Origin of the sequence: Devosia sediminis (assembly GCF_016411825.1) — a bacterium.
GTDB lineage: Bacteria > Pseudomonadota > Alphaproteobacteria > Rhizobiales > Devosiaceae > Devosia > Devosia sediminis.
Genome location: NZ_JAEKMH010000001.1, coordinates 836,006 through 890,803 on the forward strand (window position 1 = coordinate 836,006; position 54,798 = coordinate 890,803).

Here is a 54,798-nt window from a genome sequence, read left to right on the forward strand (position 1 = left end):
TTGATCGAGGCTGGGGAAATTCTGGTCGCGGGCGACCGGCATCACATATTCCTCGAACAGGATCTGCTCGGCCTTGAAGCCGGTCGTGTTGAGGTTGGCGATGTTATTGGCCACCACATCCATCTGACGCTGCAGGGCGATCTGCCTTGAGAGGCCGATGAGTTGCGCGTTCTCGATCATGTTAATCCCCGGTTGGTCCCCGAGACGCCCTGCTTCCCCAAGCCGGTCGCCTCGCCCATTTACTTTGCAGAAACCATGCCAGACCGGATAATCGTTTAATCTCAATGATTTAGAAATTCGGCAGGGCCGCCATTTGGCAGGCATTGCCGTTACGCCCGGCAATTGCTGCCCGGCAAAATCTGCCGCTTCGGAGTGGTTTGTAACCTTTCGTTAACCAACTGGGCCTTAGCTGGACGGCAAGCCGGAATCGACCGGATCGTGCGAGTTTACAGGGCCTTTGACATGGCTGCGGAAGCAGATCTCGGAACAGAAGCGCCGGCCAAGAAGGGCATTCCCAAGCTTTTCATCATCATCGGCGCGGCGGTCGTGGTGCTGCTGCTGGCCGGCGGCGGACTGTTTTTCTTCCTGTCATCCTCCGGCGGAGAGGAAGCGGCGGCGCACGGCGAGGGGCATGGCGAGGCGGCTGCGACCGCGGCGCATGACACCTTCATCTTCAACCTGCCACCCATGATGGTGAATCTCAATTCGCAGGGCGAAGGTGCGTCCTTCATGAAACTGACCATCGCCCTGGAGGTCGCCGATGAACACATGATGACCGAGATCCAGCCACGGCTGGCCAAGGTCATCGATGCGTTTCAGGTTTACCTGCGCGAATTGCGCAAGAGTGACCTCGAAGGTTCGGCCGGCATTTATCGCCTCAAGGAAGAGCTGCTGCGCCGCGTGAACCTGGCCATCTATCCGGCCCATGTCGAAAGCGTGCTGTTCAAGGAAATCCTGGTGCAGTGATGGCTGGACCTACCGATCAGGACAAGCTGAGCGACGACTGGGGGTTGGACGATATCGGTTCGGCCGCCGAGGGCGCCGTGGCCGTTGATGAAAGCGAGATGAGCGACGAAGAGCGCGCCGCTGCGGCTGCCGCCGAATGGGCCGCCATGCTCGAAGGCGGCGACGGCGACGGGGAGGGCGGCGCCGACCGCGTGCTCAACCAGGACGAGATCGACAGCCTGCTCGGCTTCGATGCCAGCGCCGGCGGCAGTGTCGAGCTGACGGGCGTACAGGCGCTGATCAATTCGGCGCTGGTGAGCTACGAACGCCTGCCGATGCTCGAAATCGTCTTCGACCGCCTCGTGCGGCTGGCGACGACGTCTCTGCGCAATTTCACGAGCGACAATGTCGAAGTGACTATGGATTCGATCTCCTCGGTGCGCTTCGGCGATTATCTCAATTCCATTCCGCTGCCGGCGATCCTTTCGGTGATCAAAGCCGAGGAATGGGAGAATTACGGCCTTCTCACGGTCGATTCCAATCTCATCTATTCGATGATCGACGTGCTGCTGGGCGGCCGGCGCATCGGCGGCAATATCCGCGTCGAGGGCCGGCCCTACACCACCATCGAAATGGCGCTGGCCCGCAAGATGATCGAGATCATCCTCGAGGACACCCATCGCGCCTTCGAGCCGGTGACGCAGATCAACTTCAAGCTCGAGCGCATGGAAACCAACCCGCGCTTCGCCGCCATTTCGCGGCCGGGCAATGCCGCCATCCTCATCGAGCTGCGCATCGAAATGGACGATCGCGGCGGCAAGATCGAAATCCTCTTGCCCTACGCGACCATCGAACCGATCCGCGAACAGCTCCTGCAGATGTTCATGGGTGAAAAGTTTGGCCGCGACCCGATCTGGGAGGGGCACCTGGCCACCGAGATTTTCCAGGCCGACATCGAGATCGAGGCCGTGCTGCACGAGCAGCAACTGCCCCTTTCCAAGCTTCTCGACATGAAGCCGGGCCAGACGCTGATGTTCGAGCGCAGCCCCTCCGATCCGGTGCGGCTGCGCTGTGGCGACGTGGAGCTCACCGAGGCCATCATGGGCCATATCGGCAATCACGTATCCGTGCGGGTTACACAACCGCTCAATCCGCCCAAGGTCACCATGGCGGCCTTCGAGGCAATCGACGAGACGATGGAAGGACGATGATGTTCGGGCTGCCTCTTGGACTATTTGTGGAAGGCGCTGTGGCAATCCTGCTTGCCCTGACCATTGGCTATTGCGTCCTGCTCAACCGCAGCCTCAAGCGGCTGCACCAGGACAAGGATGCGATGCGGCAGATGGTGGCCGACCTTGTGGGCGCCACCAACCTCGCCAATACCGCCATCAAGGAACTGAAATCCTCGGCCGTCGAGGCCGATCTCGCCCTGACCGCCCGGCTCGAGGAAGCCGAGCGCTTCGGCATCGAGCTCGCCAACCACGTCACGGCCGGAACGGTGCTGATGGAGCGTATCGCCAAGATCACCAGCGTGGCGCGCCACAGCCAGGCGATCGAGCCTGTCGAGCCGCCCAACAAGGTGCAGAGCGCCCTGGCGCAGCTTTCCGAGCGCGTGCGCAGCCGCGGAGCGGCTGCGTGACCAATATCCGCCTACTGCCCGTCGTGATCATGGCCGTCGCCGCGCTCCTGGTTCTCAAGACCATGGGGCTGGTGACCAATGGCGGCTATGTGCTGACCGGCGTGGGCGTGGCCCAGGCCGCCGGCGGCGGGGGCGGGGGGCATGGCGCGGGTGCCGCGCCGGGTGAAACAATCACCCTGCCGAACGAACCGACCATCGAGGATGCCAGCCCGACCATGGCGGATGGTACGCCCACGCTGGGCGAGCAGGCCGAGGCCGGTGGCCATGGCGCCCCGGCCGCATCCGGCCATGGAGAGCCGGCTGCCGATCACGGTTCCACGACCGAGGCTGCGGCCGAAGGCGGCCATGGCGAGGCCGCCGCTCCGACAGCCGAGGGCCATGGCGAGGTTCCGGCCAATACCGTCGCCGCGGAGAATGCCTGCGCGCCGCGTCCGGTTTCGGAGGAAGGCGAAGAGGATACGTCCGAGGGGCAATTGCTGGTGGTTCCCGCCGATTGTCCGCCCCTTGCCGACGCCGTTCCGCAATTGCTGACCCCCGAAGGCCCGCAGCCGCTCGCTGCCACCGATTCTTCGCTGACCGAGCAGGCGCTGCTCGAGCGCCTTGCCACACGCCGCACCGACCTCGACACCTATGAGCAGGAACTGGCCATGCGTGCCTCGCTGGTGGAAGCCGCCGAAAAGCGCATCGAGGAGCGCCAGGCAACGTTGGAGGCCATCGAGGGGCAGATCGCGTCGCTGGTCGAACAGCGCAAGGAAATGGAAGAGGGCCAGTTCGCCGGCATCGTGGCCATGTACGAAACCATGAAGCCCAAGGATGCTGCCAACATCTTCAATGCGCTCGATATTGAGGTGCTGCTGCGCGTGGCCAAGATGATGAGCCCGCGCAAGATGGCGCCGATCCTGGCTGAGATGGACACGGTGCGGGCGCAGGAACTGACGGTGCGCATGGCCTCGGCCAGTACCGACCCCCTGGACCAGATGGCGCCCGAAGATCTCGCCGCCCTGCCGCAGATCGTCGGCCAGTAGGCAATTGCTGGTATCTCCTTAGGCGGGTGTTAAGTACCCCTCGCTAGGGTGCAGCTTCAGGCGTTCAGTCCGTCCAGAATGACGGCGGGCGCCGGAGAGTTGTAACCCTCGCGTTCTTGAGGTGTCCGGGCGTCTCCCCGGTCCGACAGGCGCGGCATTTGCGTCGGGCGGGCAGAAGCCGGTGAAGACCGCAATCAAGTCAGGCTGGCGGCGGGCATGTCATGCCCTTGCCGCGACGGCGATGGCCAGCATTCTGGCTGCTGCCGCGCCCGCTCATGCCCAGGAACAGGGACAGCTCTACGCCACCGAGGAAGATGGCTATGCGCGCCTCATCCTCAGCTTTCCCTCGCTGGATACGCTGCCGCCGTACGACTTCCGCGTCGACAATGGCGTGCTTTCAGTCGAGTTCGAGTCCCCCGTCGAAATCCTGCTGCCCGACGTTGCCGTCACCATGCCCAATTACCTCTCCATGGCCCGGGTCGACCCGGACGGACGGGGTCTGCGGCTGGCACTCAAGAGCGGCTTCAATTTCAATCGTATCGAAGCGGGCGAAAAACTCTTCGTCGACCTGATGCCGACCACATGGCAGGGCATGCCGCCCGCCTTGCCGCAGGACATTATCGACGAACTGGCCGAAAGGGCCCGACAGGCCGCCATCAAGGCAGAGCGCGACCGCAAGGCCAAGATGGCCGCCGAACTCGATCCGCAGGTCGCCGTACGCATCGGGCGCAATGCCACCTTCCTGCGCCTCCAGTTCGACTGGACCGTGCCGACGGAAGGAGAATTCAACCAGAAGGGCGAGATTGGCGCCGCCACGTTCGAGTGGCCGGTTAATATGGACCTGGGCAACCTGATCACCGATTTGCCCGCCGAGATCGTCTCTGTGCAGTCGGGCTCGTCGGCCGATGGCGCCGCGGCGACGTTCCTCTTTGCCGAAGGGGTTGCGCCGCGCTTTTATGCTCTGTCACCCTCGCAATACGTGCTCGATATCGACATCGCCGGGCATGGCCTGCCGGCCCTGACCGCCACCGACCTTACCGCCGAAGCCGAGCAGCTTGCCGCCGAGGCAGAAGCCGCCGCCGCCGGGGCTCAGGCTCCGCAGATTGCGGCGCTGCAGACTGCCGCCGCCGAGACCGTCACGCCGTTCATCAACGTGCTGGGCAATACCGTGCGCGTGGTGTTTCCCTTCGAGCAGGATACGCCGGCCGCGGTGTTCCGCCGGGGCGATACCGTGTGGATGATCTTTGATACGGTCAGCGGCATCGCGGCGCCGGCGGACACGACCCAGCTCGATGCGATCGCGCAGGATTTTACCATCGTTTCTGCAGGCGATACGCAGGTGGTGCGGCTCGATCTCGCGCAGGATCGGCTCGCCACGCTGGGTTCGGAGGGCATGGCCTGGGTGCTGTCGCTGGGCGACATGATGCTGAGCCCGACCGAACCCATGGCGCTGTCGCGTCGCCGCGATATCGAGGGCTCGTTCGAAATGGTCGCCGACGTGGTCCGTCCCGGCCGCGTACACGAATTCCGTGATCCGTTGGTCGGCGACGTGCTCCAGGTCGTTACTGCCTTTCCGCCGGCGCGTGGGCTGACGCGCTCGCTCGACTATGTGGACTTCACGGCATTGCGCAGCGTCCATGGCCTCGTTGTGCAGCCCAAGTCGCCCAGCGTCGAAGTGTCCATCGATAGCCCCGAAGCCGTCATCTCGGCCACCGGCGGCCTGACCGTCTCGGCAATCGATGCCCTGCGGCAGATCAGCACCGAAGCACGCGAGGCGATGCGCGCCGGTTATGTCGATCTCGGCTCGCTCGAGCAGCGTGATCCCGAGGCCTTCATCGAACACCGCGACCAGCTTGAACTGGCGGCTTCGGCCAGCGACGGGCGCGAGCGCGACATCGCCCGGCTCAAGCTTGCGCAGTATCTCGTGGCCAATCGTTACGCCATGGAGGCGCTGGGCGTGCTCCGCGTGCTCGAAAGCGACCTCAAGGCAACCGACCTCACCCGTGAAATCCGCAGCACGGCAGCGATTGCCAATGTGCTGGCAGGACGGCCGCGCGATGCGCTGCAACTGCTCAATGCCGCCTCCGTCGACCAGGAGGTCGATGCCCTGTTCTGGCGGACCATGGCCCGCGCCGAAACGCAGGATTATCGTGGTGCTCGTTTCGATGCCATGGAAGCGCGGGCAATTGCCGACAGCTATCCCGAATGGGCGCGCAATCGCTTCCGCCTTGCGGCGGCACGGGCGGCGGTGGAGGCCGAGGATTCGAGCCTTGCACAGCGCATGCTCGATGCCATCGACTTTGCCAGCCTCGGCATGGAGGACGTGTCGCTCCATCACCTGCTGGCCGGCCGCATCGACGAGGCCGAAGGTCGCAACCAGGAAGCGCTGGATACCTATGGCCAGGTGATCGCCTCGGAAGTTCGTCCCACCCGCGCCGAGGCGGTTTACCGCACGCTGCGCTTGCTCGACAGCGAGGGCAGGCTCGACCTTGCCAAAGGCACGCAGACGCTGGCGGCAGAAACCCTGCTCTGGCGCGGCGACGCGCTGGAAGCCGAGATGCAGACGCTGCTGGCCCAGCTCTATTTCCGCAATGGCGACTATCGCCTGGGCTTTGAGACGGTGAAGGCGGCAGTGGCCAACTATCCGGAAAGTCCATCGGTCAATGCCCTGCGCGACCAGGCACAGGCCATGTTCTCGGACCTCTTCCTCAACGGTGTCGCCGACTCGATCGGCGCCGTCGAGGCCATGGCAATCTACTACGATTTCCAGCACCTGACCCCACCGGGCGCGCGCGGCGACGAGATGATCCGCAACCTGGCGCGCCGACTGGTGCGTGTCGACCTGCTGCCGCAGGCGGCCGACCTGCTGCAATACCAGCTCGACAACCGGCTGCGCGGTGTGGCCCGCACGCAGATCGCCTCCGACCTGGCGGTGATCTATCTCGCCGATCGCAAGCCGCAGGATGCCATTCGCGTGCTCAACGAGACGCAACTGCCCGGCCTGCCGGAGTCGTTGCAGCGGCAGCGGCGCATTCTCGAAGCCCGCGCCATGATCGATGGCGGCCGCGACCAGCTTGCGCTGGACCTCATCAGCAACATGGACGGCAAGGACGTCGAACTGCTGCGGATCGACGCGCATTGGAAGGCTCGTCGCTTCAGCCAGGCCGGCGAGATGATCGAGGCGATCTACAGCGCCGAGACCGGCAGCAAGCCGCTCAATCTCGTGGCGCGCATGAGCCTGATCAAGGCGGCGGTGGGCTATGTGCTGGCGGGCGACGACTTCGGCCTGTCGCGTCTCAGGGCAAAGTTCGGTGAGCAGATGGTGGCTTCGCCGGAATGGCCGATGTTCGATTATGTCACCGGCCCGATCCAGACCACCAGCCTCGAATTCAAGCGGGTCGCCGCCGAAGTAGCCGCGGTGGACAGCCTCACCGCCTTCCTCTCGTCCTATCGCGAAACCTATGCCGGCGAAGGGGCGCTGACCCCGGTCAACGCCAGCAAGCCGAGCAACGGCGTGGCCTCGCTCTAGCCGCGTGCTCGCGCTGCTGCGCGCTGATGATCGTAGCGAGCGATGAAGGCACTGGCGCGCGGTATCGGGTTTTCCAGATATTGCCCCGGACCCAGCATCTTGCGGGCATTGAGCGCGTGGGCGCCCAGGATTGGAAAATCGACGCGCTCGACCTCATAGTCCCAGCCGGGGTGGTCAGTGCTCCAGGCGCGGCGGTGATGGTCGAGCAGGCGCTGGCGCAGGCTGTAGCCGTGATAGTCGAATGCGACCGTGCCGTCGGTCACATACATATGCCCGCCGGGCACATCGCCATGCGGCATGATCCGCTCGGCATGAAAGCCGGCAAGGGGCGCTTCCCCGAGATACACGCCGGCGAGGATGTGGCAGGCGCCGTGGCCGAAGAAGATCCGGTCGGGCAGGGCCCAGCACCGCACATGGTCTTTCTTGATTCCCGGCTTGGCGCGGTACACGGCGCCTATCCGCTGGTGAAGCTGCGCACCAGCGACCCGGCCACGAGGTACCAGCCATCCACCAGCACGAAGAAGATCAACTTGAAGGGCAGGGAGATCACCACCGGTGGCAGCATCATCATACCCATGCTCATCAGCACCGAGGCCACGACCATGTCGATGACCACGAAGGGCAGGAACAGCAGGAAGCCGATTTCGAAGGCGCGCCGCAGCTCGGAAATGATGAAGGCCGGAATCAGCAACTGCAGGGGCACGGCCTCGGGCGTCTCGGGCACTTCGGCGTCGGACAGGTCGTAGAACAGCGACAGGTCCTGCTCGCGGACATTGGCCAGCATGAAATCCTTGAGCGGTTCTGTGCTGGCCTCGAAAGCTTCGGCGAATTCCAGTTCGCCGGCCATGAGCGGCGCAATCCCCTGCTCGTAGCTCTGCTGCAGCGTCGGCTGCATGATGAAGAGCGTCAGGAACAGCGCCAGAGACACCATGACCGAGTTGGGCGGCGCGGTCTGCAGGCCGATCGCCGTGCGCAGCAGCGACAGCACCACGACGATGCGCGTGAAGCTCGTCACCATGACCAGGATGGACGGCGCCAGCGACAGGAGCGTGATCAGTCCGATGAGCTGGATCGCTCGTTCGGTCAGCGTCGTCTCGTCGCCGAAATCAATGGAGACGTCCTGCGCAAAGGCGCCGTTGGACCAGAGGATCAGGAGGCCGGCAGCAGCGACAAACGGCAGGATGACCCGCCAGCGCGATGGTCGCGCCGGGTCAGTGCCGGTTGGGCTGGTCGCCGTCGTGGTGCTCAAGCCCTGCGCCTTCGCTCGCGGTGGTGTTCCCGTCCTCTTTAGCTGAGTCGGCGGAACGCCCGCCCGGTGCGTCCAGGTTTTGCACGGATAGTGTCGGGTCCTGTTCGCTCACGGGGCGGAGGAGGCCCGTCTGGCGCAGGGATACGCGCGCCTTGCGGTCGCCGGCGTGGCCAGACTTCTGGAGCTGTTCAAGCAGGGTGCCGGGCGCGGCATCCGGGACTTTGGCACTCGAAACCGCCGGCTCGACGGCCTTTGGCGCTCGCGGTTCAGCCGGCTTGGGTGTCGGCACCACGGGCAGCGGGCGCCGGGCAGGGGGCTGCGGCACATCAGGCGCGACAAAGCCGTTTTCCACCACCAGATCCTGTGGGCCACCGATGAGGATAAGGTGCTCGACATCGTCGCGGCGGACGATCAGCAATTGGCGCTTCTGATCGACCACCAGCGTGTCGACGACGGCAAGGCGGCGGTTACGGCCGCGTATGGCATTGCTCGACATGTTGGAGATCAGCTTGAGCAGCCAAACCGCCAGAAGGATCAGGACCAGGACGATGCCCAGGGCGAAAACGACCGTCAATATGGTGTTGCCGCTGCCGCCAAACAGGCCGGTTATGAATTGCACGGGCAAAGGCCTCCGCTAGTATTCCGCCACGGCACGCACATAGCGCGATTCCGGCCGGGGCAATAGCTGCCGACTCAACCCGATCGGCAGTTCCTGCTCAGTGAGGGCGCCACTGATGCATTTTGCATGGCCATTTGATGGCAAGGGCGGTGCAGTTAACGCTTGGTTAACCATTCACCCGGCAAGAATTGCCCATTGGAGACGTTTCCGGAGTTCGGCCCATGGGCCTCATGGATATGCCCGTCTTTTCGGCCCTGACCGACAAGATGCGCTGGCACCAGACCCGCCAGGGGCTGCTCGCGGAAAACGTCGCCAATGCGGAGACGCCCGGCTATCGCGGCCGCGATCTCAAGCAATACAATTTCGATGACCGCATGGGGATGATGGCCTCGTCTTCGGCCATGGTCACGACGGTGACCCAGCCCATGCACTTCTCTGCCTCCTCGGGCGAGGGGGCCTTCGATGCCCAGCGCATGGCCAATTTCGAGATCACGCCGGAAGGCAACGGCATCACGCTCGAAGACGAGATGATGAAGGTCACGACCAACATGATGGACTACCAGGCCGCGACCTCGCTCTACCAGAAATCCATCCGCATCCTGCGCGTGGCGATGGGCAAGAACGCTTAAGGAATAGATCATGGACTTCAATTCCTCGCTCCGCATCGCCGCAACCGGCCTCCACGCCCAGACGGCCCGCATGCGCGTCATCGCCGAGAACATCGCCAACGCCGATTCCGCCGGCAAGGCGCCGGGAGACGAGCCCTATCGCCGCCGGATCCCGACCTTCCAGACGAGCTTCGATGCCGAAGTGGGTGGGCGCGTCGTCGAGGTCGGGCGGCTGGCCTATGACCAGAGCCCGTTCAGCTCGCGCTTCGAGCCCGGCCATCCTGCCGCCGACGAGAACGGCTATGTGCAATATCCCAACGTGAACACCCTGATCGAGACGGTGGACATGCGTGAGGCCCAGCGCAGCTACGAGGCCAATCTCAACGTGGTCACCGTGACCCGCCAGATGCTCGGGCGTACGCTCGACATCCTGCGCGGCTGATAGAGGCTCGCCAGCATGGCCATCAATACGCCGTTCAACGCCGCCGCCACCGCCTATGGCAATGCCAGTCGCCTCATCAACCAGGCCGCCAAGCCGCAGGCAGACCTCACTGCGACCGCGCCGTCCGCCGGCGGCAGCTTCGCCGACATCCTGGCGCAGAACGTGCAGGGCGTTGTCGACCAGGGCAAAGCAGCCGACGCCATGGCCATGGATATGGTCAGCGGCAAGGCCAACGTGGTCGATATGGTCACGGCGCTTTCCGAAACCGAAATGGCCATCGAGAGCATGGTCACCATCCGCGACCGGGTGATTTCCGCCTACGAGGAAATCATGCGGATGCCGATCTGAGGCCCTTCGCGAACCCCGCTGCATGTCACCCCGGCGGAGGCCGGGGCCCATCCTGAGATTTAGGGGAAAACACAGCCGGCGGTGCAGGTCGAGATACCTCAGGATGGACCCCGGCCTTCGCCGGGGTGACAGCCGGTGGTACGCTGGGAGCCGAATCGAAGGACGATCCATGACCGGCGCAGAAGTGCTCGACATTGCCAGCCAGGGTATCTGGACGCTGATCATCGTCTCGATGCCGATGATGCTGGTGGGTCTGGTCGTGGGCGTCATCATCGCGCTGTTCCAGGCGCTCACGCAGATCCAGGAAATGACCCTGGTCTTCGTGCCCAAGATCATCGCGATCTTCATCACCATGCTGCTGACGCTGCCCTTCCTCGGGGCCACCATGGCCGGCTACATGGACCGAGTGGTCGACATGATCATCGTGGGCGGCTGAGGTGACCCTGAGCCTCGACTGGCTGCCCGCCGTCGCCTTCACCTATCTCATGCTCTTCATGCGCATCGGCGCCATGCTGATGCTGATGCCGGCCCTGGGCGAGCAGACCATTCCCATGCGCATGCGACTGGGCTTCGCGCTGGCCTTCACCATCGTGGTCTATCCGCTGCTGAGTAGCGTCATGCCGGCCGTGCCGCCTGATCTTGCCGGCATTGTGGGCCTCATCTTTCACGAGCTGGCTGTGGGACTGATCATCGGCGCGATCATCCGCATTACCGTGATGGCGACGAGCGTAGCCGGCACCATCATCGCCTTCCAGGTCGGCCTGTCCGGCGCGCTGGCGGCCGACCCGACGCAGGCCGGCGTCCAGGGCGCGGTGTTTTCGAGCTTTCTCTCGTTTCTCGGGATCACGCTGATCTTTGCCACCGACCTGCACCATATGGCCCTGGCGGCAATCTACGAAAGCTACATGGTGTTCTCGCCCACCGACCCGGTGATGTTCGAGGATGCCATGCAACTGGCCATACGGGCGGTGGCCGGCGCCTTTTCGGTCGGCGTGCAGATGTCGGCGCCCTTTATCGTCTTCGGCCTGGTCTTCAACCTCGGCGCAGGCATCCTGGCGCGCCTCATGCCCCAGTTGCAGGTGTACTTCGTCCTCATGCCGGCCAATATCATCGTGGGCCTGCTGCTGTTCGCTATCCTGCTCACCATGATGATGGGCTGGTATGTGACATCCTTCGAAAACCATCTGGCGATGTGGCGGGGATAGCCTATGTCGGATGATGCACCGGATCAGGAATCCAAAACAGAAGACCCCTCCCAAAAGAAGCTCGACGACGCCCACAAAAAGGGCGACGTAGCAAAGAGCCAGGAGGTGACGACCTGGTTCATGCTACTGGGGTCCGCCATTGTCTTCGCCATGCTGTCGCCCTGGGCCAGCACCGAGATGAGCCAGTCGCTGAGCCTCATCTTCGCCAATGCCGACCAGATCGACGTCGAGGGCTCGGGCTTCACCGATTTCTTCAATGGGCTCGCCTTCTCGCTGATCGGGGTGGCGACGATCCCGCTGCTGGTGCTGTTCGTCTGCGGTATTCTCGCCAACCTAGTCCAGCACCGGCCGGTCTGGTCAGTGGAGCCGATCACCCCAAAGTTCTCCAAGATTTCACCGATCGGCGGGTTCAAGCGCCTGTTCTCCGCAGACGCACTGGTCAATTTCGGCAAGGGCCTCGTCAAGATCGCCGTGGTCGGTGCCGTGGTCGTCGCGATCTGCTGGCCGGAACGCGACCGGCTCGACACGATGATGACCGCCGATCCGATCATGATCCTCATGGATTTCCAGGAGATCGGCATCAAGATCTTCATGGGGGTGCTGGCGGTGGTGACCGCCATTGCCGCGGCCGACTTCTTTTACATGCGCCAGAAATGGTGGAAGCGGCAGATGATGACGGTCCAGGAAACGCGCGAAGAATACAAGCAGATGGAAGGCGATCCGCATGTGAAGGGTCGCCTGAGGCAATTGCGGCAGGAGCGCTCGCGCAAACGCATGATGGCGGCGGTGCCCGATGCCACCGTGGTCATCACCAACCCGACCCACTTCGCCGTGGCGCTCAAGTACGACAAGAACATGGCCGCGCCCAAATGCGTCGCCAAGGGTGCCGATGCCATCGCCTTCCGCATCCGCGAGCTGGCCAAGGAAAACGATGTGCCGATCGTCGAGAACCCGCCGCTGGCACGCGCGCTCTTTGCCTCGGTGGATATCGACGAGACCATTCCGGGCGAGCATTTCAAGGCCGTGGCCGAAGTCATCGGCTTCGTCATGCGCCTCAAGCGCCCGGGCGGCGGCTGGCGGCCGAGTGCGTGAGGGCAGTAGGGTAGGGTGTTGAAAAGCCGCTTCGCCCTCCCATGGAACCGGTCAGTTTGCTAGACCATTCCTGATGTCCCGATTCGGGACGGCCGTTCGTTTGGCGCTGGAGCAGAACACCATGGCATCGACGCCGCTCGGCGAGGACAACTATCCCGAACCGGTCATGGATGGCGGGCGCGGTGGCGCCGGCCTCTGGCGTGTGCTGGTGCTGGCCATCTTGCTGGTTGCAGTGGCCGTCATCTTCACGCTGTTCGGCGAGCGCATTCCGCCCGAGCTGGTGATGACCTTTGTCGGCGTACTGGCGGTGGCCGGCGTGTTTTTCCTGTTCGGGCTGGCTGCTGGCCTCTTTCGCTTTGCCACCACCGATGACCGGCGCACGCTCAGCCACGCTGTGGTCGACAGCCTGCCCTTTGGCGCCGTGATTGCTGATCGCGAGGGCAAGATAACCTATGTGAACGGTCACTACGGCACCTTTCCGGGCGCGCTGACCAATGGCGTGCCCGTAGGCGTGCCGCGCCTGTTCTCGGGTTATGCCGATGCTGGCGAAAGCATTTATCGCCTGTCCCGTGCGGCGCGGGACGGCCGCAGCGCCATCGAGGACATCCGCGTGCCCGGGGGGCTCGGCGGATCGCAGTCTGAGGCCAGCCGCGTCTTCTGGTATCGTGTTTCGGTGCGGCCGCTGCCGCAGACCGAAGATGCACGCAAGCCGCTCGTGGCCTGGTCGGTAGAGGACATTACCCGCGACCGCGAGAGCAACGAGACGGCGTTCCGTGACCTGCAGCGCGCCATCGACTACCTCGACCACTCGCCTTCAGGCTTCTTCTCGGCCGACGCGCAGGGGCGCATCCAGTATCTCAATTCGACGCTTGCCGACTGGCTTGGCTACGACCTGGCCGAGTTCAATGCCGGTCAGCTCGCTCTTGGCGACATCGTGCGGGGCGATGGCGCGACGCTGCTGATGCGGGGCAGGGGCGATGGCGAGATCCGCACCGAGATCATCGATATCGATCTCGTGCGCCGCAACGGCACCACGCTGCCGGTGCGCCTGCTGCATCGCGCGGCGCGCCTGGCCGACGGCGAGCTGGGCGAAACGCGGACCCTGGTGCTCGACATGTCGAGTGCCCCCGATACCGAGGAAGAGTTGCGCGCGGCCGAAGTCCGCTTCTCGCGCTTTTTCAACGACACGCCCTTTGCCATTGCGACGCTCGACGGCGAAGGCCGCATCGTCCGCACCAATGCGCCGTTCGGGCGCATCTTCCATTGGGCAGGCGAGGACAAGAGCCTCGAATTGCGGCCGCTGCACGAGCTGATCGGCGAAGCCAGCCGCGACAAGTTCCAGCGGGCGCTGGGCGACGCCACGGCGCAGCGCTCGGAAGTGGAGCCGGTGGACGCCGTGCTCAGCGCCGAGGGCGACCACGCCGTGCGGCTCTACATTTCCGCTTCGGAAGTCAGCGCCGGCTCGCCCGAGCAGGTCAATGTCTATGCGCTCGACATGACCGACCAGCGCAAGCTCGAGGCCCAGTTCGCCCAGAGCCAGAAGATGCAGGCCGTGGGTCAGCTCGCAGGTGGCGTGGCGCACGACTTCAACAACCTTCTCACGGCCATCATCGGCTTCTCGGACCTGCTGCTTTTAAAGCACAAGCCGGGCGATCCGAGTTTCAACGAACTGATGCAGATCAAGCAGAACGCCAATCGCGCGGCTGGCCTCACCCGGCAGTTGCTGGCCTTCTCGCGCCGCCAGACGCTGCGGCCGCAGGTGCTCGAACTGCCGCTGATCGTCGATGACCTTACCGTGCTGCTCAAGCGCATGATCGGCGAGAAGAACAACCTCACCGTCGAGCATGGCCGCAATATCTGGCCGATCCGCGCCGACGTCGTGCAGCTCGAACAGGTGGTCATCAACCTTGTGGTCAATGCGCGCGACGCCATGCCCAATGGCGGTTCGATCACCATCCGCACCTCCAACGTCACCGAAGGCGAGGTCGCCGGCCTCAAGTTTGAAGGCATGGTGCCGGCAGACTATGTGCTCATCGACGTCGAGGACACCGGCACCGGCATGAGCCCGGAAGTGCTGACCAAAATCTTCGAGCCGTTCTTCACCACCAAGGAACTGGGCAAGGGCACCGGCCTGGGGCTGTCGACCGTCTATGGCATCGTCAAGCAGACTGAAGGCTTCATCTATCCGGTTTCGACCGTAGGCGTCGGCACCACTTTCAAGATTTTCCTGCCGCGCTATGTGCCGACTGCCGAAGAAGCCGCCGCCAAGGCAGCCATTGCCGCGGCCCCGGCCAAGGACCTGACCGGCCACGAACGAATCCTGCTGGTCGAGGACGAGGAAAGCGTGCGCGCCTTCTCCGCGCGCGCCCTCAAGGCGACGGGCTACGAAGTGTTCGAGGCCGATGGCGGCGAAGAGGCGCTGGAAGTGCTCGAGGACCTCGACTACGAGGTCGATCTCATCATCTCCGATGTGGTCATGCCGGAAATGGACGGCCCGACCATGCTCAAGGTCATCCGCGAGAAGATGCCTAATCTGAAGATCATCTTCGTCTCCGGCTATGCCGAGGAAAGCGTGCGCCGCGACATCGAGGACGACCAGAGCGTCGACTTCCTGCCCAAGCCCTATTCGCTCGACCAGATCAATTCCAAGGTCAAGGAAGTGCTGCGGCGGATGGACAAGACGGAGTAGGGTGGCGCCGTGAGCAGTCACCCCACCCTCGGTCCCTCCCCATCAAGGGGAGGGAGGCGCAGGGGGTGGAGCTAGTGTTCATCGTCTCCCTCCCCCTTGTGGGGAGGGATCAAGGGTGGGGGTGCCTTCACCCAGTAAGTTGAGAATAGCTATGACCGCCGTCCCCCGCATCGAAGGCCCGAATGAGTTCAACGTCCTGGGCGAGCCGCTGCAATCCTGCTCCGACGATCCGCTGACCGGGTATTTCCGCTCTGGTTACTGCGCGGCGGGGCCGGAGGGGGCTGCCGTGCACCTGGTCTGCATCGAGGTCAGTGACGACTTCCTCGACTATTCGAAAAGCGTCGGCAACGACCTCTCGACAGCAATGCCTCAATACAATTTTCCCGGGCTGGTCGCCGGCAATCGTTGGTGCCTCGTCGCCAATCGCTGGGCCCAGGCCCATAATGCCGGCAAGGCTCCGCGCGTCTATCTGCGCAGCACCAACCAGCGCGTGCTGGACCTTGTTCCGCTTGAATTCCTAAAGGCTTACGCGCTCGATTTAAATTGATGAATCGGGGCGGTCCGCCCTCGATTACCCCTCCAGAGCGTCATCCCCGCGAAAGCGGGGACCTTCGTTTTAGCATGACGTCGCAAACAGGGGTTCCCGCTTTCGCAGGAATGACCGGTGGATGGTCTCAGCCATTTGCCATTCCCGCCCCGCCTTCATCACCACCCAGGGTGACCATCGAGTTTGGCGCGGGAGCCGGTTACCCCAGTTCCGCCGCCAATAGCTGGTCTAGGGTCTGAAAACTCATTTCCATGCCGTCGGCCATGCCCGTAGCGACAACCATGTCGCGATGGGCCTGTGAGGTGCAGGTCAAGGTGTTGACGAGATCGGTGCCGGGGCCATCAAGATCGAAACGGAGTTCGGTGCGGTAGGCTGGGCCCATGACACCGCCATCGAAGAGTTCGGAACTGTCGATGTAGTGCATGGCGTCAATGCGGCTGATCTTGCCCGACACTGCCAGGAAATCGCCCTGACGTGGCCCATGCCATTCGAAGCGATAACCGCCACCCTCGCGTGCGTCATAGGCGCAGACCGGCATGGTCCAGCGGTCTGGCCCGGTGAGCCAGCGCCGGATCAGGCTGGGCTGAGTATAGCAGGCGAAAACTAGATGCGGCGGAGCAGCAAAGCTCCTGACCAGCAGGACCTGCGTATCCGACGGCGTCGAGACGGAAAGCGGATCGCCCAGCATAGTCGGCCTAGTTCTTTCCTGCTGCGGCTTCGATGGCCTGCAACTCCTCCAGGAGGCCGTCGAGCCGGCCGAACTGCGCAGACCAGTATTTGCGGTATTCGATCAGCCAGCCTGTCGCTTCGGCCAGCGGCTGCGCTTCGAGATGCACGGGTCGCTTCTGGGCATCGCGTCCACGCGACACCAGCCCTGCCTTTTCCAGCACTTTGAGATGTTTGGAAATCGCTGGCTGGCTCATGGCGAAGGGCTCTGCCAGGTCCATGACCGTGACATCGCCCTCGCGCGCAAGCCGCTGCAGGATGGCCCGGCGGGTCGGATCCGAAAGCGCCTGGAAGGTAGCGTCGAGCCGGGCAGAATCCTGCATGAGCGATCCAGTTACAAAACCATATAGTTATTTATATGGTTGAATGGCCAGACGGGTCAAGCCGTTCCGCCGGGGATCGGCGTACCGGGGGCAAGCAGCCCCTCGTCCGCGAGCGTCGTCCACAGGGCAGTCGGGATCTTCGTATCCCACCAGCCCAGGATGCCATCCAGTTCTTCGGGGGAACGCGGACCCGGCACGACATTGCACACCGCCGGATGGGTCAGCGGGAATTGCAGCGCGGCCGCGGGCAGGGGCACATTGAAGGCTTTGCAGACCGCCTCGATGGCGCGCACGCGCGTGACGACGGCCTCGGGTGCCTTGGCATAGTTGAACGTCTCACCGCCCGCCAGGATACCCGAATTGAACGGGCCGGCGGCCACCACGGAGGCCTTGCGCTCCACGCAGGTCGACAAGAATGGAGTGAGCGATGTCTGCTCCAGGAGGGTATAGCGTCCCGCCAGCATGAACACGTCCCAGTCGCCGACGGCGAAGGCGTCCATGAGCACCTGCCATTCGTTGACCCCTAGGCCGATGGCCTGGACGGCGCCGGACTCGCGCAATTCGCGCAGCGCCTTGTACCCACCACCCTTGGTGAACTGTTCCCAATAGGGCTTGTTGCCCTCAACGCCATGCGTTCCGGCACCAAGGTCGTGGACGTAGAGGATTTCGACGCTGTTCATGCCCAGCCGCTGCAGGCTGTCCTCGAAGGACCGCATGAACCCGTCATAGGAATAGTCGTAGACGCGCTGGAAGGGGAACGGGTCGACGAATTCGGTGCCGTGATCATAGGGGCCGCGCACCGGCTTCATCAGCCGCCCGACCTTGGTCGACAGGACCATGCCGGCCCGATGGTCGCGCAGCGCGTCGCCGACCAGGTGTTCGGAGCGGCCGAACCCATAGTGAGGCGCCGTGTCGAAATAGGTGATGCCGGCTTCGAGCGCATGGCGCACGGTGGCGCGGGCTTGTTCGGCCGGAACCGGCTTCCAGCTCCCGGCCAGTGTCGCGCCGCCCAGGCCAAGCGTGGTCACTTCCAGGTCGGTCTGCCCGACGCGGCGCTTTTCGAACGTTCGACTAGCCATCTCGCCCTCCCAAATCGTTGGCGGATAACTGACATGTTAGTTGCCGGGAGTAAAGCCGAAGCGTCTAGTCGCTTCGTCATTGCCCGACCCGTCCGGGAAATCCATGCCGGCTGAATATGGATCGCCGGGACAAGCCCGGCGATGACGCATTCCAATGAATATACGTGTCGAGGGGACTAGTAGAGCCCCGAAATCACCACGGGCTTTTCCGTCTCCACCTGCACCGGATTGCGCAAGGCCAGGCCGAACTGGCCTTCCTCGATCTCGAACGTGTCGCCGGGCCTGGTCGAAATGCCGTCGGCAAAGCTCAGCGTCGCCGTGCCGAACATATGCACATGCACGTCGCCCGGATGGCAGAAGAGATCGTATTTGAAGTGGTGATATTCGAGGTTGGCGATGGTGTGGCTCATATTGTCCTCGCCCGAGAGGAACGGCTTTTCCCACAGCACCTGGCCATCGCGGATGATGCGCGACTTGCCCTCGATGTGGCGGGGCAGGTCGCCCACGCGCAGTTCCGGGCCGAACGAGCAGGCGCGCAGCTTGGAATGGGCGAGATAGAGATAGTTGATCCGCTCAGTGACATGATCGGAAAACTCGTTGCCCAGGGCAAAGCCGAGGCGGCGGGGCTGGCCGTTCTGGTCGATCACGTAGATGCCCGCGATCTCCGGTTCTTCGCCGGCGTCGAGCGCGAAGGAGGGCGAGGGGATGGCCTTGCCCGGATTGGCAACGATATGGCCATTGCCCTTGTAGAACCATTCCGGCTGCACGCCCTTCTGGCCCGCTGCCGGCTTGCCGTTTTCGAGCCCCATGCGGAACATCTTCATGCTGTCCGTCAGCTCTTCGGCGGGCTTGTCGTTCTTCTTGTGCATGGAGTCGCGCGTCGCCGCCGAGCCGAGATGGGTGAGGCCGGTCCCGGTGACATGCAGATGGCTCGGATCGGGATGATCGATGGGTGCGAGCAGACGGCCGTCGCGGGCGATTGCCTGCTTGTCCAACGTTTCACCGAGGCCCTGCGCAGCTACGGCTGCCACCAGGCCATCGCCGCCCCTCAGTGCTACCTGCACCAGTTCATAGACGGTTTCGACGCCGTTGACGCGCTGCGTCGCGCCATCGCGCGTCACGCCCACGGCGCGGCTTCCCTTGTCGTCGGTGAACTGGATCAGGTGCATGGGGCAGTCCTCGGAGATGATTTTGCCGCATAAAACGTGCAGGCGGGGCGGCTGTCCAGTCAAAAATCATACTTTTTAGTTCGGGCTGACGCGCCGGCAAGAATCGCCCTATTGCAGAAGCGAGCACTGCCTCCCACCCTGATGGCTTCGTTCTCATTTTGTCCCTTGACGGGAATGAAACAAAATGAGAACAAATAAAGCACGGAACAAACACATCAGGCATTGGCCGCCTCTCGTCGTTGCACCGTCCTCGAGAGCGTGAAATAAGGAGACAGCATCATGGCAGCTTCGCCGCTTCGCGTTGTTGAGGGTGGATCGATGGACAAGGACAAGGCTCTTGCGGCCGCGCTGAGCCAGATCGAGCGGAATTTCGGCAAGGGCTCGATCATGCGCCTGGGCGAGAACTCCGCCATCGAGGTGGAGGCTATCTCCACGGGTTCGCTGGGTCTCGATATCGCGCTCGGCATTGGCGGCCTGCCCAAGGGCCGTATCGTCGAAATTTTTGGGCCGGAATCCTCGGGCAAGACCACGCTGGCGCTGCATGTCATCGCCGAAGCGCAGCGCAAGGGCGGCATCTGTGCCTTTGTCGACGCCGAACATGCGCTGGACCCGGTCTATGCCCGCAAGCTTGGCGTCAATGTCGATGACCTGCTGATTTCCCAGCCGGACGCGGGCGAACAGGCTCTCGAAATCACCGACACCCTGGTGCGCTCCGGCGCCATCGACGTCCTCGTCGTCGACTCGGTGGCCGCGCTCACCCCGCGCGCCGAGCTCGAAGGCGAAATGGGCGACAGCCTCCCCGGCCAGCAGGCGCGCCTGATGAGCCAGGCCATGCGCAAGCTGACCTCGTCGATTTCCAAGTCGAAGTGCCTCGTTATCTTCATCAACCAGATCCGCATGAAGATCGGCGTCATGTATGGCTCCCCCGAGACGACGACGGGCGGCAACGCGCTCAAGTTCTACGCGTCGGTGCGTCTCGACATCCGCCGCATCGGCGCGCTCAAGGATCGAGAAGAGATCGTGGGCAATCAGACTCGCGTGAAGGTGGTCAAGAACAAGCTCGCTCCGCCGTTCCGTCAGGTTGAATTCGACATCATGTATGGCGAAGGCATTTCCAAGACCGGCGAACTGCTCGACCTGGGCGTCAAGTCCGGCATTGTCGAGAAGTCCGGTGCCTGGTTCTCGTGGGATAGCCAGCGCCTCGGTCAGGGCCGCGAGAATTCGCGCCAGTTCCTCAAGGACAATCCGGAGGTTGCGGCCACCATCGAGCAGGGCGTGCGCGAAAGCTCCGGTCTTCTGGGCGAAGTCCTCCTGGTTGCCGGGGGGGAAGACGACGGCGCCGGCAGCGACGAGTAATCCTCCAAGGGTCGCCAAAATCCCATGCACTGACCCCCGCTTCGGCGGGGGTTTTTGTTTGTGTGTTCCTTGACTGACACTGGGTCATTCCCGCGAAAGCGGGAACCTCTGTTTGTTTATGCGGTGTCGAGAAAACAGGGGTTCCCGCTTTCGCGGGAATGACTCCGGGACGGAAGACGAAAACCAGCCTGTCCCGCTGGACACACCTCCCGCAGCCAAGCTAAAAAGCCCCGATTTTCCTGATGGGCGCGTCCGCGTCCTCGCCCAAGAAAGCCTCTGCATGACCAGCGTAAATGATCTCCGCTCGAGCTTTACCGGCTACTTTGCCCGCAACGGCCACGAGGCCGTGGCGTCGAGCCCCCTGGTGCCGCGCAACGATCCGACGCTGATGTTCACCAATGCAGGCATGGTGCAGTTCAAGAACGTCTTTACCGGCGTGGAGAAGCGCCCCTATTCGACGGCCACCACGGCGCAGAAATGCGTGCGCGCCGGCGGCAAGCACAATGACCTCGACAATGTCGGGTTCACGGCGCGCCACCACACCTTCTTCGAAATGCTGGGCAATTTCTCTTTCGGCGATTACTTCAAGGATCGCGCCATCGAGCTGGCCTGGAACCTGCTCACCAAGGATTGGGGCCTTCCCAGGGAAAAGCTCATGGTCACCGTCTACCAGGACGATGACGAGGCCATGGAGCTGTGGAAGAAGATCGCCGGTCTTCCCGAGGACCGCATCGTTCGGCTCGGCGCCAAGTCCAACTTCTGGCAGATGGGCGATACGGGTCCCTGTGGCCCTTGCTCGGAAATCTTCTACGACCATGGCGACAAGATTTGGGGCGGCCCTCCAGGTTCGCCGGACGAAGATGGCGATCGCTGGATCGAGATCTGGAACCTCGTCTTCATGCAGTTCGAGCAGCATGCCGACGGTTCGCGCACTGGCCTGCCGCGACCTTCGATCGATACCGGCATGGGCCTCGAACGCATTGCCGCGGTCATGCAGGGCGTGCACGACAATTACGACATCGACCTGTTCAAGGCGCTGATCTCCGCTGCGGCGAATGCCACCAATTCCGACATTGCCGGCCCCGGCAACCGGAGCCTGCGCGTCATTGCCGACCACCTGCGCTCGATGAGCTTCCTCATCGCCGAAGGCGTTCTGCCGTCCAACGAAGGCCGCGGCTATGTGCTGCGCCGCATCATGCGTCGCGCCATGCGCCATGCGACCCTGCTCGGCGCCACCGAGCCGACCATCTACAAGCTGGTGGCGACCTTGGTCCGCGAAATGGGCCAGGCCTATCCCGAACTCAGCCGCGGCGAAGCCATGATCGCCGAAACGGTGCGCCTCGAAGAGGGGCGCTTCCTCAAGACGCTCGGCCGTGGCCTGCAGATCCTCGAAGCCGAGACAGCCAATCTTGGCGAGGGCGATACGCTGGCTGGCGCTACCGCTTTCAAGCTCTACGACACCTACGGCTTCCCGCTCGATCTGACGCAGGATGCGCTGCGCTCGCGCAACATCTCTGTCGACCAGGCCGGGTTCGATGCCGCCATGGCCCAGCAGAAGGCCGAGGCCCGCAAGAACTGGGCCGGTTCGGGCGAGGCTGCCACCGACACCGTCTGGTACAGCCTTGCCGACAAGCTCGGGCCGACCGAATTTTTGGGCTACGAGACCGAGACTGCCGAAGGCGAGATCAAGGCTCTCCTCGTTGATGGCAAGGAAGTCGCCAGCATCGAGGCTGGACAGGAAGGCATCGTTGTCGTCAATCAGACGCCATTCTATGGCGAGAGCGGCGGCCAGGTCGGCGATATCGGCACGATCAAGGGCGAGGGTTTTGCCGCCGAGGTGCTCGATACCGGCAAGCATCACGGTGTCTTTGCCCACAAGGTGAAAGTCACCGAGGGTACGCTGAAGGTCGGCCAGGCCGTCGAGCTTGTCGTCGATCATGCGCGCCGCTCGGCAATCCGGTCCAACCATTCGGCCACGCACCTGCTGCACGAGGCGTTGCGCCTGGTGCTTGGCGACCACGTGGCGCAAAAGGGCTCCATGGTCTCGGCCGATCGCCTGCGCTTCGACTTTGTTCACACCAAGCCCATGACCCCGCAGGAAATGGCCGAGGTGGAAGACATCGCCAATGCCATCATTCTCCAGAACACCCCTGTCGAAACCCGCTTGATGGGTGTCGAGGAAGCCAAGGAATCTGGTGCGCGCGCCCTCTTTGGTGAAAAGTATGGCGATGAGGTGCGTGTGGTCTCCATGGGCGAGCCGACCGGCAACGGTCTTGGCTGGTCGGTTGAACTCTGCGGCGGCACCCATGTGCGCCGCACCGGTGATATCGGTCTTGTATCCATCGTCACCGAAACGGCATCGGCCGCCGGCGTGCGCCGCATCGAGGCGCTGACCGGCACTGCCGCGCGCCATCGCGGCAATGCCAACACGGCCATCGTCGCTTCGGCAGCCGGCCTCCTCCGCTCCGGCACGCATGATGTGCTCGACCGCATCGAGGCGCTGCAGAACCAGCTCAAGAGCGCCGAGAAGGCCCTGAGCGATGCCCGCCAGAAGCTGGCTTTGGGCGGTGGCGGCGAAGCCGGTTCGGCCGGTGAAACCGTCAACGGCACGACCTTTGTCGGTCGCGTGGTCGAAGGCGTCGCCGCCAAGGACATCAAGTCGGTGGTCGATGCAGAAAAGAAGCGCATCGGCTCGGGTGTCGTGGTCATCGTGCTCAAGGGCGAGGATGGCAAGGGCACGGTCGCCATTGGCGTTACCGATGATCTCACCGGCAAGTTTGCCGCGGGGACGCTGATCAAGTCGGCCACTGCGGCTTTGGGCGGGCAGGGCGGCGGCGGTCGTCCTGACATGGCCCAGGGCGGCGGCCCGGATGGCGCGAAGGCTGGCGAGGCCATCGCCGCCATCAAGGCGCTGCTCTGACGGATAGCGACGCCATCCAACAACAAGGCCACTCGGCAATGCCGGGTGGCCTTTTTCTTTGATTTTCAACCACGTGGTCATCCCAAAGCGCGGACCTCCGTTTCCGATCCTGCAGTGCAAACAGGGGTTCCCGCTTTAGCGGGAATGACGCGGCGATTGCGCGACGCTACTGCCCGGCGCGGAAGAAGAATAGGCGCGGTTTCCAGCGGATCGGCCGCCGTTCGCTCAGCACATTGAGCAGGCCCGCCGTGACCACGATCAGCATGCCCACTATCGAGATCCAGTCCGGGTATTCGCCAAACAGCACGGCACCAAAGAGGATTGCCCAGATCAACTGGCTGTACTGCACAGGCGCCACGAGATTGGCCGGCGTGCGCTTGGTCGCCGCGATCAGCATGAGGCCGCCTAGGCCGCCGAGCAGGCCAATTGCGGCAAACGTCGCCAGTTGCATGGGCGTCGGCACGACGAAGTAGGGGATCATCAGCAGTCCGTTGACGATGCCCGAATAGAGCACCTGCAAGCCCACAAGGCTTACCCGCCGTTCGCGCGGCGCGACGTGGCGCAGCACGATGGTGGTGATGGCGCCCAGGGTGGCGCCGATCATGATGACGATATGCCCGGGCTCGATCTCGCGCATACCGGGGCGGATCACCAGCACCACACCGAGGAAACAGAGGACCAGCAGCAGCCAGCGCTGCGGCGTCACGGTTTCCTTGAGGAACAGCACCGACAGGATGGTGACGATGATCGGGGTGGTGAAGCCCACCGCATAGACATCGGCAAAGGCGATATGGGTAAAGGCATACATCACGCAGGCCGTGCCGAGAATCGCGGTGGTGCAGCGCAGGTGCACCAGCCAGGGGTGGTGTAGCCGGTACATGTCGCGGAAGCGTTCGCCGCGCTTGGTCAGCATCAGCGGAATAATGGAGAAACTGGTGGTGAAGAAGGCGATCTCGAAGACCGACATGGCCGGTCCGGTGGCCTTGATGAGGGCATCGGAAATGGAAAAGACGGCGTATGCCGCAAAGGCCAGGATGACGCCGACGGGCATCGTGCAATCCAGTAATGAAAATGGGATTCGGCAGGAAGGATGAGCGACCATAGCCGCTCATCCCCGGTCCGTCATCAGGGCACGGGCGGCAATTCGATGGCCGGAATGCTCTTCCACGCCGGCCCGATGACCTCGATGCGGTTGGTCCAGACATAGCCATGGAAATCGCGCGGCACCTGAGCCAGCGTTTCCACGTCGTCGATGCCTGCCGTGCCCGGATCGCCGGCGCCGAAGGGTCCGAGCAGGATGATTTCGCTCCCCGCATCGGCCATGCGCTGCTGGATCAGGTTGGGCCAGCCCCAGAGAAAGGGCGCGATGTTGATGGGCACCATGACCTTGGTATTGCGGCAGGCTTCCGGCACAAAGCCGGTCCAGCCCAGGCCCACATATTGGGTCAGGCAATCGACGAGTCCCCGCCGCGACCAGACATTGAGGTCCTCGATCAGGCCAGCGGCCCGGTAGGTCGGTTCATCGCCGCCATAGGCGCCCCAGATGGCGCTGCGCCATTCCGGATGCTCCGTCACCAGCGCCGCCAGCATGTCGCCCTCGCGCTGCTCCCGGCTCTTGAAATTGACGAGGAAGCGCTGCTCGGGCATGGCCGAAAGCACTTCGGTCAACTCCGGCATCTGACCCACATAGTGGCCGCGGAATGGGTGGGTGGCGCCGCCATCGGCCGTGTAGCCATAGCCGATATCGAGGGCCCGCAGCTCGGCCATGGAATGGCTCCGCGTTTCCCCAGTTCCCTCGGTGCGGCAGTCGACGGTCCAGTCATGCATGACTGCAAACTGGCCGTCCGTGGTGGGATGCACATCGAGCTCGACGATGTCGGCGCCCGAAGCAAACGCGGCTTGCATCGAGGCGATGGTGTTTTCCTGGAGGCCGTGGGTCGGCGCGTAGATGCGCTCGGCTGTACAAGTGTCGTTGTCGAGATTTTCTCGATGGTAGGTCTGATGGACGCCACGATGGGCGATCAGTTGCACGCTGGCATCGGCCTGCGGACCGACGCGCCAGCCGGCATTGTAGAAATAGACAACCGCGACCAGTCCGACTGCGACCAGACCCGCCCAATAGCGCTTCTTCATTTCCGAATCCCCCCTTGTCGGCCCGATCCATTCCCGGCCAAACTGGTGGAATTGCGGCAGGCCCACAAGGTGCGCACCTGAACCGCTCGTTCAGCCCGGATTCAGGCTGAACAAGGCCTTTTCTATGCATGGTCGCCGGGTCGTGGCGACGTTGTTTTCCGGAGGGCATTTTCATGAGACTGCTGAGCAAGGCCATACTGGGCGCCGCCGTGGCGCTGGGCCTGATTTTTCCTGCCGTGGCCGCCGAGCGCGCCATCATCGTGCTCGATGGGTCTGGTTCTATGTGGGCGCAAATCGAGGGTGAGGCGCGCATCACCATTGCCCGCGAGACCTTGTCATCGGTCCTGGCCGAACTGCCCGATGATCTCGAACTCGGCTTCATGACCTATGGTCACCGCGAGAAGGGCAATTGCGACGACATCGAAATGCTGGTCGAGCCCGCCGCCAATACCGGTGCGGCGATCGCCGCTGCGGCTGACAGCATCAACCCCAAGGGCATGACGCCGCTGAGCGACGCGGTGCGGCTCGCCGCCGAGGATCTGCGCTTCACCGAGAACAAGGCGACCGTGATTCTGATCACCGACGGACTGGAGACCTGCGAGGTGGATCCCTGTGCGCTGGGCAGCGATCTCGAAGCCCAGGGCATCGATTTCACCACCCACGTTCTGGGTTTTGGCCTTTCCGACGACGAGGGGCGCCAGGTGGCGTGTCTCGCGGAGAATACCGGCGGCCAGTACCTGTCGGCGCAGAATGGGGACGATCTGGTCTCGGCGCTGACCACGACGGTGGCCCAGGTCACGGAGGTGGTCGAGGTCGCGCCGGAGCCCGAGCCTGAGCCAGTGCCGGAGCCGACACCGGTCCCCGAATACAACCTGCTTCCGACCGCATCGCTGGCCGAAGGCGGCCCGGATATCGACGACAGCGGCTACCAGACCATCGACTGGCAGTGGTTCAAGGTCAACGCCGATGGCAGCAAGGGCGAGTGGGTGGGCACCGACTACTATGCCCGCTTCAAGGGCAATCTAGAGCCGGGCAGCTATATTCTCACCGCCTCCATCGGCTATGCCAGTGTGGATCAGCCGATCACCATCGTCGAGGGCGAAGTTGCCAGGCCGCATTTCGTGATGAATGCCGCCATCTTCAAGCTGCATCCGCGGTCGAGCGAGGGCGCGGAGATCAATAACGATGCCTCCATCGAAATCATCCACGATGGCGAATATCTCACGACCCAGTATGGCGACAAGGAACTGATCCTGCCCGCCGGCCAGCTCGATTTCACCTTCACCATCGGCGAGGCCAGCCTGACCAAGTCTTATGCGCCGAAGGCCGGCGAAACCATCGAGGAAGACGTGGTGCTCGGCACCGGTCTGGCCTTCTTCACCACGGAGTATGCACCGGGTGTGAAGGTCGAGGACGATATCTTCATGGAAATCTTCGACGCCAAGGTGGCGCTCGACGGGTCTCGGACCTCGGTCGCCTATGGCTACAATGGCGAGCAAGACTTTGAATTGCCCCCCGGCGACTATGTCATGGCCTATAGCCTCGACGGCACCGAGGGCGAAATTCCCTTCAGCGTGGCCACGGGCGAGCGCACCGATGTGCCTGTGCTGCTCGAGGCCGGCGTTCTGGCAGTGGCCACGCCGAACGACGACTATGTCGAGATTCGCGGCGCGACCAAGGACATTGCCGGAAACGTCGTCGCCTACGACTATGGCTATGGCCCGGCTTTCCAGACCACGCTCAAGGCCGGCGACTACATCGTCTATAACAGCAAGGGCGAGACGGAGAGCGAGACTCCGGTCACCATCGAGGCAGGCGAACGCTTCGAGCTGACGGTGGAGCACAAGCCGAAGAAGACCAAGACGAAGTAGTCTGGCGCGGAAATGGAAAGGGGCGCTGTGGCGCCCCTTTTGCATTCAGTCGTCGAAGGAAATGTCACCGCCCGAGGAGGCATCGACGTCACGTTCGGCTGGATTGCCGGCAATGTCGATATCCGCGCCGCTCGAGGCATTGGCGCGGACGGCCGTGCGCAGCCTGGCATTGATGTCACTGCCGCTCGACGCCTGCAATTCGCCGCGCTGGGCTTCGAGGTCCTCCGCATCGATGTTGGACCCGCTCGAAGCGTCGAAACGCACATGCGCTGCCGATCCGGAGATTTCGACATCGGAACCGCTCGATGCGCTGACGGTCAGGTTTTCAAGCGCGGCGGCATCCAGCCGAACGCTGGAGCCGGACGAGGCCTCAAGGGACAGGGACTGCCCATTAAGCGCGCCAATATCGACATTGGCTCCCGACGAGGCGGTGGCGCTGGTCAGGGTCGGCAGGCTGATGTCCAGCGTCACGGCATTGCCGCTGTTGAACAGCATGCCGACGAGGCCGCCGCTGAGGATGAAGTCGAGGAAACTGGTTTCGAAGCGCGCCGTCAGCACACCGCCTTCAACGCTGAGGCGGAGGTTGTCGAGCGCGTCGCTGCTGGCCGAATGCGCCCGCACCGAGAACTGGTCGGCCTGGACCACATTGGCGTCGATGCCGGTGGCGATGTCGATGGCGTCAAAGCCGGCGAAGTCGAAGTCTCGCTGCTGGGCCTCGGCGGTGGCGGTCAGGGCCATGCTGATCAGGCCGGCGGCGAATAGCGATTTGTTGGCAGCCATCGTCTTCTCCCTCTGGCGATCACTGCCAGATGGGGGCGCTGCCACCTCGTTCAACCCGCCGTGATCGGGATTTTTCTGCCGCCGGCCCTTGTCTGGATCATTCGTGACACCCATGGCGCACAAAAAAGCCGGGGCAGGGCCCCGGCTTTCGAAAGCTCAAAGTCGCGTGGCTCAGGCAGCCATGGCCTTCTGCAGGTTCTGGTCGACCGCGTCGAGGAAGCCGAGAGTGGTCAGCCACGGCTGATCCGGACCGACCAGCAGCGCCAGGTCCTTGGTCATCTTGCCTTCTTCGATCGTGTCGATGGTGACCTTCTCGAGCGTTTCCGCAAACTTGGCGAGTTCGGCATTACTGTCGAGCTTGGCGCGATGGGCCAGACCACGGGTCCAGGCAAAGATCGACGCGGTCGAGTTGGTCGAGGTTTCCTTGCCCTGCTGGTGCTGGCGGTAGTGACGGGTCACGGTGCCATGGGCAGCTTCGGCTTCGACGATCTTGCCATCGGGCGTGGCCAGGACCGAGGTCATGAGGCCGAGCGAGCCAAAACCCTGGGCTACGATGTCGGACTGCACGTCACCGTCATAGTTCTTGCACGCCCAGACATAGCCGCCGGACCACTTGAGCGCCGAGGCAACCATGTCGTCGATCAGACGGTGTTCGTACCAGATCTTCTTGGCTTCGAACTTGGCCTTGAATTCCGCGTCGTAGATTTCCTGGAAGATGTCCTTGAAGCGGCCGTCATAGGCCTTGAGGATGGTGTTCTTGGTCGAGAGATACACCGGCACGCCACGGGCGAGGCCGTAGTTGAAGCTCGAATAGGCGAAATCGCGGATCGATTCGTCGAGGTTGTACATGGCCATGGCCACGCCCGACCCCGGCGCCTGGAACACTTCGTGCTCGATCACGGTGCCGTCTTCGCCGGCAAACTTGATGGTCAGCGTGCCCTTGCCGGGGAAGGTGAAGTCGGTGGCGCGATACTGGTCGCCGAAGGCGTGGCGGCCGACGATGATCGGCTGGGTCCAGCCGGGAACCAGACGCGGCACGTTCTTGCAGATGATCGGCTCGCGGAAGATCACGCCGCCCAGGATATTACGGATGGTGCCGTTGGGCGACTTCCACATTTTCTTGAGCTTGAATTCCTCGACGCGCTGCTCGTCGGGAGTGATGGTGGCGCACTTGATGCCCACGCCATGCTTCTTGATCGCATTGGCGGCGTCCACGGTCACCTGGTCATTGGTGGCGTCGCGGTTTTCGACCGAAAGGTCATAATACTCGATGTCGAGATCGAGGTAGGGATGGATGAGCTTGTCCTTGATCGCCTGCCAGATGATCCGGGTCATCTCGTCGCCGTCGAGGTCCACGACCGGGTTGGCGACCTTAATCTTGCTCATTCAATTGCTCCCTTGCAAATACGCATCCGGCCCAGGGCCAAGTTCGGCCGCCCGTATAGCATCGCCAGCGAAAACCGCAAAGGCAGGCTCGGCAAGGGGGCTTGCCGGATAGGGGCATGGGCGCGCCGGGACTCCCGCATGCATCCCGGATCGTCATCCCCGCGAAAGCGGGGACCTCCGTTTGCGGGCAGGCAAAGCCAACAGGGGTTCCCGCCTGCGCGGGAATGACACAGCGGGTGTCGTTACCGAAATTACTTCGCCGGCAGGGTCCGCACGAAGGCGAGCGCGCGGTCGATCCACTGTCCCAGAGCATAGTCGTCCTCGATGGCGTCGCCGCTCACCACAACGAAGCCGCCCATGGATTTGCCGGCCATGTCCATGATGCCAGCGCCGGGCTGGGCCAGGGCATCCTCCATGCCATCCTTGCCGACGCGCACCAGCAACGAGCCATCCTTCAGGGGAGCGACCAGCATGTTGCCATCCAGCATGAAGGCCTGTGCCCCGAACATCTTCTGTTCGCGGACATTGCCGCGCACGGGCAGGAGCCCCCGCACGCGGTCGGCCAGTTCGTCGGTTGCCATGCTCATGCCTGTTTCTCCGGGCGATAGGCGTCGTGACGGGGCAGGTGATCCGCGATCAGATCCCACTCCATGTGGCTGCGGGCGAAGATGAGCTGGTTGGGCGTGAACCAGCTATTCTGTCCCGCCAGCATCCCGGCCGGGACAATGCGAAAGGCGGGTGCGCGCGATGACTCCGCCACCACGGTCGTACCACATTCCGGGCAGAAGTGCCGCGTGAACTTTGCGCCGGAATCGGCTGGACGAACGAAGCTTTTGGTTGCTCCAGTTGTGCGGATGCTGTCCACAGGGAGAAGGACGATCGAGGAATGCCCGCTGCCCGACGCCTTCTGGCAATTGAGGCAGGCGCATTGAAACATGGAAATGGGCTGGCCCTCGACATGCAGGGTCACGGCCCCGCAGTCGCAGGTGGCCACGAGGTCTAGGTCTGGCATGGGCGTTCTAGTCATATGAGAAAGCTGGCATGCGGCAGGCCGCTCGGCAAGCATGGCTTGCCATCGGCGCGGTCCGGCGCAAAAGTGCGCCCGCTCGAACGGATGACCCGATGGCCCTACGACCCGACTATCCCCTGCTGACTGATCGGCTCTGCTTGCGGCCCTTTACCCGCGGCGATGTCGATGCGGTATGCGGTTATCGCGGTCGGGAGGATGTGGCGCGCTATTTGTTCGATCCGCCGCTCAGCCGGGATGAATGTGCGCTGGCCATCCAGCAGCGCACGGTGCAGACCACGCTTGTCGAGGAGGGTGATCGCCTGGTCCTCGCCGTGGAACTGCGCGAAGACAAGCACCTGATTGGGGAAGTTTCGCTGATCTGGCGATCCGCCGAGGCGCGGCAGGGCGAGCTGGGCTGGATTTTCGATCCGCAGTTCCACGGTCGCGGCTATGCCACCGAAGCCACGAATGCACTCCTCGACCTTGGCTTTGGGTCGGCGGACCTGCACCGGATCTTTGCCCGCTGCGCTGCGCGCAACGATCCGTCCTGGCGGCTGATGGAGCGCCTTGGCATGCGGCGAGAAGCCCATTTCCGGCAGCACGCGCTGTTCAAAGGTGGTTGGGACGAGGAATTCTACTACGCCATCCTACGGGATGAGTGGCTCGCGATGCGGCAGTCAACCTGACCTTAACTGTATCGTTTGCCAGCATTTTTTTGGGAATATAATTCCCGTTGAGCCGGGGAACCACCCCATGGGCAGGGCGTTGCGTCTGGGTCTTGTTGGGGCCTTCGGAGCAGCGGCTATGTCCTCGTTAAATCTGCCAATTGAAACTGACCACCTGATCCTCCGTCCCATTGAACGAAGCGATGTCGAGGCCGTGGGCCGCTACCACATCCTGCCTTCCGTACAGCGCTATGTCGAACGCCCGACCCGTTACGCCGAGGATGTGGCTGCCGCGGTTGCCGTCATGCGCGCGCAGATCGTGCTGCATCGCCCGGGCGACACGCTCACCCTTGCCATCGTGCGCAAGGGCGACAAGGTGCTTGTGGGGCAGGTCAGCCTGCAATGGTCCAATGCGTCGGCCGGGCAGGGCGAATTGCGCTTCTGCATCGATCCCGCCCATAGCGGCAAGGGCTATCTCACCGAGGCGCTGACCGCCCTCATCGACCTCGCCTTCGATCATTTCCGCATCCATCGCCTGATGGCGCGCTGCGATGGCCGCAGCCATCACTCGATCAAGCTCATGCAGAAGCTGGGCCTGCGTCTCGAAGCGCATTATCGCGAGCATGCCCTGTTCCAAGGCGAATGGGACGAAGAGCTGCATTTCGCCATCCTCGACCGCGAATGGCGTCCGAGCACCAAGGTGGTGGATTTCCGTCCCCGCAGCGCCGCGCCCGATTTGCCCCGCGCCGCCATTTGAGCTATGCCGCCGCGGTTCTCGCAAAGGATCGCGGCACATGGCAGGCACCGACAGTTCACAACCCATATCGCTGGCGCCCACGCCGGCGATCATTCTTTGTGAGCCCCAACTGGGTGAGAATATCGGCTCGGCTGCGCGTGCCATGGCCAATTTTGGCCTCTGGGACCTGCGGCTCGTCCGCCCGCGCGATGGCTGGCCCAACGAAAAGGCCGTCGCTGCGGCCTCCCGTGCCGATCATGTGCTCGAGCGCGTCCGGGTCTTCGAAACGCTGGAGCAGGCGATCAGCGACCTGACGCTGGTCTACGCCACCACGGCTCGATCGCGCGACATGCAGAAGGAAGTTCTCGGACCCGAGGAAGCCTCGCTCAACATGGCTGGCCATATCGAAGGCGGGCAGAAGGCAGGGCTTCTCTTCGGGCGCGAGCGCTGGGGCCTGCTCAATGACGAAGTCGCGCTGTCCGACGCCATCGTTACCCTGCCGGTCGAAGCCGCCTTCGCTTCGCTCAACATCGCCCAGGCCGTGCTGCTGATGTCCTACGAGTGGCGCCGCAGCAGCGAAGCGGGCCGGGCGCTGCCCTTTTCCGACGGGCTCGACGAAGCCGCGCCGCGCGCTGAGCTGGTGGGTCTTTTCGAGCATCTCGAAGCCGTGCTCGACCAGTCCGGCTTCTTCACGACGCCCGACAAGAAGCCCAGCATGGTCAACAACCTGCGCACGGCGCTCACCCGCGGCCGCTTTACGTCGCAGGAAATCCGTACGCTGCGCGGCGTCATTTCCTCCATCGACCGCCGCCACGAGCGGCCCAATCCCAACCGGATGAAGAAGGCGGAGGATCCGAAGGGCGAGGAATAGGCCACACCCTCCGTGCCGTCCTCGGGCTTGACCCGAGGACCACTCTCCACCTGCGCGGGTCTCGAATGGCCCTCGGATCAAGTCCGAGGGCGGCTCGGTGTGCTTGGAGGCGACGAAAAGGTGTTCACCGAGCGGTTTCGGCGTTATCGGCTTTGACGTAGCTGCGACAAACTGTCATTCCCATCGCCATCATGAGCGCACACGCCCCCACCGAGCCGAACAAGCTCGCCTTCACCTATGTCGGTTTCCGCTTTTTCTGGCTGACGACGCTGCTGGTCAGCTTCGCGGTGCAGATCATGTCGGTCTCCATCGCCTACAAGATCTATGAAGTGACGCGCGAGCCTCTGCTGGTGGGCATAGTGGGGCTCTGCCTGTTCCTGCCCGCGCTCCTCCTCATCCTAGTGACTGGCCTCACGGCCGATCGGTTCAACCGGCGCGGCATCATGGCCATCTGCCTGACGGTCGAGCTGCTCTGCGCGATAGGCTTCCTGCTGTTCACCGAGGTTGAAGCGCATGAAGTCTGGCCGCTGTTCGTGATCCTCATCATCCTGGGCATTGCCCGGGCCTTCTGGGGGCCGGCGGCGCAGTCGCTGGCGCCCAATCTGGTGCCAGCAGAAGCGCTCAGCAACGCCATCACGGTCAATGCCACGGCCTGGCAAATCGCCTCGATTGCCGGCCCGGCGGTGGGCGGGGTGCTCTACAGCTTCGCCGCACCCGTGCCCTTTGCCACCGGCGCACTGCTGCTCTGCTGCGCCGTGGTCAGTGTCCTGCTGATCCCCAAGCCGCCGCAGCGCCAGTCGCACCAGTCCACCAGCATGGAGACGCTGCTGGGCGGCTTCCGCTACATCTTTTCCAATAAGGTAGTCCTGGGCGCCATCTCGCTCGACATGTTCGCCGTGCTCATGGGCGGCGCCGTGGCCATGCTGCCGATCTATGCCACCGACATCCTCCATGGCGGCTCGATCGCCAATGGTCTACTGCGCGCCGCGCCGGGCATAGGTGCCATCGCCATGGCGCTTTTCCTCACCCGCTTCCCCATCCGCAACTTTGCCGGGCGGATCCTGTTCGTCTTCGTCGCCCTGTTCGGTGCCTTCACCGTGGTCTTCGGCTTTTCCACCTCGATCTGGCTGTCCATCGTGGCGCTGGCTCTGGTCGGCGCATCCGACATGGTCAGCGTCACCATTCGCGAGACCATCATGCAGCTCTGGACCCCCGAGGAGGTGCGCGGCCGCGTCAATGCCGTCAATTCGGTGTTTATCGGCGCGTCCAACGAGCTGGGTGAATTCCGCGCGGGCACGGTGGCCCACTTCATCGGCCCGGTTGCCGCCGTGGTCATCGGCGGCTTCGGCGCCATGGCGGTGGCTGGTATCTGGAGCGTGCTGTTCCCCGGTCTGCGGGAGCAGCGCTCGCTCGACCACAAGATGGTCGCCGATGGAACCGCGGAAAAGCTCGACGAAACGCCGGATCAGCCGTCTCGCGCTTGACTTGCGGGTGGGACGCCTCTATGACGCGCCCACCTATTCCGGCCTTCGGGCCCATAGGCGCACCCGGGATTCTCTGTTGGGAGTCTGTCGGCCCTTTGCAAGAAGGGCAGAGGAGGGCGCGATCCATTCAACGTTTGAGAAGGATACGCGATGTCGAAGCGTCATTCCGTAAAGTACAAGATTGACCGCCGCCTTGGCGAAAACATCTGGGGCCGTCCGAAGTCCCCGCTGAACGCCCGTGCCTACGGCCCCGGCCAGCATGGCCAGCGCCGCAAGGGCAAGCTGTCGGACTATGGTCTGCAGCTGCGCGCCAAGCAGAAGCTCAAGGGCTACTACGGCTCGGTCACCGAGAAGGCCTTCAAGCGCCTCTACACCGAAGCTGCCCGCGTCAAGGGCGACACCGGCGAGAACCTGATCGGCCTGCTCGAGTCGCGTCTGGACGCGATCGTCTACCGCGCCAAGTTCGTCCCGACCGTGTTCGCTGCCCGCCAGTTCGTGTCCCACGGCCACGTCCTGGTCAACGGCAAGCGCGTCAACATTCCGTCCTACCAGGTCAAGGTCGGCGACAAGATCGAAGTGCGCGAGCGCTCCAAGCAGCTCACCGTCGTGCTCGAAGCCGTCCAGCTCGCAGAGCGTGACGTGCCGGACTATGTCGAAGTCGACCACAACAAGATGACCGCGACCTATGTCCGCGTCCCGGCCCTGTCGGACGTGCCGTACCCGGTCCAGATGGAACCGAACCTGGTCGTCGAATTCTACTCGCGTTAATCGCGACGTCAGACCATCGAATTTGGAAGGGCCGCTCCCCGGAGCGGCCCTTTCGCTTTTCTACGGCGTGGCAACCAGGGTCAGCCCGACCATGCCCAGTGCGTAAAAGCCGACCAGCGCCAGCGAATCCGCTCCCACGCCGAACCTCTTGTTCTGCGGTTTCAGCACTGCGCCGATGGTGACGACGGCGGTCAGCACCATGGCGAGGGCTGCAAGATAGATGTCGGCCGGCTCGGCTCCCGGCAACGCGGCCTGTCCCGAGATCAGCGCGGCCAGCAGGAAGAGGACGGGCAGGAAGGCATTTCCGCCGATGATGTCGCTGACCGCCATCGCATAGCGGCGCCGGGCGATGGCGCGCAGGCCGGTCGACAGCTCCGGCAGGGCCGTGGCCGCAGCGAGGAAAGTTGCGCCAAACAGTACACCGTCCATGCCCAATTCGTCGGCAATGGCATCGCCGGAGCGTTCGAGAATCACGCCGGCCACAAGAGTGGCAATGGCCGCAAGGGCGAACACCAGCATCGGCCGTTTCGTGCCCTGCTCGCGCTCGGGTGCCGGTGCTGTCGTGGCAGTCCTGGGGCTCTCGCGCTCAGTCCGGGCAATCAGGACAAGGCATGCCAGCCAGAGCAGCAGCAACATGATGGGGCCGGGCGACAGGTGACCGGCGGAACGATCGGGATCGAGTTGCGTGCTCATGACGCAGGTTGCCAGGATCATCACCACGAAGTTGGCCTGCACCAGGTTGGCCTTGTTGCCCGCGAGCGTGGACAGCGGCCGCTTTTCCCGAGCGGCAAGGTCGAACACCGCGAGCAGCACGGTCTGGATGGCGATACCACCCAGGATATTGCCGACGATCACGTCCAGGTTGCCGGCGAGGCTGGCACTGACAGTGATCGCCACCTCAGGCAGGTTGGTGACGATGGCAAGCAGAATAGCGCCGCCCAGCGCTTGGCCGAGCCCGAAGCGTTGGTCGATGGCATCGGTCGCGTCCACGAGCTTGACACCCGCGACCCAGATGACGGCGGCCGATACGACGAAGACGAGCACTGCAATCGGCAAGGGAAAGTCGAACACGATCAGCTCCCGGCGACGGATGCGGAAAGGATCATGATCCCTGTGCTTTTCGCAAGACCTCCACCCAGCCTGCCCTCAGCAGGTGATGAGTGCATCGAGTTCGTCGCAGCACGTCCGGTAAACCCGGTCGGTCCCTTCCCCTCCTCAGGGGAAGGTTAGCGCGCGGTTTCCGTGCAGTAAAAAGGCCGCCCGAAGGCGGCCTTCGACTTGGGATCAAAGCCCCGCCGGCACGCCTTCCTTGCCACCGTCCCTGTCGGTCGGCAGCGGCTCGAATTCGGCATCCGTGGCGAGGTATCGCGGATCGTCATAGTCGACGCCGGAGATCGCGCCCGGCGGAATGTTGGCCTCGAAGGTACGCAGGCGCTTGTAGACCGAGATCAGCGAGATGATCGTGGTCCAGCTATTGGCCAGGAACCGGAACGAGCTGTCGACCTGGTCGAAGGCGTTGCTCACCTGCTGGAACAGGCCGAAAGTCAGCGCGCCGGCCGCGATCGAGGGCGACATGGCGATCAGCGGCACGAAGTTGGCGCCTTGCAGGTACACGTAGCGGGCCACATTGAAATAGAGGTAGTGCCCGTAAAGCCTGAAGTAGTTGCGCTGCACGCCGAGGAAGAATTCCTTGGTGCTCAGCGGGCGGGCGCGGTCATGGTGATCTTCGCCATAGACCAGTTCCTTTCGGAACGCTGCTTCTACGCGCTGGTTCTGGAATTCGAGGCCCGGAAGCTTGAAGCCCACCAGACCAAGCAGGATGGTACCGGCAGAGGCCGACACCAAAGCCACCCAGACGAGGCTGCCGTTCACCGGACCGACGATGGGCAATTCGGTGATGTTCGCTGAAAGCTCCCAGAGCAGCGGCAAAAACACCAGCAGCGTCATGATCGAGCCCACGAACGAAACGGCAAGGCCCTCGACGATGTTGGCGAAGCGCTGGGCATCTTCCTGGATACGCTGGGAGGCGCCCTCGACGCCGCGCACCTTCGGCCAGTGGCTCATGTAGAAGAAGGTCATCGCGCGGCGCCAGCGGAAGAGGTAGTGCGCGATAAAGAAGGCGTTGAGCACCAGGATGGCGATGCGAGGCAGCAGCACATAGAGCACCGTGGAAAGCTCGCCATAGATCGTGTCGAGCGACACGCTGCCCGGTGTGGTCAGGGCGCCCTGGAACATGTTGTAGAATTCGCCGTACCAGGCGTTCATCCAGGCGCTGGCCTGCACGTCGAAGAAAACGACCTCGACTATGGTGACGGTGCCGACCACGCTCCACCAGTACCAGCGCCGGTTGTCACCGAGCCAGTACCAGGGGATGCAGAAGAGGTATCCGGCCATCAGCACATATTGGTAGAGCCACACCTTGTCGGCGGTCAGGAAGACATCGGGGTTGGCCTCCGTGGGCACCTGCGCCAGCCATGGCGCCAGGCTGATGACGTTCGACAGTTGTGGGCCCACCGTGAACCAGATGATCATGGCCAGCACGGTCCAGGCGAGAGCCGCGGTGAAGAAGAGCCGTGGATTGGGGAAGAATGAGCGGAACACCGGGAGACTCCAAGGTGTCGTGATGATGCGTCATCTAACTGTGACAAACGGCTTAAAACAAGGACGCGAAGTTAAGCTTTGGTAAGGTTGAAGCCGGTCCGGGCGAACAAATTTTGCCTTCCCGGCGCCTCACAAGAAATCATGACCGACTTTCCATCGCGATGCTCAGGCGCTATCAGCTACGCAGCCCTGCCAATGAGAGTTTCGCCATGACCGCGGTGATGGAAGCGCCAGCCACCCAGGACGAGGATGCCGAAACCGGCGCCCATCCGATCTTTGCCCATGCGCCGCGCTCCGTGGAGTTCAACAAGCTTCGCAAGCGCCTGATCCGCAATGTGCGCGAGGCGCTCGACAAGTTCGGCATGGTTCGGCCGGGCGAGAAGTGGCTGATCGCCCTTTCGGGTGGCAAGGACTCCTACGGGCTGCTGGCTTTGCTGCTCGACCTCAAATGGCGCGGCCTCCTGCCGGTCGAGCTCCTGGCCTGCAATCTTGATCAGGGCCAGCCCAACTTTCCCAAGCATATCCTGCCCGAATTCCTGACCGGGCTCGGCATCGCGCACCGCATCGAATACCAGGACACTTATTCCATCGTCACAGACAAGCTCCCGGCTGGCGCCACCTATTGCTCACTCTGCTCGCGCCTGCGCCGCGGCAATCTCTACCGCATAGCGCGGGAGGAGGGGTGTACGGCGCTGGTGCTCGGCCACCATCGCGACGACAGCCTCGAAACCTTCTTCATGAACCTCTTCCATGGTGGCAAGCTCGCAGCCATGCCGCCAAAACTGGTCAATGACGAAGGCGATCTCGAAGTGTTGCGGCCCCTGATCTACTGCGCCGAGGAAGACTTGCAGCGCTTCTCCGACGCCATGGCCTTCCCGATCATCCCTTGCGACCTCTGCGGCTCGCAGGATGGGCTGCAGCGCAACGTCACCAAGGCCATGCTTTCGGACATGGAAAGGGCCATGCCGGGCCGCAAGGACATGATGATCCGCGCGCTTGGCAACATCAATCCGAGCCACATGCTCGATCCGCGTCTCTTCGATTTCGCCACGCTCCAGATCAGGCAGGCAACAACGGAAGAATAAAGGTGGACCACCGGGACAAGCCCGGTGGTGACGATGGAGGGAACTCGGTGCTCAGCCAATCGTAATTGCCCGGCTTATCCGGGCAATCCATCTATCACTTGGCCGACCGCCCTCCCTCCGGAAAGGACTGACCCATGAACGTCGATCGCCTCGCCGCCATCCTGAAACAGGCTGCCCAGGAGGAGATCATGCCGCGCTTCCGGCGGCTCGACGACGGGACCGTAAAAACCAAGTCCGGCGCCTTCGATCTCGTCACCGAAGCCGATGTCGGGGCCGAACGCGTCATCACGGCCGCCATCAAGGCGCATCGGCCGGATTACCTCGTCATCGGCGAGGAGGCGGTAGCCGCCAATCCGAAACTGCTCGAGACGGGCCTCGAGGATCGAGTCGTGATTTACGTCGATCCCGTTGATGGCACTGCTAATTTTGCCGGTGGCCTGCCGCTGTTCGCGGTCATGGCGGCGGTGGTCGAGAATGGCGAGACTGTTGCCGGGGTCATTTACGATCCGCTCGGCGACGACGTGGTGATGGCCGAACGCGGCTGCGGCGCCTTCCAGGTGTTTCCCGACGGCCGTATGACCCGCCAGAAGTTTGCCGATCCCGTGCCCCTCTCGGAAATGGGCGGTGTCGCCTCGACCTCCTTCCTGCCCTTCGAGCAGCGCCGCGCTGTGCTCGGCAATCTGGCCAAGGTGAAGATGCTTGCTGGCTATCGCTGCGCCGGGCACGAATACCGCTATGCCGCCGGCGGCAATGTGCATTTCCTGATGTACAACAAGCTGATGCCCTGGGACCATGTCGGCGGCGCGCTGATCATGCGCGAATGCGGCGCCCATGTCGCCAAGTTCGACGGCTCGGAGTACCGGCCAGCCGATACATCGGGCGGCCTCCTGGTGGCGTCGAACAAGGACAGCTGGGACGAATTGCGGCGGGACGTTTTCACGGTCTGAGGGCACGTCTTGCGCGCGTTCCCTTAACAACCACCGTGCCGCCCTCGGACTTGATCCGAGGGCAACTCGCAACCTTCGCGACCGCCTGGACTGGTCCTCGGGTCAAGCCCGAGGGCGGCATCGCGGTTGAGGCAAGGTCACCCACCCACCAGACGTCACTCGTCGGGGCTGACCCGAGGGCTGTTCACCTGCCGACCCATCCATGGACCACCCGATCAAGTCGGGTGGTGACGATGGACAGAACGTCCAGGCTTTAAACCCAGTCCCTCCACACCGTCATTGCCCGGCTTGACCAGGCAATCCATACTTGAGCAGACGCAACACCGGACCTGTCGAAATTACGAATTTTCGTTCGTCGCCCAGGCATCAACAGGAATCAACAAATGTCCTTCCAAGCCTATCTCGATGCCGTCGAGGCCAAGACCGGCAAAACTCCGCGCCAGATCGTCGAAGAGGCAAAAGCCAAAGGCTTCGACGACCCAAAGGTCAAGGCTGGCCCCATTCTAGACTGGCTCAAGACCGACTACGACCTTGGCAAGGGCCATGGCATGGCGCTCGTCCATGTCATCAAGAAAGGCCCCGAGATCGACAGCAAGCATGTCGGCTCGACCGGCGTGCATCGCGACGAGAGCAATATGCTCTGGCTCGATGGGGTCGCCACTAAGCCGCGCTGAGCGCCCGCGCCGCCGCTTCAACGGCGCCCGCACCGTGCGGGATGCCCAGCGCGCACATGCCCGCCTCCATCGTGCCCAGCACACCCATGACCATATGGGCATTCACGTGGCCCATATGGCCGATCCGCAGATAGTCGGCGTATTGCGGCTCATGCGACATGGCCATGCCAAGGCCGATACCCAGGGTTACGCCCGCCTCCTGCTCCAGCCAGGCACGCAGACGACCCGCTCCGCCTCCCGGAATTGTCGCCGCCGTCACCGAATGGCCGCGGGCACCGGGATCGCGGACATTGAGGGCGATGCCGCTGCCACCGGCGCCCCACGCGTCGAAAGCCGTCCAGATGGCGCGGGCCAGAACGCGATGGCGCGCCCAGGTGTCTTCCAACCCCTCTTCGACGAGGATCATCTTGAGCACCTCATCGAGGCCGTAGATGTGCTGGGTCGGGGGCGTGCCGCCGAACAGGCGCCAATATTCGTCAGCACCAATGCGCGGCAGCACGCTCCAGTACGGCGTCGCCAGGTCTGCTATGCGTGCCGCCTCGAGAGCCTTGTCCGACAGCCAGAGCAGCGCCAGGCCGGGCGGCAGCATCAGGCCCTTCTGGCTGGCGCCGACAATCAGGTCGATGCCCCAGTCGTCCATCCGCAACTCATCGCAGCCCAAGGACGCGATGGCGTCGACGGCCAGCAATGCAGGGTGTCCGGCAGCATCGATCGAGGCCCGCACCGCCGCCACATCGTTCCGGACGCTCGAGGCGGTATCGACCTGGGTCAGGGTCACCCATTTGATTTTTCGCTCCGTATCGGCTCGCAGGGCTGCCTCGATCCGGGCCGGATCTGCGGCGGTGCGGCCAAAGTCGAGCAACTCGATCTCCACGCCCATGCTTTGCGCCGTGCGCGCCCAGTTGACGCCGAAGAGACCGGTGCCGACGCCCAGTGCCTTGTCGCCGCGCGAGAACATGTTGGTGATCGCCGCTTCCCAGCCGCCATGGCCGTTGGCGATATAAATCGCCACATGGTGGCGGGTTCCCGCCAATTGCTTGAGACCATCGAGCGCGCGGTGCGTGATGTCGATGATGTCACCCTGGTAGATATTGGGCGAGACCCGATGCATGGCGTTGAGAACGCGTTCGGGAATGACCGAAGGGCCAGGGATGGCAAGGTAGGTGCGGCCGGTAACAGGAGGCATCGATGGAATCCGTCAGGAGAGATCGCCAAGGTAGCTGCCCCGAGCCGCCATGCAAGCACCCCTTGCGTCGACTCATAAGTCTGTGCTTATGTGTTAGACATGAGCGAAACCGAAATCTTCAAAGTCCTGGCCGATCCAACCCGGCGCGCCATTCTCGAGCGCCTCTCGGCAGGCGAGGCGACGGCCACCGATCTGCGCGAGGGCTTCGCCATCACCCAGCCGGCCATGAGCCAGCACCTGGCTGTGCTGCGCGGGGCAGGGCTGGTCAGCGAGCGCCGGGAAGGCCGCTTTGCCCACTATCGTGTCGACCCGGACGGCTTTGCGCCGCTCCACCAATGGCTCGGGCGGTATCGCGCCTTCTGGCCGGATCGTATCGACAATCTCAAGGACCTGCTCAGGGAGATGGATCAATGAGCGAGCGCGACGACGACCTGGTATTCGAGACAATTCTCGATGCGCCGCCGGAGAAAATCTGGCGCGCGCTGACCATCCCCGAATATCGCGATCGCTGGATGCAGCGGCCGGATGACGTGTCTGTCTCATTAGAGGCAACTGATGCTCACAGTCTGCTAACATATCGCTGGACAGAGCGGGGCGAGGTCAGCCGCGTGACCATCGAGCTGACACCCCAGGCCGATGGCCAGACCGGCTTCCGCCTGACCCATGCGCCGATCCGGATTCCGGCTGCCGCCAACAGCAACGAGCCCGCTGCCACTGCCCTGATGCGCGCCGCCTGAAGTCGCCTAAATCCCTGAGAACATGAGGAGATCGCCTATGCGCGACATGATGAATCTCGTCCCTATGGTCATCGAGAATTCGAGCCGCGGAGAACGCGCCTTCGATATCTATTCGCGCCTCTTGCGCGAGCGGATCATTTTCCTTAACGGCCAGATCGAAGACGGCATGGCCTCGCTGGTCAGCGCCCAACTGCTTTTCCTGGAAGCCGAAAACCCCAGGAAACCCATATATTTGTACATCAATTCGCCTGGCGGCGTGGTGACTTCGGCCTTGGCAATGTACGACACGATGCAGTTCATCCGGGCGCCGGTCGGCACGCTCTGCATGGGCATGGCGGCCTCGGCGGCGACGCTGATCCTGGCGGCCGGCGAAGCGGGGATGCGCGCCAGTTTGCCCAATGTTTCCATCATGTTGCACCAGCCATCGGGCGGCTATCAGGGGCAGGTGACCGATATCATGATCCACGCCGAGGAGAGTTTGCGGCTCAAGCGGCGGACCAATGAGATCTACGCCAGGCATTGCGGCCGGACCTATGAGGAGGTGGAGGCAGCGCTGGAGCGCGATCGCTACATGGCGCCGGAGGAAGCCAAGGCGTGGGGCCTTGTCGACCATATCTATTCCGACCGGTCCCAGTTTGAATTGCCGGGACCGGCCGAGGGCTAAAACCCCTAGTGGGCATCCATGACCGGTTCACCCTTGCCGTGGGCATAGGTCTCGCCGACACCAAAGAGCCGGCCCTTTTCGGCGATCAGGATGAAGATCAGGGCCATGATCCCCATGGAGAAATAGCCGGCCGCGGCGGGGATGGTGGTGTTGTTGAAGAGCTGGCCGATATAGCCGCCGATCAACGCACCACCCACCGTCTGGATAAAGCCGAAGACCGAGGCAGCCGTGCCGGCTACGGCGCCCAGCGGCTCCATGGAGAGCGAATTCATGTTCGAGGCTGACCAGCCGAACGAAAACATGATGACGCAGAGCAGACTGAAGAACAACCAGAGCGGCAAGAAGCCTGACAGGGCAAAAGCCAGCCAGATCCCCGAAAACGCCGTGAAGCTCAGCATGGCGCCATGCGACAGGCGTCGCATGCCGAGCCGCCGCACCACCCGTGAATTGGTGAACGACGACACGGCCATGAGCCCGGCCATGGCGGCAAAGGCCACCGGGAAATAGACGCCCAGGCCATAGATATCGACATAGATCTGCTGGCTCGAACTGATGAAGCCGAACAGCGCGCCAAACAGGAATGTGCCGGCGAGGCCGTAGGAAATCGCGACCCGGTTGGTGAAGACGATGCGGAAGCCGTCCACCACGCCCCCAAGGCTCAGCGGCCGACGCTTGTCGAGCGGCAGGGTCTCGGGCAGGCGGAAAAAGGTCCAGAACCAGAAGGCGAGCGCCAGCGCGCCCATGAAGATGAAGATGGTCTGCCACGGGCCGGTGAGCAGCAGCAGTTGGCCGATGCTGGGCGCGACCACCGGGATGGCCATGAACACCATGAAGATCAGGGACATGACTTCGGCCATCTCACGGCCCGAATACCGGTCGCGCACCACCGCGGTGGTGATCACGCGCACGCTGGCAGCGCCCATCCCCTGGATGAAGCGCAGGACCAGCAGCATGGTGAAGCTGGGCGCAAAGGCGGCGACGATGACGGCAACGACATAGACGGCGATGCCGGCCAGCAGTGGCGCCCGGCGGCCAAAGCGGTCCGTCAGCGGACCGAAGGCCAGTTGAGCGACGCCCATACCGATCATGTAGGCGGAAATCACGAACTGACGTTCGTTCTCGTGGCTGACGCCCAAAGCCTCGCCCATATAGGGCAGGGCGGGCAGCATGACGTCGATGGCCAGGGCGTTGAGCGCCATCAGCGCGGCCATGAGGGCAATGAATTCGGGACGCGAGAGAACCCGCGTGAAATGATCGGACATGATTGAAACTCGTCAAAGCCGAGGGAGGCCGGCCGAAGGAAGTGGCCGGACCATGAACCCGTTGGTCAGATTTGGCAACCCTTCAATCGGCAAAAGCCGATAGAAGGTCAGGCAGTCTTTATCGCGAAGCTGGAATCGCTGCGCTCGTTGATGGGAATGTGGATTGCGGCCGAGGCGAGCCCAAGCAGAATCCCGAGATACCAGACCAGGTCGTAGGCGCCGGTGACATCGTAGACATAGCCGCCCAGCCAGACGCCGACGAAGGAGCCGAGCTGGTGGCTGAAGAAGGCAATGCCGTAGAGCATGCCCATGTAGCGCGGGCCGAAAAACAGCGTCACAAGCCCAGCGGTGAGCGGTACGGTCGAGAGCCAGAGCAGGCCCATCATGGCGGCAAAGGCATAGGCGGTGACTTCGGTCACCGGCAGCAGCAGGAAGCCGGCGATTGCCACGGCGCGCAGAAAATAGATGGTCGCCAGCAGCATCTGCTTGGGCAGGCGGCTCCCCATCCAGCCCGAGAGGAGCGAGCCGACTATGTTGAAGAGGCCGATGACCGCGATGGTCCAACTGCCTACTTCCGGCGACAGGCCGCACTGCACAAGGTAGGCCGGCATGTGGACGTTGATGAAGGCCAGGTGGAAGCCGCAGACGAAAAAGCCGATCACCAGCAGCCGGTATGAGCCGTATCCCCAGGCGCGGGACAGGGCCTGCATGAAGGGCAGGTCGGCCTGGCCCGGCACGGATTCGGTGCGTCCACGCAGCGCCGAAGCGAGCGGCACGATCAGCAACAGCAGGACGGCAATGTAGACAAGCGCCATCTGCCAGCCGAATGCCGAGATGAAGCCCTGCCCGAGCGGGGCGAAGATGAACTGGCCGGCCGAGGATGCCGCGGTGGCCACGCCAAAGACGAAGCTGCGCTTTTCAGCGGGGACGACTCGACCGAAAGCGGCCATGACGACACCGAAGGACGCGATGGCAATGCCGACACCGGTAACGACGCCTGCGGTGATTGTCATGGATAACACGTCGGTCGAGAAGGCCATGCCGAGCACACCGAGGGCATAGATCACGCCGCCAACGGCCAGGACGCGACCCGAGCCGTGCTTGTCGGCCATGCCGCCGGCGAACGGCTGCGCTATGCCCCAGACCAGGTTCTGCACGGCCATGGCCATGCCCCACTGTTCGCGGGTCATGCCCAGATCCTCGGTGACCGGCAGTGTGAACAGGCCGAAGGAGCCGCGCGTGCCAAAGCCGATCGCGGCAATGATGCAGCCGGCGATGATGACGAGGGGCAGGGGGACGGCCCGGCGGGCGGGTGCGGCGACGGCGACAGTCATGGCGGAGCCTCGACAGGATGTTTCGCCAATCTACGCCCCGACTCTCATCACGCAAAGCGATATCGGGTGATGAGAGCTATCGGATTTGGTGATGCAATATGTGGACGGGGCAGGTAGCCTGCTCCTGTCGCAATTCAAATCTGAAGAGGAAACAGCATGAGCCACAAGCCAGTCTGCGCCATTGGCGCCGATCGTCGCGGCCGCTGGTCGGCCGTTTTCCTCAGCAGTGTCCGGCCCTGCCTGGACGCCATTCTGGATTTGCACATTGCACGAACTCAAGAGAGAACACTTCTCCAGGGTTGAGCCCCTATTCCATGATCTGATCGCGCTGCATGGCAGCGTCAGTGCCACGCTGAGTGGCGCGGCCGAGGGCCATATCCTCGTCGATGACCTGAGCGCTCCGTCGGTAGCACTGCTCGATGGGCCCGAGGGCTTTTATCTCGGCGGCGGCCCGATTGCTGGGCGCGACTACTTCGCCCTTCGGCAGATCATTCCGCCATGGGCCTACCTCTATCCGTCCAAGGAGTGGCTAGCGGCGCGGGAATGGGCCATGCCGCATCCCCATATGCAGCGGCACGACCGGGTGTATCTAGCGACGAGACCAAGCGACAAGCCGATGCCGGCGCTGTCCGCACCATTCGAGCTGGTGCTCGAGCAGGACGGGCCGCTCAGCAGCGCCGTACTTTGCGATGGTGAAACGGTTGCCCATTGCCGGCCGGACATGATTGTCGATGACAGGATGGAGATCGGGGTGTGGACGCGGCCGGACATGCGGCGGCGCGGGCTCGCCAGCGCGGTGGTGCGGGCAAGTCGTGGTCTTGCGGCGGCGGCGGGTATTCGCAGCGTCGGCTGGCATTGCCACGCCTCCAACGCGGGATCGATCGCGGTGGCCCGCCGCGCCGGGTTCGAACCGGCAGCGACCTATGTCGCCTGGAGCGCGAGCCTGCCTGCCGAGAATGCGGGGGACCTCCAGCCGGATCGATGCCGAAGTCTGGCGCAAGCCTTTGAAGCTGGTCGGCAAGACTTCGACTGGCTCGATTTTCACGCGGCGGTTGCCTGGTCGGAAGCTGGAGAGACCGAGCGGGCGCTGGTGGCGCTCGAGAGACTGGTCGAGGGCCCGTGGATGGGCCGTTCAGACTGGCTTGAAGGCCATTGGGCGTTGCAGCGCCTGCGGCACGAGCCGCGTTTCCAGCGTGCTCTCGAAATCCAGGCCGGCAAATAAAAAAGGGGCCGCGCACCGCGCGGCCCCAATTCGTTCAGCAGCGCGATCAGGCGCTCTGCTTGACCTCGACGCCGGCCTGCTCGAAGTGGGTCTTGAGCTCGCCCGACTGGAACATCTCGCGCACGATGTCGGCGCCGCCGATGAACTCACCTTTGACGTAGAGCTGGGGAATGGTCGGCCACTTGGTATAGGCCTTGATCCCCTCGCGCAGTTCTTCGCTTTCAAGGACATTGGCGCTGGAATAATCGACGCCGAGATAGTTCAGGATCTGAACGACCTGGCCCGAAAACCCGCACTGCGGGAAGTCGGGAGAACCCTTCATGAAGAGGAAAACGTCGTTGGTCTTCACCTTGTCGTCGATAAAGGCGTTGATGTCAGTCATGGGATGAGCCTTTCAAAAAGTCCGGTTTCAAGGGCCGGCTTCAGTTCGCCCTTAGATAGGACAGGAAGAGGGCGGTGTCGAGATCACGTTACTGGGTGTTGGTGCAATGCCACTCGCCGCTCGCGCTGATCGTGCCGGTGGCGACCTCGAAGACGCGCTGTTCCGATATCACCGAGCCAAACCCTGCTGATTGATGCTCGGCAAAGTCGGGACAGTTCTCTGCCGTACCCTGATCGGTGCGTTCCCAGTAAACGACCTGCTGGTCGTCCACGAGAACATCGTCATCGGCCGGTACGTCGATGATGGGGGCGAATGCGCCGGCATCGAGATCGTAAATGACGAGGCTGCCGTCGGGACCGGTTGACCGCTCGAGGACGAGATAGGGGCCGGCAAGGCCTCGATAGTAGATCGGGTCCTCGGGCTCGCCGATGCGGACGTCACCATCCTGCGTCGCGAAAACACAGGCAATCTTGCCCCGGGCCGGCGGACGGATGATGAAATCCGTGCCGACCTCTGCGACGCGTTCCTGCGCAATGACCAGATAGTCCTCGTTCTGGAAACATTGCGCCTCCTGCGACAGTGCCGGCAAGGCAGGGAGGAGGGTCGCGGCGGCGAAAGTAATCAAGGCAATATGGCGCAAGGGCGGCCTCTTTGGTGTCCGGGTTCAGGTCAATCGCGCCGCGATCCACGGGTGGTCGAAGAACTGGGCGTTCGTTTCGAACCGCACCGCTTCCCAACCTGCCTTGTGGGCCATGTCGATGACCTTAGGTGTATCGTCAAAGAACAGCGGCTTTTCGTCGGAACTGCCCATCCGGTCGTCGGCGAAGGCGAAAAAGCCCTGGTGTGCCTTGGTCATGCCAATGCGGGCGGAATAGAAGATGTCCTCGAAGATCTCGCCAAAGCCGAGCGTCTGCCACAGCCATTGGGCACGCATGTGGTCCTGGTTGGTGGCGAGGTAGAGGCGCACGTCCGGATGCGCCTTGAGCCGGCGGATACCGGCAACGAGATCGGTGTTGAGTTGCCCGTCATGCTCGAGCCAGAACTGCGCGAAGGCCATGGACGAGCCGCGATAGCCGAGGCCCGGCAGTCGCTTGTCGAGTGCCTCTACCAGCGGCGTCTGGCCGATGAGCACCTTCTTGAGAAAAATGTCGAAGATGAAGTCGGTCTGGAAGCGATCCGGGTCGACGCCCATGCTGCGTATATGCTCGTCCCATTGCTCACGCAGGTCGGGGCGGGCATGGAAGCCGTGAACCAGCACGCCGTCGACATCGAAGACGACGGCACGGCTCATCTGGACCTTGCGGGACTGGCGCCGAGACCGTTCAGCACCTCTTGCGGAATGCCGAGATCGCGGATGACGTCATCATGGCGACGGAAGCCGATCAGTTCACGCTGGACGAAATATGCCCACACCGCCTGCTGGGCCTCGCTCAGCCATGTCGGCCGGTCGGCGCCGGCCGTGAGTTCGGCCAGGGCCTTCACCACGCGACGTTCCGCAGCAGTCAGCGAACTGGCGCGCTCAGCCAGGATTTCGTGCTCGATGGCAGCGTGCCCGGCTTCGGGCCGGACCATGCGGATCAGGTCGAGAGAGTCGCGCAGACCCGCCATCCGGTCAGTCCGGGACGCTGGTCTGGAGGGCCAGGGCGTGAAGTGCGCCACCCATGTCGCCCTGGAGGCTATCATAGACCAGCTTGTGCTGCTGCACGCGGGTCTTGCCGCGGAACTGCTCGGATATCACCGAAGCCGCCCAGTGGTCGCCGTCACCGGCCAGGTCGCGAATCTCGATCTCGGCATCGGGAATGGCGGCCTTGATCCGGCGCTCGATCTCGCTTGCGTCCATGGCCATCTGCAGTCTCCCGATTGTCTCAACTGGCGCCCGGATCAAGCCGGGCGATGCCCCTGATATGGCACGCGGAAGCACCCGCTTCAACCAGCGCTATTGCGCCGGCGTGGCCTCTTCGGGGAGCGCGACTTCGGCGCCGATGCAGCAATCTGCATCCGAGCGGGTGGCAAAGTTGGCGATAATGAAATCGACCAGCGGCCGCGCGTTCGCTGACTGGTCTGTGGCGTAGTAGCAGTCCAGGGTATAGCCGCGGCCATTGGCGACCGTTTCGGTATGCACGAGGGTCAGCGGCACACCCATCGAGGATTCTGGGCTGCTGCCTTCATAAAGCAGGGCGGTGGCGTCCTGGTAGGCAGCCGTGCCTTTGGTGCTGAGCGCAAATCCGGGCATGATTTCCGCCCAGGATGCCGCCACCTCGGCATCGTCGACGGCGCCCAGCGCTGCCTCGGCGGTCCAGCCGGTATCTTCTGCGGCGACCACCGTCATGGTGCATTGCAGCGGCGCCTGCGGGTGATTGATGGTCACGCTGAGCGGCTCGACGCCGCCGCCGGCTACGATCATGGGTTCAGGGAAAATCAGCGTATAGGGTGTGTCGGGCAGGATGGAGCGATTGACGCTGACGCTCTGTGCCGCGGCGATGGTGGGGCTTATGACAAGGCTCAGGCTGGCCAGGGCCGCGACCAGTGTTTGCTTCATCTTCTGCTCCTCGTGAAAACGCCGCTCTTCGAGCAGCACAGCGGCCCAAAGAACGGCGATCATATGGCAGTAGCCGATAAATGCCAGATTAGCCGTTCATATAGCTGGGGAACCAGCTTTCATGAGCGACCTTGAGCGCGGCGACCGAGAGCGGGGTTGCCGCGCCCAGGGTCAGCGTGGTGCCGCCGGTCGTGCCGATCCAGGGCGCGAAAATGCCAAGCGCCTTGGCCTCTTCCCAGAGGGCGGCGATTTCGTCGCCCTGCGGATCGAGGTTGACGGTCATCAGGTAGCGTCCCTGGTCCTCGCCGAAGAAAGTCAGCACCGGATCGTTCCCGTCCACGTCGGTCACCGTGGCGCCGATATTCCCGGCCATGGCCATTTCCGCCAGCGCCACGCCAAGGCCGCCATCGGACAGATCGTGGCAGGCGGTGACGACGCCCGAGCGTATCAGCTTGCGGACAAAGTCTCCAGTCCTGCGTTCGGCGGCCAGATCAACATGGGGCGCGTCGCCGTCGCGACGGCCGAAGAGGTCGCGAAGGTAGATGGACTGCCCGAGATGGGTGCCGCGCTCCGCCGGGCCGCCAATGAGCAGGATCGGCTGGTTCTCGGCGACGAAGCCGATACCGACGCTTTGCGTCCATTCGGGCAGGAGGCCGACGCCGCCAATGGTTGGGGTCGGCAGGATGCCGCGACCGTTGGTTTCGTTGTAGAGGCTGACATTGCCCGAGACGATGGGGAAATCCAGCGCTCGACAGGCATCGCCGATACCCTCCACGGCCTTTACGAACTGGCCCATGATTTCAGGGCGCTCGGGATTGCCGAAGTTGAGGTTGTCGGTGGCCGCAAGGGGTTCAGCGCCGGTGGCGGTCAGGTTGCGCCAGGCCTCCGCAACAGCCTGCTTGCCACCCTCATAGGGATTGGCTTCGCAATAGCGCGGATTGACGTCGGAGGTGAAGGCGAGGCCCTTGGTGTCGTGACCCTCGACGCGGATAACGCCAGCGTCACCGCCGGGCCGCTGCATCGTATTGCCCTGGATCAGCGTGTCGTACTGCTCGTAGACCCAGCGGCGGGACGAGCAGTGGTGACCGCCGACCAGCGCCATCAGCGCCTCGGCGACATCCATCTGCGGCACGTCGGACTTGGCGAGCGCCGCCGGAGCCTTGGGCTCGGTCCAGGGGCGGTCGTATTCCGGGGCTTCGTCACCTAGTTCCTTGATCGGCAGGTTGGCGACTTCGTCGCCCTGCCAAAGCACGCGAAAACGCAGGTCATCGGTGGTATGACCGACCGTGGCGAAGTCCAGCTCCCACTTCTCAAACACCTTGCGGGCAACCGCTTCCTTGTCGGGATGCAGCACCATGAGCATGCGCTCCTGGCTCTCCGAAAGCATCATCTCATAGGCGGTCATGTGCGTTTCGCGCACCGGCACCTTGTCGAGGTCGAGCTCGATGCCGAGGTCGCCCTTGGCGCCCATTTCCACAGCCGAACAGGTGAGGCCGGCGGCGCCCATATCCTGGATGGCGATGACCGCGCCGGTGCCCATCAGTTCGAGGCAGGCTTCGAGCAGGCGCTTTTCGGTGAAGGGGTCGCCGACCTGTACGGTGGGGCGCTTCTCTTCGATATCGTCGCCGAATTCGGCCGAAGCCATGGTGGCGCCGCCGACGCCGTCTCGGCCGGTCTTGGCGCCGAGATAGACCACCGGCAGACCGACGCCTTCGGCCTTGGAGTAGAAAATCTTGTCGGTGTCGGCCAGGCCGGCCGCAAACGCGTTGACGAGGTTGTTGCCGTTGTAGCGGGCGTCGAACTCGACCTCACCGCCGACCGTCGGAACGCCGAAAGAGTTGCCGTAGCCGCCGACGCCGGCCACGACGCCATTGACGAGGTGACGGGTCTTTTCATGGCTCGGATCGCCGAAGCGCAGCGCGTTCATCGCCGCGACCGGGCGGGCACCCATGGTGAAGACGTCGCGCAGGATGCCGCCCACACCCGTCGCCGCGCCCTGATAGGGCTCGATATAGGACGGGTGATTGTGCGACTCCATCTTGAAGACGATGGCCTGGCCGTCGCCGATATCGACGACGCCGGCATTCTCGCCCGGTCCCTGGATGACGCGTGGGCCCTTGGTGGGCAGGGTCCGCAGCCACTTTTTCGAGCTCTTGTAGGAACAGTGCTCGTTCCACATGGCCGAAAAGATGCCGAGCTCGGTATAGGTCGGCTCGCGGCCGATCAGGTCGAGGATCTTCTGATACTCGTCAGGCTTGAGGCCATGGCTGGCGACGAGTTCTGGAGTGATGGCGGGATCGTTGCGCAGGGTCATCGGTTGTTCAGGTCCGGTTATGCGACTTGCTTCAGTGCCGAGGCAAAGAGGGCGCGGCCGTCATCGCCGCCATGGGCGGCTTCGATCAGATTTTCGGGGTGTGGCATCAACCCGAGGACGTTCTTGCCCTCGTTGAAAACGCCTGCAATGTCGTTGAGCGAGCCATTGGGATTGGTCCCTTCGGCATAGCGGAAGGCGACCCGGCCTTCGCCCACGATGCGCTTCAGCGTCTCGGCATCGGCGAAGTAATTGCCGTCGTGGTGCGCGACGGGCGAGCGGATGATCTGGCCCTTGGCATAGCCGCGGGTGAAATCGGTCTCGGCATTCACCACTTCGAGCTTCACTTCGCGGCAGACGAATTTGAGCGAGGTGTTGCGCATCAGCGCGCCGGGCAGGAGGCCCGCTTCGATGAGGATCTGGAAACCGTTGCAGACGCCGAGCACCTTGACGCCCCGCGCCGCGCGCTCACGCACCTTATCCATGATCGGCGAGCGGGCGGCGATGGCGCCGCAGCGCAGATAATCACCATAGGAGAAGCCGCCGGGGATCACGATCAGGTCGGCATCGGGAATATCGGCATCCTGATGCCAGACGACGGCGGGTTTCGTGCCCCCGATCTTGGTCAGCGCCGCGATCATGTCGCGGTCGCGGTTGAGGCCCGGAAACACGATGACGGCGGCCTTCATCGGTCAATCCTTTACGTCTGTCAGGGGTGCGCGAGGCCCTTTTGGTGAGTCTTGCTCGAAAAGGCAAGGGCCCGCACGGCGTGGCTGGCGAAATGCTCTTTCAATGTGGCCCAAAGGTGGAACTGTGACGGCAGTGGTGCCGTTGGGCCCCGTGTTTCAAGGGAGGCAATCATGCAGAATCTGACACCATCCCAGGGCAAGGCCCTCACCATGCGCGGCGCCGACGGCAAGCCGCACCTCGTGAGCGACATGAAGCGCGAGCAGCGTCCGGCATTGCCCCGCATCCGGCCAATCGTGCCGGCTATTTTTCGTCTGCCGGACTGACCACCGGCAAAGGATGCAAAAAGGCCGGTCCATGGACCGGCCTTTTGTTATTCGGCAGGAGCGAGTTTCACCCGCTGGCGCGTGCCGGGCAGGTGCGCCCAGGCGGGCCGCTCGAAGAGGAATTTGCCCAAGCCTGTCTTCTGGGTGATCCACCACAGGACAAGTGGCGCGACGATGGCGACAGCCATGGTGATGAGGCTGAGCAGATTGGGTTCATCCAGGCCGATCGCCAGCAGGACGGTTCGCGCCACGCCCATGGGCAGCACGAAGGCGACGTAGACCACCAGCGATTTCGATCCCAGCCAGCGCAGCCAGTCCATGGCCCGCACCCGTGTGAGGAGTGCGGTGATCATGCAGATGGCGGCAGCGCCAGCCAGCGCCAGCAGAAGGTGGATGCCGGGCAGGGCGCCCCAACCCATCTGGATGTGAACGGGGTCCATGCGGAAGCCGGGCGAGAAGACCAGAGCGGCATTGACCATCGCCCAGACCGCGAGCACAGCCAAGGCAGGCAGCACCCGGTTGGTGGACCATGCGGCCAGACGGAAGAGCTGCGGAGCAAAGACAGCGCCGGCATAGAAGTAGATGAAGTATTCCGCGGATTGATCGATGAGATAGCTGCCGGTGTGGATGCTGGCCATCTGCAGCACTGCCGCGACCGCGAGCACGGCCCAGGCGGGCGCCTTGATCTCATGAAGGATTTTAGAGACCAGCCCGAAGACGGCCAACGTGTAGATGAACCACAGGACGCCATAAGGCTCGACCACGGCCCAGGCCAGCGACGAAACTGCGCCGCCAACGTCGCGCGCTAGCAGTGCTTCCTTGAAGACGATGTGGATCACCGCCCAAAGCGCGTAGAAATAGGCGTAGTGGACCACGCGGCGGTCGAGATAGGCCTTCCACGGGCGATCGATGACCTGGCTGAGAAAGAGCCCGGATAACAAAAAGAATTCCGGCATTCGGAACGGCATCGCAAAGGCGATGGTCCAATGCAGGAAACCGGTCTGGCCGGTGTCCTCGCCAACGCTGGCGGCGCAATACATGGTGACGACAAGAAAAATGGACAGGCCCTTGGCCATGTCCACCCAATCGTGTCTCGCTCTGTCCGTAGCCATCCTGCGCCTCCCTTGATGGTGGCAGCATAGGCGCAAGTCCTTATCCGACCCCCTAATGAGCGGGTCGAAGTTTAAGGAAACTGCCGGATGGTAAGGATTTGGCTAAGGCCGATCAAACGGGAACGGACGCGTAAGCCGCGAACAGCAGGCCCATCGAGGCGAAGAACATGACGGAAAGAGCGATCTGGGTCTTGCGCATAGTCATATGGTCCTGCGCCAGGAACGGCGCGAATAGAGGTATAGCCCGAAGGCGTTAATTTGAGATTTCGACCGAGTAGTTTTCGATCACGGTGTTGGCGAGGAGCTTGTCGCACATCGCATTGATCTGGGAACGCGCGGCCTCGATGTCGGTTCCAGCGACTTCGAAATCGAAGACCTTCCCCTGTCGCACATTTGCAACACCGGCAAATCCAAGGCTGGCCAGCGAGCCTTCGATGGCCTGGCCCTGCGGGTCGAGAACGCCGTTCTTGAGCGTGACTGTGACGCGCGCTTTCATTGCAGCAATCCCTCGATACT

Annotated in this window: 58 protein-coding genes (1 of these 58 running past the window's edge); 29 read left to right on the forward strand and 29 right to left on the reverse strand. The window is 63.2% G+C overall.

The window, feature by feature from the left end:
- Positions 1–177, reverse strand: partial view of a flagellar basal-body rod protein FlgF gene (gene flgF / locus JEQ47_RS04255; RefSeq protein ID WP_198875722.1) — the beginning only. 561 nt of this gene lie to the left of the window's left edge; the window shows 177 of its 738 coding nt (coding positions 1–177); its start codon is at positions 175–177; its stop codon lies off the left edge, out of view.
- 285 nt (positions 178–462) lie between these two features.
- Here flgF and JEQ47_RS04260 point away from each other — a divergent pair, with 285 nt between their 5' ends.
- The 5 genes from JEQ47_RS04260 to JEQ47_RS04280 all read left to right on the forward strand — a co-directional run bounded on the left by JEQ47_RS04260 (position 463) and on the right by JEQ47_RS04280 (position 7,138).
- On the forward strand, positions 463–966 hold the full coding sequence (locus tag JEQ47_RS04260; protein WP_198875138.1) for a flagellar basal body-associated FliL family protein: 504 nt from the start codon (positions 463–465) through the stop codon (positions 964–966).
- Complete coding sequence (fliM, locus tag JEQ47_RS04265) at positions 966–2,156, forward strand: flagellar motor switch protein FliM (protein ID WP_198875139.1); 1,191 nt, start codon at positions 966–968, stop codon at positions 2,154–2,156. Before JEQ47_RS04260 ends, fliM begins: the two co-directional genes overlap by 1 nt.
- A gap of 38 nt (positions 2,157–2,194) precedes the next feature.
- Positions 2,195–2,584: a DUF6468 domain-containing protein gene (locus JEQ47_RS04270; RefSeq protein ID WP_198875140.1), complete on the forward strand. Its 390-nt coding sequence runs from the start codon at positions 2,195–2,197 to the stop codon at positions 2,582–2,584.
- The gene (locus tag JEQ47_RS04275; protein WP_198875141.1) at positions 2,581–3,609 is read left to right on the forward strand and encodes a MotE family protein; all 1,029 of its coding nucleotides are present in this window, start codon (positions 2,581–2,583) and stop codon (positions 3,607–3,609) included. The genes JEQ47_RS04270 and JEQ47_RS04275 overlap by 4 nt, the downstream gene beginning before the upstream one ends.
- 181 nt (positions 3,610–3,790) lie before the next feature.
- Positions 3,791–7,138: an ATP-binding protein gene (locus JEQ47_RS04280; RefSeq protein WP_198875142.1), complete on the forward strand. Its 3,348-nt coding sequence runs from the start codon at positions 3,791–3,793 to the stop codon at positions 7,136–7,138.
- On the opposite strand, the gene JEQ47_RS04285 is transcribed toward JEQ47_RS04280, so the two are convergent.
- From JEQ47_RS04285 to JEQ47_RS04295, 3 genes are read right to left on the reverse strand one after another with little or no spacing between them, the layout of a single operon-like run.
- On the reverse strand, positions 7,135–7,587 hold the full coding sequence (locus JEQ47_RS04285) for a hypothetical protein (RefSeq protein WP_198875143.1): 453 nt from the start codon (positions 7,585–7,587) through the stop codon (positions 7,135–7,137). The two genes, JEQ47_RS04280 and JEQ47_RS04285, sit on opposite strands and share 4 nt — an antisense overlap.
- 5 nt (positions 7,588–7,592) lie before the next feature.
- Positions 7,593–8,321 (reverse strand): flagellar type III secretion system pore protein FliP, encoded by a 729-nt coding sequence (gene fliP / locus JEQ47_RS04290; RefSeq protein WP_198875723.1) that lies wholly within the window; start codon positions 8,319–8,321, stop codon positions 7,593–7,595.
- A gap of 28 nt (positions 8,322–8,349) precedes the next feature.
- Positions 8,350–9,006, reverse strand: a complete 657-nt coding sequence (locus tag JEQ47_RS04295) for a flagellar biosynthetic protein FliO (RefSeq protein ID WP_198875144.1) — start codon at positions 9,004–9,006, stop codon at positions 8,350–8,352.
- A 221-nt stretch (positions 9,007–9,227) separates the two neighbouring features.
- On the opposite strand from JEQ47_RS04295, the gene flgB reads away from it, so the two are divergent.
- The 8 genes from flgB to JEQ47_RS04335 all read left to right on the forward strand — a co-directional run bounded on the left by flgB (position 9,228) and on the right by JEQ47_RS04335 (position 15,937).
- Positions 9,228–9,635 (forward strand): flagellar basal body rod protein FlgB, encoded by a 408-nt coding sequence (gene flgB, locus JEQ47_RS04300; protein ID WP_198875145.1) that lies wholly within the window; start codon positions 9,228–9,230, stop codon positions 9,633–9,635.
- Positions 9,636–9,645: 10 nt separating this feature from the next.
- A complete protein-coding gene (gene flgC, locus JEQ47_RS04305) occupies positions 9,646–10,056 on the forward strand; it encodes a flagellar basal body rod protein FlgC (RefSeq protein WP_198875146.1) in 411 nt (136 codons plus the stop codon).
- Between the two features lie 15 nt (positions 10,057–10,071).
- Positions 10,072–10,404 carry a flagellar hook-basal body complex protein FliE gene (gene fliE / locus JEQ47_RS04310; protein WP_198875147.1) on the forward strand — a complete coding sequence of 111 codons (333 nt, stop codon included), beginning with the start codon at positions 10,072–10,074 and terminating at the stop codon, positions 10,402–10,404.
- 169 nt (positions 10,405–10,573) lie between these two features.
- Complete coding sequence (gene fliQ, locus JEQ47_RS04315; protein WP_198875148.1) at positions 10,574–10,840, forward strand: flagellar biosynthesis protein FliQ; 267 nt, start codon at positions 10,574–10,576, stop codon at positions 10,838–10,840.
- 1 nt (position 10,841) lies between these two features.
- Positions 10,842–11,609, forward strand: a complete 768-nt coding sequence (gene fliR, locus JEQ47_RS04320) for a flagellar biosynthetic protein FliR (RefSeq protein ID WP_328768147.1) — start codon at positions 10,842–10,844, stop codon at positions 11,607–11,609.
- A 3-nt stretch (positions 11,610–11,612) separates the two neighbouring features.
- On the forward strand, positions 11,613–12,701 hold the full coding sequence (gene flhB / locus JEQ47_RS04325) for a flagellar biosynthesis protein FlhB (protein WP_198875149.1): 1,089 nt from the start codon (positions 11,613–11,615) through the stop codon (positions 12,699–12,701).
- A gap of 121 nt (positions 12,702–12,822) precedes the next feature.
- Complete coding sequence (cckA, locus tag JEQ47_RS04330; RefSeq protein ID WP_198875150.1) at positions 12,823–15,390, forward strand: cell cycle histidine kinase CckA; 2,568 nt, start codon at positions 12,823–12,825, stop codon at positions 15,388–15,390.
- A gap of 151 nt (positions 15,391–15,541) precedes the next feature.
- On the forward strand, positions 15,542–15,937 hold the full coding sequence (locus tag JEQ47_RS04335) for a DUF2237 family protein (RefSeq protein WP_198875151.1): 396 nt from the start codon (positions 15,542–15,544) through the stop codon (positions 15,935–15,937).
- Between the two features lie 199 nt (positions 15,938–16,136).
- Here JEQ47_RS04335 and JEQ47_RS04340 read toward each other — a convergent pair whose 3' ends face one another.
- The 4 genes from JEQ47_RS04340 to araD1 form a co-directional block, all read right to left on the reverse strand.
- Positions 16,137–16,625 (reverse strand): SRPBCC domain-containing protein, encoded by a 489-nt coding sequence (locus tag JEQ47_RS04340; RefSeq protein ID WP_198875152.1) that lies wholly within the window; start codon positions 16,623–16,625, stop codon positions 16,137–16,139.
- Between the two features lie 7 nt (positions 16,626–16,632).
- Complete coding sequence (locus JEQ47_RS04345) at positions 16,633–16,986, reverse strand: ArsR/SmtB family transcription factor (RefSeq protein WP_198875153.1); 354 nt, start codon at positions 16,984–16,986, stop codon at positions 16,633–16,635.
- A gap of 56 nt (positions 16,987–17,042) precedes the next feature.
- On the reverse strand, positions 17,043–18,065 hold the full coding sequence (locus tag JEQ47_RS04350) for an aldo/keto reductase (protein ID WP_198875154.1): 1,023 nt from the start codon (positions 18,063–18,065) through the stop codon (positions 17,043–17,045).
- Positions 18,066–18,241: 176 nt separating this feature from the next.
- Positions 18,242–19,234: an AraD1 family protein gene (gene araD1, locus JEQ47_RS04355; RefSeq protein WP_198875155.1), complete on the reverse strand. Its 993-nt coding sequence runs from the start codon at positions 19,232–19,234 to the stop codon at positions 18,242–18,244.
- Between the two features lie 279 nt (positions 19,235–19,513).
- On the opposite strand from araD1, the gene recA reads away from it, so the two are divergent.
- Entirely contained in the window at positions 19,514–20,590 is a 1,077-nt protein-coding gene (gene recA, locus JEQ47_RS04360; RefSeq protein ID WP_198875156.1) for a recombinase RecA, read from the forward strand.
- A 280-nt stretch (positions 20,591–20,870) separates the two neighbouring features.
- The gene (gene alaS, locus JEQ47_RS04365; protein ID WP_198875157.1) at positions 20,871–23,510 is read left to right on the forward strand and encodes an alanine--tRNA ligase; all 2,640 of its coding nucleotides are present in this window, start codon (positions 20,871–20,873) and stop codon (positions 23,508–23,510) included.
- Between the two features lie 166 nt (positions 23,511–23,676).
- On the opposite strand, the gene JEQ47_RS04370 is transcribed toward alaS, so the two are convergent.
- A complete protein-coding gene (locus JEQ47_RS04370; protein WP_198875158.1) occupies positions 23,677–24,561 on the reverse strand; it encodes a DMT family transporter in 885 nt (294 codons plus the stop codon).
- A gap of 74 nt (positions 24,562–24,635) precedes the next feature.
- On the reverse strand, positions 24,636–25,643 hold the full coding sequence (locus JEQ47_RS04375) for a glycerophosphodiester phosphodiesterase family protein (protein ID WP_198875159.1): 1,008 nt from the start codon (positions 25,641–25,643) through the stop codon (positions 24,636–24,638).
- Between the two features lie 173 nt (positions 25,644–25,816).
- On the opposite strand from JEQ47_RS04375, the gene JEQ47_RS04380 reads away from it, so the two are divergent.
- Positions 25,817–27,514 (forward strand): vWA domain-containing protein, encoded by a 1,698-nt coding sequence (locus JEQ47_RS04380; RefSeq protein ID WP_198875160.1) that lies wholly within the window; start codon positions 25,817–25,819, stop codon positions 27,512–27,514.
- A 45-nt stretch (positions 27,515–27,559) separates the two neighbouring features.
- Here the strand turns inward: JEQ47_RS04380 and JEQ47_RS04385 are convergent, their stop codons facing one another.
- The 4 genes from JEQ47_RS04385 to JEQ47_RS04400 form a co-directional block, all read right to left on the reverse strand.
- The gene (locus JEQ47_RS04385) at positions 27,560–28,294 is read right to left on the reverse strand and encodes a head GIN domain-containing protein (protein ID WP_198875161.1); all 735 of its coding nucleotides are present in this window, start codon (positions 28,292–28,294) and stop codon (positions 27,560–27,562) included.
- A 171-nt stretch (positions 28,295–28,465) separates the two neighbouring features.
- On the reverse strand, positions 28,466–29,680 hold the full coding sequence (locus tag JEQ47_RS04390; protein WP_198875162.1) for an NADP-dependent isocitrate dehydrogenase: 1,215 nt from the start codon (positions 29,678–29,680) through the stop codon (positions 28,466–28,468).
- Positions 29,681–29,931: 251 nt separating this feature from the next.
- Entirely contained in the window at positions 29,932–30,267 is a 336-nt protein-coding gene (locus JEQ47_RS04395; protein WP_198875163.1) for a TfoX/Sxy family protein, read from the reverse strand.
- A complete protein-coding gene (locus JEQ47_RS04400) occupies positions 30,264–30,746 on the reverse strand; it encodes a GFA family protein (RefSeq protein WP_442873532.1) in 483 nt (160 codons plus the stop codon). Before JEQ47_RS04400 ends, JEQ47_RS04395 begins: the two co-directional genes overlap by 4 nt.
- A 56-nt stretch (positions 30,747–30,802) precedes the next feature.
- On the opposite strand from JEQ47_RS04400, the gene JEQ47_RS04405 reads away from it, so the two are divergent.
- From JEQ47_RS04405 to rpsD, 5 genes are all read left to right on the forward strand, one after another.
- Positions 30,803–31,375, forward strand: a complete 573-nt coding sequence (locus JEQ47_RS04405; protein WP_198875165.1) for a GNAT family N-acetyltransferase — start codon at positions 30,803–30,805, stop codon at positions 31,373–31,375.
- A 118-nt stretch (positions 31,376–31,493) separates the two neighbouring features.
- Positions 31,494–32,111, forward strand: coding sequence for a GNAT family N-acetyltransferase (locus tag JEQ47_RS04410; RefSeq protein WP_198875166.1), 618 nt, complete (start codon positions 31,494–31,496; stop codon positions 32,109–32,111).
- A gap of 37 nt (positions 32,112–32,148) precedes the next feature.
- Entirely contained in the window at positions 32,149–32,961 is an 813-nt protein-coding gene (locus JEQ47_RS04415; RefSeq protein WP_198875167.1) for an RNA methyltransferase, read from the forward strand.
- Positions 32,962–33,152: 191 nt separating this feature from the next.
- Positions 33,153–34,445, forward strand: a complete 1,293-nt coding sequence (locus JEQ47_RS04420) for an MFS transporter (protein ID WP_198875168.1) — start codon at positions 33,153–33,155, stop codon at positions 34,443–34,445.
- Between the two features lie 150 nt (positions 34,446–34,595).
- On the forward strand, positions 34,596–35,213 hold the full coding sequence (gene rpsD, locus JEQ47_RS04425; RefSeq protein WP_198875169.1) for a 30S ribosomal protein S4: 618 nt from the start codon (positions 34,596–34,598) through the stop codon (positions 35,211–35,213).
- A 60-nt stretch (positions 35,214–35,273) separates the two neighbouring features.
- Here rpsD and JEQ47_RS04430 read toward each other — a convergent pair whose 3' ends face one another.
- Positions 35,274–36,284 carry a sodium:calcium antiporter gene (locus tag JEQ47_RS04430; RefSeq protein WP_198875170.1) on the reverse strand — a complete coding sequence of 337 codons (1,011 nt, stop codon included), beginning with the start codon at positions 36,282–36,284 and terminating at the stop codon, positions 35,274–35,276.
- 213 nt (positions 36,285–36,497) lie between these two features.
- Positions 36,498–37,814 carry a peptide antibiotic transporter SbmA gene (gene sbmA, locus JEQ47_RS04435; RefSeq protein WP_198875171.1) on the reverse strand — a complete coding sequence of 439 codons (1,317 nt, stop codon included), beginning with the start codon at positions 37,812–37,814 and terminating at the stop codon, positions 36,498–36,500.
- Between the two features lie 209 nt (positions 37,815–38,023).
- Here sbmA and ttcA point away from each other — a divergent pair, with 209 nt between their 5' ends.
- From ttcA to JEQ47_RS04450, 3 genes are all read left to right on the forward strand, one after another.
- The gene (ttcA, locus tag JEQ47_RS04440; RefSeq protein WP_236020639.1) at positions 38,024–38,899 is read left to right on the forward strand and encodes a tRNA 2-thiocytidine(32) synthetase TtcA; all 876 of its coding nucleotides are present in this window, start codon (positions 38,024–38,026) and stop codon (positions 38,897–38,899) included.
- A gap of 134 nt (positions 38,900–39,033) precedes the next feature.
- Positions 39,034–39,846, forward strand: a complete 813-nt coding sequence (locus tag JEQ47_RS04445) for an inositol monophosphatase family protein (RefSeq protein ID WP_198875172.1) — start codon at positions 39,034–39,036, stop codon at positions 39,844–39,846.
- Between the two features lie 383 nt (positions 39,847–40,229).
- Positions 40,230–40,520, forward strand: a complete 291-nt coding sequence (locus JEQ47_RS04450; RefSeq protein ID WP_198875173.1) for a DUF4287 domain-containing protein — start codon at positions 40,230–40,232, stop codon at positions 40,518–40,520.
- Here the strand turns inward: JEQ47_RS04450 and JEQ47_RS04455 are convergent.
- Positions 40,507–41,706 (reverse strand): pyridoxal-phosphate-dependent aminotransferase family protein, encoded by a 1,200-nt coding sequence (locus JEQ47_RS04455; protein WP_198875174.1) that lies wholly within the window; start codon positions 41,704–41,706, stop codon positions 40,507–40,509. The genes JEQ47_RS04450 and JEQ47_RS04455 overlap by 14 nt on opposite strands.
- 99 nt (positions 41,707–41,805) lie before the next feature.
- Here JEQ47_RS04455 and JEQ47_RS04460 point away from each other — a divergent pair, with 99 nt between their 5' ends.
- Genes JEQ47_RS04460 through JEQ47_RS04470 form a run of 3 tightly spaced genes read left to right on the forward strand, consistent with a single transcriptional unit; the run spans position 41,806 to position 43,107 of the window.
- Entirely contained in the window at positions 41,806–42,120 is a 315-nt protein-coding gene (locus JEQ47_RS04460) for an ArsR/SmtB family transcription factor (RefSeq protein ID WP_198875175.1), read from the forward strand.
- Positions 42,117–42,443, forward strand: a complete 327-nt coding sequence (locus JEQ47_RS04465; RefSeq protein WP_198875176.1) for an SRPBCC family protein — start codon at positions 42,117–42,119, stop codon at positions 42,441–42,443. Before JEQ47_RS04460 ends, JEQ47_RS04465 begins: the two co-directional genes overlap by 4 nt.
- Before the next feature lie 37 nt (positions 42,444–42,480).
- On the forward strand, positions 42,481–43,107 hold the full coding sequence (locus JEQ47_RS04470; protein WP_198875177.1) for an ATP-dependent Clp protease proteolytic subunit: 627 nt from the start codon (positions 42,481–42,483) through the stop codon (positions 43,105–43,107).
- A gap of 5 nt (positions 43,108–43,112) precedes the next feature.
- Here JEQ47_RS04470 and JEQ47_RS04475 read toward each other — a convergent pair whose 3' ends face one another.
- The gene (locus JEQ47_RS04475) at positions 43,113–44,369 is read right to left on the reverse strand and encodes a multidrug effflux MFS transporter (protein ID WP_198875178.1); all 1,257 of its coding nucleotides are present in this window, start codon (positions 44,367–44,369) and stop codon (positions 43,113–43,115) included.
- Positions 44,370–44,476: 107 nt separating this feature from the next.
- Positions 44,477–45,703 (reverse strand): MFS transporter, encoded by a 1,227-nt coding sequence (locus JEQ47_RS04480; RefSeq protein ID WP_198875179.1) that lies wholly within the window; start codon positions 45,701–45,703, stop codon positions 44,477–44,479.
- A 265-nt stretch (positions 45,704–45,968) separates the two neighbouring features.
- Here JEQ47_RS04480 and JEQ47_RS04485 point away from each other — a divergent pair, with 265 nt between their 5' ends.
- On the forward strand, positions 45,969–46,925 hold the full coding sequence (locus tag JEQ47_RS04485; protein ID WP_198875180.1) for a GNAT family N-acetyltransferase: 957 nt from the start codon (positions 45,969–45,971) through the stop codon (positions 46,923–46,925).
- 46 nt (positions 46,926–46,971) lie between these two features.
- Here the strand turns inward: JEQ47_RS04485 and grxD are convergent, their stop codons facing one another.
- From grxD to purQ, 8 genes are all read right to left on the reverse strand, one after another.
- Complete coding sequence (grxD, locus tag JEQ47_RS04490; RefSeq protein ID WP_198875181.1) at positions 46,972–47,307, reverse strand: Grx4 family monothiol glutaredoxin; 336 nt, start codon at positions 47,305–47,307, stop codon at positions 46,972–46,974.
- A gap of 88 nt (positions 47,308–47,395) precedes the next feature.
- Positions 47,396–47,947, reverse strand: a complete 552-nt coding sequence (locus tag JEQ47_RS04495; protein ID WP_198875182.1) for a hypothetical protein — start codon at positions 47,945–47,947, stop codon at positions 47,396–47,398.
- 24 nt (positions 47,948–47,971) lie between these two features.
- Entirely contained in the window at positions 47,972–48,598 is a 627-nt protein-coding gene (locus JEQ47_RS04500; protein WP_198875183.1) for an HAD family hydrolase, read from the reverse strand.
- Positions 48,595–48,915: a DUF6665 family protein gene (locus JEQ47_RS04505; protein ID WP_236020640.1), complete on the reverse strand. Its 321-nt coding sequence runs from the start codon at positions 48,913–48,915 to the stop codon at positions 48,595–48,597. The genes JEQ47_RS04500 and JEQ47_RS04505 overlap by 4 nt, the downstream gene beginning before the upstream one ends.
- A 4-nt stretch (positions 48,916–48,919) precedes the next feature.
- Complete coding sequence (locus JEQ47_RS04510) at positions 48,920–49,153, reverse strand: BolA/IbaG family iron-sulfur metabolism protein (protein WP_198875184.1); 234 nt, start codon at positions 49,151–49,153, stop codon at positions 48,920–48,922.
- Between the two features lie 90 nt (positions 49,154–49,243).
- The gene (locus tag JEQ47_RS04515) at positions 49,244–49,909 is read right to left on the reverse strand and encodes a hypothetical protein (protein ID WP_198875185.1); all 666 of its coding nucleotides are present in this window, start codon (positions 49,907–49,909) and stop codon (positions 49,244–49,246) included.
- Positions 49,910–49,934: 25 nt separating this feature from the next.
- The gene (gene purL / locus JEQ47_RS04520; protein WP_198875186.1) at positions 49,935–52,160 is read right to left on the reverse strand and encodes a phosphoribosylformylglycinamidine synthase subunit PurL; all 2,226 of its coding nucleotides are present in this window, start codon (positions 52,158–52,160) and stop codon (positions 49,935–49,937) included.
- Positions 52,161–52,177: 17 nt separating this feature from the next.
- A complete protein-coding gene (gene purQ, locus JEQ47_RS04525) occupies positions 52,178–52,846 on the reverse strand; it encodes a phosphoribosylformylglycinamidine synthase subunit PurQ (protein ID WP_198875187.1) in 669 nt (222 codons plus the stop codon).
- Between the two features lie 171 nt (positions 52,847–53,017).
- Between purQ and JEQ47_RS04530 the strand changes: the two genes are divergently transcribed.
- Positions 53,018–53,170, forward strand: a complete 153-nt coding sequence (locus JEQ47_RS04530; protein ID WP_198875188.1) for a hypothetical protein — start codon at positions 53,018–53,020, stop codon at positions 53,168–53,170.
- 47 nt (positions 53,171–53,217) lie between these two features.
- On the opposite strand, the gene JEQ47_RS04535 is transcribed toward JEQ47_RS04530, so the two are convergent.
- Both JEQ47_RS04535 and purS read right to left on the reverse strand, forming a co-directional pair.
- Positions 53,218–54,282, reverse strand: a complete 1,065-nt coding sequence (locus JEQ47_RS04535; protein WP_198875189.1) for an acyltransferase family protein — start codon at positions 54,280–54,282, stop codon at positions 53,218–53,220.
- A gap of 253 nt (positions 54,283–54,535) precedes the next feature.
- Complete coding sequence (gene purS, locus JEQ47_RS04540) at positions 54,536–54,778, reverse strand: phosphoribosylformylglycinamidine synthase subunit PurS (RefSeq protein WP_198875190.1); 243 nt, start codon at positions 54,776–54,778, stop codon at positions 54,536–54,538.
- Positions 54,779–54,798 lie beyond the last annotated feature (20 nt).

Excerpts from the sequence above, each read along its gene's own strand:
- JEQ47_RS04260 (WP_198875138.1), top strand. The coding sequence starts at position 463 with ATGGCTGCGGAAGCAGATCTCGGAACAGAAGCGCCGGCCAAGAAGGGC.
- fliM (WP_198875139.1), top strand. The coding sequence starts at position 966 with ATGGCTGGACCTACCGATCAGGACAAGCTGAGCGACGACTGGGGGTTG.
- flgB (WP_198875145.1), top strand. The coding sequence starts at position 9,228 with ATGGGCCTCATGGATATGCCCGTCTTTTCGGCCCTGACCGACAAGATG.
- flgC (WP_198875146.1), top strand. The coding sequence starts at position 9,646 with ATGGACTTCAATTCCTCGCTCCGCATCGCCGCAACCGGCCTCCACGCC.
- fliE (WP_198875147.1), top strand. The coding sequence starts at position 10,072 with ATGGCCATCAATACGCCGTTCAACGCCGCCGCCACCGCCTATGGCAAT.
- fliQ (WP_198875148.1), top strand. The coding sequence starts at position 10,574 with ATGACCGGCGCAGAAGTGCTCGACATTGCCAGCCAGGGTATCTGGACG.
- flhB (WP_198875149.1), top strand. The coding sequence starts at position 11,613 with ATGTCGGATGATGCACCGGATCAGGAATCCAAAACAGAAGACCCCTCC.
- cckA (WP_198875150.1), top strand. The coding sequence starts at position 12,823 with ATGGCATCGACGCCGCTCGGCGAGGACAACTATCCCGAACCGGTCATG.
- JEQ47_RS04335 (WP_198875151.1), top strand. The coding sequence starts at position 15,542 with ATGACCGCCGTCCCCCGCATCGAAGGCCCGAATGAGTTCAACGTCCTG.
- JEQ47_RS04340 (WP_198875152.1), bottom strand. The coding sequence starts at position 16,625 with ATGCTGGGCGATCCGCTTTCCGTCTCGACGCCGTCGGATACGCAGGTC.
- JEQ47_RS04345 (WP_198875153.1), bottom strand. The coding sequence starts at position 16,986 with ATGCAGGATTCTGCCCGGCTCGACGCTACCTTCCAGGCGCTTTCGGAT.
- JEQ47_RS04350 (WP_198875154.1), bottom strand. The coding sequence starts at position 18,065 with ATGGCTAGTCGAACGTTCGAAAAGCGCCGCGTCGGGCAGACCGACCTG.
- araD1 (WP_198875155.1), bottom strand. The coding sequence starts at position 19,234 with ATGCACCTGATCCAGTTCACCGACGACAAGGGAAGCCGCGCCGTGGGC.
- recA (WP_198875156.1), top strand. The coding sequence starts at position 19,514 with ATGGCAGCTTCGCCGCTTCGCGTTGTTGAGGGTGGATCGATGGACAAG.
- alaS (WP_198875157.1), top strand. The coding sequence starts at position 20,871 with ATGACCAGCGTAAATGATCTCCGCTCGAGCTTTACCGGCTACTTTGCC.
- JEQ47_RS04370 (WP_198875158.1), bottom strand. The coding sequence starts at position 24,561 with ATGCCCGTCGGCGTCATCCTGGCCTTTGCGGCATACGCCGTCTTTTCC.
- JEQ47_RS04375 (WP_198875159.1), bottom strand. The coding sequence starts at position 25,643 with ATGAAGAAGCGCTATTGGGCGGGTCTGGTCGCAGTCGGACTGGTCGCG.
- JEQ47_RS04380 (WP_198875160.1), top strand. The coding sequence starts at position 25,817 with ATGAGACTGCTGAGCAAGGCCATACTGGGCGCCGCCGTGGCGCTGGGC.
- JEQ47_RS04385 (WP_198875161.1), bottom strand. The coding sequence starts at position 28,294 with ATGGCTGCCAACAAATCGCTATTCGCCGCCGGCCTGATCAGCATGGCC.
- JEQ47_RS04390 (WP_198875162.1), bottom strand. The coding sequence starts at position 29,680 with ATGAGCAAGATTAAGGTCGCCAACCCGGTCGTGGACCTCGACGGCGAC.
- JEQ47_RS04395 (WP_198875163.1), bottom strand. The coding sequence starts at position 30,267 with ATGAGCATGGCAACCGACGAACTGGCCGACCGCGTGCGGGGGCTCCTG.
- JEQ47_RS04400 (WP_442873532.1), bottom strand. The coding sequence starts at position 30,746 with ATGCTTGCCGAGCGGCCTGCCGCATGCCAGCTTTCTCATATGACTAGA.
- JEQ47_RS04405 (WP_198875165.1), top strand. The coding sequence starts at position 30,803 with ATGGCCCTACGACCCGACTATCCCCTGCTGACTGATCGGCTCTGCTTG.
- JEQ47_RS04410 (WP_198875166.1), top strand. The coding sequence starts at position 31,494 with ATGTCCTCGTTAAATCTGCCAATTGAAACTGACCACCTGATCCTCCGT.
- JEQ47_RS04415 (WP_198875167.1), top strand. The coding sequence starts at position 32,149 with ATGGCAGGCACCGACAGTTCACAACCCATATCGCTGGCGCCCACGCCG.
- JEQ47_RS04420 (WP_198875168.1), top strand. The coding sequence starts at position 33,153 with ATGAGCGCACACGCCCCCACCGAGCCGAACAAGCTCGCCTTCACCTAT.
- rpsD (WP_198875169.1), top strand. The coding sequence starts at position 34,596 with ATGTCGAAGCGTCATTCCGTAAAGTACAAGATTGACCGCCGCCTTGGC.
- ttcA (WP_236020639.1), top strand. The coding sequence starts at position 38,024 with ATGACCGCGGTGATGGAAGCGCCAGCCACCCAGGACGAGGATGCCGAA.
- JEQ47_RS04445 (WP_198875172.1), top strand. The coding sequence starts at position 39,034 with ATGAACGTCGATCGCCTCGCCGCCATCCTGAAACAGGCTGCCCAGGAG.
- JEQ47_RS04450 (WP_198875173.1), top strand. The coding sequence starts at position 40,230 with ATGTCCTTCCAAGCCTATCTCGATGCCGTCGAGGCCAAGACCGGCAAA.
- JEQ47_RS04455 (WP_198875174.1), bottom strand. The coding sequence starts at position 41,706 with ATGCCTCCTGTTACCGGCCGCACCTACCTTGCCATCCCTGGCCCTTCG.
- JEQ47_RS04460 (WP_198875175.1), top strand. The coding sequence starts at position 41,806 with ATGAGCGAAACCGAAATCTTCAAAGTCCTGGCCGATCCAACCCGGCGC.
- JEQ47_RS04465 (WP_198875176.1), top strand. The coding sequence starts at position 42,117 with ATGAGCGAGCGCGACGACGACCTGGTATTCGAGACAATTCTCGATGCG.
- JEQ47_RS04470 (WP_198875177.1), top strand. The coding sequence starts at position 42,481 with ATGCGCGACATGATGAATCTCGTCCCTATGGTCATCGAGAATTCGAGC.
- JEQ47_RS04475 (WP_198875178.1), bottom strand. The coding sequence starts at position 44,369 with ATGTCCGATCATTTCACGCGGGTTCTCTCGCGTCCCGAATTCATTGCC.
- JEQ47_RS04480 (WP_198875179.1), bottom strand. The coding sequence starts at position 45,703 with ATGACTGTCGCCGTCGCCGCACCCGCCCGCCGGGCCGTCCCCCTGCCC.
- grxD (WP_198875181.1), bottom strand. The coding sequence starts at position 47,307 with ATGACTGACATCAACGCCTTTATCGACGACAAGGTGAAGACCAACGAC.
- JEQ47_RS04500 (WP_198875183.1), bottom strand. The coding sequence starts at position 48,598 with ATGAGCCGTGCCGTCGTCTTCGATGTCGACGGCGTGCTGGTTCACGGC.
- JEQ47_RS04505 (WP_236020640.1), bottom strand. The coding sequence starts at position 48,915 with ATGGCGGGTCTGCGCGACTCTCTCGACCTGATCCGCATGGTCCGGCCC.
- JEQ47_RS04510 (WP_198875184.1), bottom strand. The coding sequence starts at position 49,153 with ATGGCCATGGACGCAAGCGAGATCGAGCGCCGGATCAAGGCCGCCATT.
- JEQ47_RS04515 (WP_198875185.1), bottom strand. The coding sequence starts at position 49,909 with ATGATCGCCGTTCTTTGGGCCGCTGTGCTGCTCGAAGAGCGGCGTTTT.
- purL (WP_198875186.1), bottom strand. The coding sequence starts at position 52,160 with ATGACCCTGCGCAACGATCCCGCCATCACTCCAGAACTCGTCGCCAGC.
- purQ (WP_198875187.1), bottom strand. The coding sequence starts at position 52,846 with ATGAAGGCCGCCGTCATCGTGTTTCCGGGCCTCAACCGCGACCGCGAC.
- JEQ47_RS04530 (WP_198875188.1), top strand. The coding sequence starts at position 53,018 with ATGCAGAATCTGACACCATCCCAGGGCAAGGCCCTCACCATGCGCGGC.
- JEQ47_RS04535 (WP_198875189.1), bottom strand. The coding sequence starts at position 54,282 with ATGGCTACGGACAGAGCGAGACACGATTGGGTGGACATGGCCAAGGGC.
- purS (WP_198875190.1), bottom strand. The coding sequence starts at position 54,778 with ATGAAAGCGCGCGTCACAGTCACGCTCAAGAACGGCGTTCTCGACCCG.